Genomic DNA, 57,189 nt, shown 5'->3' on the forward strand with positions numbered 1-57,189 from the left:
GGGCGAAACGGCCTTTGTCATTGCTGCCCAGTTCCGCCTGGTTGGCGAACAGTTCGTCCTTGCCGTCCAGCGCATTGGCTTCGAACACCAGGGACAGGCCGAGGAGGTCGGGGTTGGCCTGCAGGGCGGCCTTGACCTGGCGCGTCAGGTCTTCACGGGTGTCGAAGGCATCGAGAAAGCGCTTCTCGGCCTGTTCGCGCAAAAACAGCACCTGGCGGGAAAAGCCATGGCCGTACTGGTAGGCATCCATGAACTGCTGGCGAATGCCCAGCGCTTGCACTTCGCCTTGGGCCTCGATGCGCGACTGGGCGGCTTCGTCGAGCATCTGCATGCTGGACGCCTTGACCTGCTGGGAGCTCTGCGCCATGCGATACAGCGACAGACCCACCAGCAGGGTCACGATCCCCAGCAGGCAGAGACCCGCCAGCAGGGTGATTTTCCATTGAATGGAGAGCTGCCTGAGCGACATCGGGACATCCTTACCTGAAAGCACATAGAGACAGCGTATCGGCCAGTGCCGGTATTTCTTTATCTGTGCAGAGGGCTTTGTCTCACCACAGTTTTTGACATGACAGCCCAGCTCCTGCAAAGTGCGCGCCCTCTAATAAGACCTCTTTCAAGCCTGCACGCCGGCAGCTGTTCCCATGGGCCGCGCGCGGGCATGCCTGTCTTTTTTGTTTCTGCTTGAGGTAACCATGATTAACGCAGTCATCGCCGCGGTCGGCACCATGCTGGTACTCAGCCTGTCCCGCGTGCATGTGGTCATCGCCATTATCGTCGGCGCCCTGGTGGGCGGCTTGACCGGTGGCCTGGGTATCGAGGCCACGCTCAAGGCCTTCAACGGCGGGCTGGGCGGCGGCGCAACCGTGGCCTTGTCCTACGCATTGCTCGGCGCTTTCGCCGTGGCGATTGCCAAGTCCGGGCTGGCCCATGCCTTGGCGGACAAAGCCTTGCTGCTGGTGGACCGCCAGGACGCCAGCGGTGGCAACCACGTCAAATGGCTGCTGATCGGCCTGTTGTGGGTGGTGGCGATTGCCTCGCAGAACATCTTGCCGATCCACATTGCGTTTATTCCGCTGCTGGTACCGCCGCTGCTGTATGTACTGACCAAGCTGCAACTGGACCGTCGCCTGATCGCCTGCGTGATGACCTTCGGCCTGATCACCCCGTACATGTTTCTGCCGGTGGGCTTTGGCAATATCTTCCTCAATCAGATCCTGCTGGCCAACGTCGCCAAGAGCGGGGTGGATATCAGCGGGGTCAATGTCACCCACGCCATGGGCTTGCCGGCTCTGGGCATGGTGGTCGGCCTGCTGGTGGCGGTGTTGATCAGCTACCGCAAAAAGCGTGTGTACGACCTGAAGAAAATCGAGCGTGTCGAGCAAGTGGCGGTGCAGTACAACCCGCTGACCCTGCTGGTGGCCGGCCTGGCGATCGCCTCGGCGTTCATCATCCAGTTGTGGCTGGACTCGATGATCATCGGCGCCCTGGCCGGGTTCCTGATCTTCTCGGTGTCGGGCATCGTGCGCTGGCGCGACACCGATGACCTGTTCACCGAAGGCATGAAAATGATGGCGATGATCGGCTTCATCATGATCGCGTCCTCAGGTTTTGCCGAAGTGCTCAAGGCCACCGGTGACGTGAACTCGCTGGTGCAAACTTCGGCGGCGTTCATCGGCCATAGCCGGGGCGTCGGCGCGTTGTTGATGCTGCTGGTGGGGTTGTTGGTGACCATGGGCATCGGCTCGTCGTTTTCCACGGTGCCGATCCTCGCGGCGATTTTCGTGCCGCTGTGTGTGCAGTTGGGCTTCAGCCCGGTGGCCATCGTGTGCATCGTTGGTACCGCCGGTGCCTTGGGCGACGCCGGTTCGCCCGCCTCGGACTCCACCCTCGGCCCCACCTCCGGCCTGAACATCGACGGCCAGCACCACCATATCTGGGACACCGTGGTACCGACCTTCCTGCACTACAACCTGCCGTTGCTGGCCTTCGGCTGGCTGGCTGCGATGACGCTCTGATCCAGGCGAGAACCTCTGTGGCGAGGGAGCTTGCTCCCGCTGGGCTGCGAAGCAGCCCCAAAAAGCTTGCGGGCGCTGCGCACCCGAGCGCGAGCAATCTCTGGCCACACAAGCTCGCGCCTACAGTAATCGCTCACATGGCCGTTAACCTCTCAAGTCGCCACTAACAAGAGAGAAAAGCCATGCGTCTGAGTTTGAAGGCCAAAGTCCTGGCCCTTGCTGTCGTGCCGGTGTTGTTGTTTGCCGTGGTCATCAGCCTGACCACCGTGTGGATTCTGCAGGGCCAGGCCCGCAACGAGGTGGATGAAACCCGTCAGCGCCTGCTCAACGACGCCAAGGCCACCCTGCAAAGTTATGTCGAGGTGGCCATGACCACCATCAAGCCGCTCTACGACGCAGCAGCCCCCGGCGACAGCGCGGCGCGGGCGCAGGTGGTCAAGTTGTTATCCAATACCAGCTACGGCAAAGACGGCTATTTCTTCGGCTACGACTCCGAGACCATCCGCCTGTTCAAGGGCAACAGCCCGGACGGCGTGGGCAAAAGCTTCAAGGACAACCGCGACCCCAACGGCGTCTACGTCAACCGCGACCTGGTGAAGGTCGGCAAGGACGGCACCCACTACCTGCAATACAGCTCGACCCAGCCCGGCCAGACCGAGCTGGTGCCCAAGCTCGGCTATACCGAGTACCTGCCCAAGTGGGACATGGTGATCGGCACCTCGGTGAACCTTGATGGCATCGACGCCCAAGTGGCGGTGGTGCAGGCAAAAGTCGAGAAGCGCATGCAAGGCGTACTGTTGAGCATCCTCGGCGTGGCCGTGGTGGTGTTGCTGGTGATCGCCGCCGTGGGCATGCTGCTGGCCAATACCATCCTGCGCCCGCTGCACCTGATGAAGGCCAACCTTGATGACATCGCCGCGGGTGAAGGCGACCTGACGCGCCGCCTGGCCATTACCAGCCAGGATGAACTCGGCGATCTGGCCGGTGCATTCAACCGCTTTGTCGATAAAATCCATGGCCTGGTGCGCCAGATCACCGACATGACCGCCCAACTCACCGGGCTGGTGAGCCAGGTGTCCGAGCAGGCCCAGCGCTCTGAACAGGCCATGGAACGCCAGCGCCACGAGACCGACCAGGTGGCCACCGCGATCAACCAGATGTCCTCGGCTGCCCACGAAGTGGCACGCAGTGCCCAGGGCGCCGCCGTCGCTGCGCAGCAGACCGACGCCGAAGGCCAGGCCGCCAAGCGGGTGGTGGACGGCAGCATCGCGCAGATCCATGCGCTGGTGAACGACATCCGCAGCAGCGGCGTGTCCCTGGACAGCCTGCAGCAGGATGTGTCGTCAATCGTCAGTGTGCTCGGCGTGATCCGCTCTATCGCCGAGCAAACCAACCTGCTGGCGCTCAACGCTGCCATCGAGGCCGCACGGGCCGGGGAGGCTGGGCGTGGCTTTGCCGTGGTCGCCGATGAAGTGCGTGCCCTGGCCAGTCGCACCCAAACCAGCACCCAGGAAATCCAGGGCATGATCGATCGCCTGCAAAAAGGCACCGAGGCGGCCGTGGACGCTATGCGCCGCTCCAGCGATGCTGGCGACGGCACCTCGGCCCAGGCCAACCAGGCCGGCGCGTCCCTGGACACCATGGCGCAACTGATTGGCACCATCAACTCAATGAACGCCCAGATCGCCAGCGCCGCCGAAGAGCAGACCGCCGTGGCGGAAGAGATCAACCGCAGCGTGCATCAGATTGCCGTAGCGGTAGACAGCGTGGCGGACGAAACCCAATTGGGCGCTCAGACGTCTCGCAGCCTGGCAGACCTGGGCCAGCGCCTCGGGCAGTTGGTAGGCCAGTTCAGGATCTGATCCATCCAACCCACGGCAGGGTTTAAACGTCGCGCATCAGCAGGCCAAAACGCAGGTCCATCTGCGCCGGAATCGGCACATACACCGTATGCCCGTCCCCCGGCGCCACCTCAATGCTTTCGCCCTTGGCGTTATGCAGGCTCGGCAAGTCAAAATGAAAATTGCCGGCGGGCGTCATCAACTCCAGGTGGTCGCCCAGCACAAAGCGATTCTTCACCTTCACTTCGGCCAACGCGCCACGACGTTCGCCAGTCAGCTCCCCGACGAACTGCTGGCGCTCGGAAACCGAGCTGCCGTTCTGGTAGTTCTGGTATTCATCGTGCACGTGGCGGCGCAGGAAACCTTCGGTGTAGCCACGCTGGGCCAGGGACTCGAGGTTGGTCATCAGGCCGCGGTCAAATGCCCGGCCGGCCACTGCGTCATCGATGGCCTGGCGGTACACCTGGGTGGTGCGCGCGCAGTAGAAGTGGGACTTGGTGCGGCCTTCGATCTTCAACGAATGCACGCCCATCTGTGCCAGGCGCTCCACATGCTGCACGGCCCGCAGGTCCTTGGCGTTCATGATGTAGGTGCCGTGTTCGTCTTCGAAAGCGGGCATGGGGGAATCGGGGCGATTGGCCTCTTGTAGCAGGAACACCTGATCGGTGGGCGTGCCGATGCCCAATGTGGGTTGGTATTCATGGACGATATCGCCAGTGGTATTCTCCACTGCCGGCGTGGCCTGGTATTTCCAGCGGCAGGCATTGGTGCAACTGCCCTGGTTGGCATCTCGTTTGTTCATATAGCCCGACAGCAGGCACCGCCCGGAATAGGCCATGCACAAGGCGCCATGTACAAACACCTCCAACTCCATCGTCGGCACCTGCTGGCGGATTTCGCCGATCTCTTCCAGGGACAGCTCCCGCGACAGAATCACCCTGCAAATGCCTTGTTGCTGCCAGAACGCGACGCTGGCCCAGTTCACCGTATTGGCCTGTACCGACAGGTGGATCGGCATCTGCGGGAAGTGCTGGCGCACCAGCATGATCAGCCCAGGATCGGACATGATCAGCGCATCCGGGCTCATGGCGATCACGGGCGCCAGGTCCTTGAGGAAGGTCTTGAGCTTGGCGTTGTGCGGCGCAATGTTCACCACCACGTAGAAGCGCTTGCTCTGGTCATGGGCTTCCTGGATGCCGAGGGCCAGGTTGGCGTGGTCGAACTCGTTATTGCGCACCCGCAGGCTGTAGCGCGGCTGGCCGGCATAGACCGCGTCGGCACCGTAGGCGAAGGCGTAGCGCATGTTTTTCAGGGTGCCGGCGGGAGCGAGCAGTTCGGGGGCAGTTATCGGGCGCATGAGTGTGGGTCGCAAAAAGGCGCGAGGGTAGTGCTGGAGCGATAACGGGATATTGACCCAGGTCTAAATAACGCGATCTATGCTTGTTCGATAAACAAGGGCACTCCCACGTTTGGCTGCGGACTAAGCAACAGGGCCGCCATCGGCCCTGTTTTTCTGACATGGACCGGACATGAATCAAACCAACCTGCAATTCAAAACCCTGTTGCTGCTACTGGCCTTGGTCACCGTGGCTTTTATCTGGATATTGCTGCCGTTCTACGGTGCGGTGTTCTGGGCCGTGATCCTGGGCATTATCTTTGCGCCGATGCAGCGCCGCCTGCAGCAACGTTTTAGCTGGAACCGCAACCTGACCTCCCTGACCACCTTGATGGTGTGCCTGGTGATCGCGATTCTGCCGGTGATCATCACCAGTGCGTTGCTGGTGCAAGAGGGGGCCACGCTCTACAAAAACATCGAGAGCGGCAAACTCGACATAGCGGGTTATATCGAGCAATTCAAGAACGTCCTACCGCCGTATTTCCAGCAGTTGCTCGACCGTTTTGGCATGGGCAACCTCGAAGGGCTGCGGGAAAAGGTCGTCAAGGGCGCGATGCAGGGCAGTCAGTTCTTTGCCTCCCAGGCGTTCAGCTTCGGCCAGGGTACGTTTGATTTCCTGGTGAGCTTTTTTATCATGCTGTACCTGCTGTTTTTCCTGCTGCGCGATGGCCCGGAACTGGTACGCAAGGTGCGCACGGCAGTACCGTTGGCCGAGCCGCAAAAGCGTCGCCTGCAGCTCAAGTTCAACCGCGTGGTGCGCGCCACGGTCAAGGGCAACGTGCTGGTGGCTGTGACCCAAGGTGCGCTGGGAGGCTTGATCTTCTGGTTTCTGGACATCCCGAGTGCCTTGCTCTGGGCCGTGCTGATGGCGTTCCTGTCACTACTGCCAGCGGTGGGTGCCGGGCTGGTCTGGGGGCCGGTGGCGGTTTACTTCCTGTTGAGCGGTTCGATCTGGCAGGGCGTGGTGCTGGGGCTGTTCGGGGTGTTCGTGATTGGCCTGGTGGACAACGTGCTACGCCCGATCCTGGTGGGCAAGGACACCAAGATGCCGGACTACCTGATCCTGATCTCGACCTTGGGCGGCCTGTCGGTGTTCGGCCTTAACGGCTTTGTCATCGGGCCGCTGGTGGCAGCGTTGTTCATGTCGTGCTGGGCGTTGTTCGTCGAAACCAAGCCGCGGGTCAAGTTGCCATTGCCGTAGCTTTCAGGCCTCGAGCCTGAAGTCGGTTGCCATTCGGCGCTGTGTTTCGGCATCGGATAACGAAGTGAGCGGGCCGCTGATCGGCTCGCCATCGCGCACAACGTACCAGCAGGCGAGCAAGCCCAGTTTGCGCAGAGGGGCGGGGACGGCGCTGCCGATGACGGACATGATTTGAATAGTGGGCATAAGTACCTCCAAACGTTATGGAGGTCACCTTACGGTTTGCCGGTGCCTGGGAAAAATCACCTGGCTCGATAGTCGACATCAACGGCAGGCGTTAATCCACCACCTGGTCGAGCATGTTCACCACTTCGTGCTCACTGAGCAGGCCCTTGCGCACCAGGTTTTCTGCCAGCAATGCCAGGAACTTGGCGCTGCGATGGCCTTCGAGGTGCTTGAGTTCAGTCAAGGCGCTGTAGACCTTGCTGGAGGTGCAAAGGCCGGCGGTGCGGTGCGGGTTTTGTGTGGGCATGGTCAATCGTCCTTAATTGTTATTGGTTGGACTGGGTCGATAGTGCGACTGTTTTGTGACGCAAACATGACAGCGCAGCCCGTCATCGATCAAGAGGATATTTGACGCTTATCATGTGGGATTGCCGCTCGTACGTTGTTCTCACAGCGACACTGGCAGGATTAATCCGGACTTCCCAGGCAAAAAAAAGGCCCCGCGTGTGGGCGAGGCCTGTGGCTGTCAATGGATTAAAACTTACCAACCATGGCGGTAGTAGCCGTGGGGCGGGCCGTAGTAGCCGCGAGGTGGCCCATAATAACCGCGCGGTGGGCCGTAATAGACGGGCGCCGGGCGATAGTAAACCTGCTGTTGCACATACACTGGTGGCGGTGGCGCGTAGTAGACCGGCGGCGGCGCGGCATACACTGGCTGCGGCTGCACATACACCGGTTGTTGCACATACACCTCACGCGGCTGGCTGGCAACCACAGAGCCGACTACCGCTGCGCCGACAAGCGCACCGAACACGGCCGGGCCACCCCAACCACCACCGTGGGCGGAGGCTTGGCCGGCCATCGCGAGTGCGCCGATAAGCAAGGCGATCCTGGGGAGTTTACGCATGATGGTCTTTCCTCGGTTAGCCCCTGCGCTTGTGGTCTGCAATCAATAGACTCAAGGATTGTCGCGGGGATACTTTTAAGACAACGTATTTCGAGAAAACAGCACGGCCAATGGGTAAAGGTTGTGTAAGGTCTGTACCGATTTGCTTACTTCAAGGAGTTATCCATGCAGATGCACCCCAACAAGGACACCCAACTGTGCATGTCGCTGTCGGCGCGCCCTGGGAACTTTGGCCTGCGTTTTCATAACCACCTGTATGAACAGCTGGGTCTGAATTTTTACTATAAAGCCTTCAGCAGCCAGGACTTGCCCGGCGCGATCGGCGGTATCCGCGCCCTGGGTGTGCGGGGTTGCGGAGTGTCCATGCCGTTCAAGGAGGCTGCCATTGCCTTGATGGACGAACTCGACGATTCGGTTCAAGCCATCGACTCCCTGAACACCATCGTCAACACCAACGGCCACCTCAAGGCTTACAACACCGACTACATCGCCATTGAGCAATTGCTGAAAAAACACGCGGTGCCCAAGGACTCCAGCTTCGCCCTGCGCGGCAGCGGCGGCATGGCCAAGGCGGTCGCCAGCGCCTTGCGTGACGGAGGGTACGCCAATGGCGTGATCGTGGCGCGTAATGAGGTGGCGGGCCAGGCATTGGCCAGGAACCTGGGGTATCAGTGGCAGGCGGATCTGGGCAGCCAGCGGCCACAGATGCTGATCAACGTGACGCCCATCGGCATGACCGGCGGGATCGAGGCGGATGCGTTGGCGTTTGACGCCGAGGCAATCGATCAGGCTGAGACGGTCTTCGATGTGGTGGCGATCCCGGCGGAAACGCCGTTGATCGTGCGTGGTCGTGCCCAGGGCAAGCGGGTGATTACCGGGCTGGAAGTGATCGCTATCCAGGCGTTGGAGCAGTTTGTGCTTTATACCGGCGTGCGGCCTACGCAGGAGCAGTTCGAGGCAGCGGTGGCCTTCGCCCGCAGCTAAAGCCTTACGCACAACCATTCGGTGATCTAACTGACGCACACGCGATCCAACTGTGGGAGCTGGCTCGCCTGCGATGGCGGCCTGCCAGGCGACGGCTATCTACCTGACACCCCACGATCCAACTGTGGGAGCTGGCTTGCCTGCGAAGACGGCCTGCCAGGCGACGGCTATCTACCTGACACCCCACGATCCAACTGTGGGAGCTGGCTTGCCTGCGATGGCGGCCTGCCAGGCGACGGCTATCTACCTGACACCACACGATCCAACTGTGGGAGCTGGCTTGCCTGCGATGGCGGCCTGCCAGGCGACGGCTATCTACCTGACACTACACGATCCAACTGTGGGAGCTGGCTTGCCTGCGAAGACGGCCTCACAGTCGACGCCGTAATACCGAGTACATATCCATTCCTGCGGTAACGGCTACTTAGGGTTCCGCTCTGACAGCGGCTCACTTTTGAAAAAATGCGCAAAAGTAAGCAAAACGCTCTTGCCCCACCACTCGGCACCTCGCTCAGGCTCGGTGTGCCCGAACACAGGCTTGAATCCGTGGGCCGCCGCCACGCGCCATCCATGGCGCGGGGCGGCTAACCCGGCGTCCTGCCGGGTTACCCACGAATTCAAGCCTGCGTTCGGCCAGCGTGGTTTAACGGGGCGCCTAAGATCAAAAGCAGAGCAAGATCAAGAGCGGCTCGCTTCGCATCGTGGTTACCGTCGGCTGCTGCAACCTACAAAGTTGTGTCGATACCAATGGCTATCGCAGGCAAGCCAGCTCCCACATGTTTATCTGCGTTATGCCTGTTCCAGCTGCGCCAGCCGTTCTTCCAGTGCGGCAATCCGCGCTTCCAGCTCTTCAATCCGCTCCACCGAAACAGCCCCCGCGCTACGCTCTACCGGATTCCCCCTCGCGGTCATAATCGCCTCAATATCCGCTGGGTCCCCCAGCGCATGGGTGTATCGGTCTTCACGCTGCCCCGCCTGACGCGGCACCAGCAGCGCCAACCCCCGAGCAATCAGGCGTTCGAGCTGATGCACGACCTGTTCGGCATCCTCGAAATCATGCATGCGCCCGCTGCGGGTGAGCAACTCGTTGACCGTCTGCGGCCCCCGCAGGAACAGCAGCCCGGTCAGGATCACCTGGGCCGGCACCAGTTCCAGGGCCTTGTCCACACGGTGCTCCCAGCGGTCGGCGCGGCTGCCCATCACCAGGCGCGTGAAGCCTTGGCCTTCGAGCGCGCGCAGGCTCTGGCCGACCTGGCCTTGGCTGAGGTTCATCACCGGCTCGCGGCTGGTCTTCTGGTTGCAGGCCAGCACCAAGGCGTTGAGGGTGAGGGGGTAGGTTTCCGGGTTGGTCGCCTGTTTTTCGATCAGGCAGCCCAGGATGCGGATTTCCGTGCTGTTCAGGCGCGGCTCAGGGGTGTCGGTGTCGTGCTCGGCGGTCATCGCGCTTTCCCTATGCAGTGAAGCCCCTTAGCCTAAGCTTGAAAAAATAAAAGACAAGCGCCAGGCATGGCTATAATCGCGGCTGGTTCCAACCCCGCCATTACCGTGAGACTGTCATGACTATTTCCCTGTACGCCGCTTCCATCCCGGTCTTCAAGCAAATGCTCAACGCCCTCAGCGATGTGCTGAACAAAGCTGAAGCCCACGCCAGCGCCAAGAACATCGAGCCCAACGCCTTGCTGCAAGCGCGCCTGTTCCCGGACATGTTCCCGTTGGTGCGCCAGGTGCAGATCGCCGTGGACTTCGCCAAAGGTGTGTCGGCACGCCTGGCCGAGATCGAAGTACCGAAGTACGAAGACAGCGAAGTCACCTTTGCCGACCTGCAAGCGCTGATCGCCAAGGTCCTGGCCTTTGTCGACACCATCAAGCCCGAGCAGATCGACGGCAAGGAAGGCATCGAGATCGTCACGCGCCCAGGCACCCCGAAAGAGAAGCGCTTCAGCGGTCAGTCCTACCTGCTGACCTACGGCCTGCCGCAGTTCTTCTTCCACGTCACCACCGCTTATGCGCTGCTGCGTCATAACGGTGTGGAAGTGGGCAAGCGCGATTACATGGGCGCGTTCTAAACCCGCAAGCACAAAAAAGCCCGGTGCCGTTCTCTGCGAACGGCACCGGGCTTTTTTATGGGGCTGTGTTAAGCGGCCTGTTCTTCCTTGCCCAAACACGCCGCTGCGGTAAACAGCACATCGGTAGACGAGTTGAGTGCGGTTTCCGCCGAGTCCTGCAGCACGCCGATGATGAAACCGACGGCCACTACCTGCATGGCGATTTCACTGGGGATGCCAAACAGGCTGCACGCCAGGGGAATCAACAGCAGCGAACCACCCGCCACCCCCGATGCACCGCAGGCACACACCGCAGCGACCACGCTGAGCAGCACGGCGGTCGGCATGTCCACGGCAATGCCCAGGGTGTGCACGGCCGCCAGGGTCAGCACGGTGATAGTGATGGCGGCGCCGGCCATGTTGATGGTGGCACCGAGGGGGATCGACACCGAGTAGGTGTCTTCATGCAGGCCCAGGCGTTTGCTCAGCGCCAGGTTGACCGGAATGTTCGCCGCCGAGCTGCGGGTGAAAAACGCGGTGATGCCGCTTTCGCGCAGGCACATCAGCACCAGCGGGTAAGGGTTGCGACGCAGTTTCCAGAACACGATGGCCGGGTTGATCACCAGTGCCACGAACAACATGCAGCCGATCAGCACGACCAGCAGGTGGGCATAGCCGAGCAGGGCGTCGAAACCCGAGGTGGCCAGGGTGGAGGCCACAAGACCGAAGATACCCAGCGGGGCGAAGCGGATCACCACGCGTACGATCAGGGTGACGCCGTTGGACAAGTCGTCCAATACCGTACGGGTGGTCTCACCGGCATGGCGAATAGCGATGCCCATGCCGATGGCCCAGGCGAGAATGCCGATGAAGTTGGCGTTCATCAGTGCACTGACCGGGTTATCCACCACACTGAGCAGCAGGCTTTGCAACACTTCGCCAATGCCTCCAGGAGCGCTCACCGTGGCGTCATGGGTAGCCAATACCAGGAACGACGGAAACATCATGCTGGCAACCACCGCAACCACGGCGGCGGCAAAGGTGCCGAGCAGGTACAGGAACAGGATCGGGCGGATATGGGTTTCCTGGCCATGCTTATGGTTGGCAATCGAGGCCATGACCAGCACAAACACCAGGATCGGCGCGACAGCCTTCAGCGCCGTGACAAACACCTTGCCGATAAAACCGGTGGCGCGCGCGGCCTCGGGGAACAGCAGGGCCAGCACGATCCCGGCAATCAGGCCGATGACAATTTGGGTGACCAGGCTGACGCGCATTAAACGTTGCAACAGGGAAGGGGCAGCAGTCATAAAGAGTTGTCTCTAGTTTTTTTAGTAGGGCACAGCATTGCAGGCAGAAAGTACTGTAGGAAGTAGGCGCGAAGTCTAGCATGCTGTAGGACACGTCTCGTTTGCTGCGGCATTCCGTCACCCGTTTCAGTCGGGCTTGGTCAAATCCGGACATGTTCTGTTAAGATTCCTCCCTCTCATCTTTCCTCTCCGTCAGCGGGCCCTTCGGGCTGTCGTTGATGTCGTCGTTTCTGGAGTTTTCATGTTGTTTCCTATCCTGCTGCTGTCAGCCGCTGGTTTTACCGTGCTGACCACAGAATTCGTCATCGTCGGCCTGTTGCCGTCGATTGCTCGGGACCTGAACGTCAGCGTGTCCCAGGCCGGGCTGCTGGTGACGCTGTTCGCGTTCACCGTGGCCGCGTTCGGCCCGTTCCTCACGGCCTACTGCGCGCGCTTTTCGCGCAAGCGCCTGTTTATCAGCATCCTGATCATGTTTGCAGCGGCCAACACCGTGGCGGCTTTGGCGCCGAATATCTGGGTGATGGCCGTGGCCCGTTTGATTCCCGCCCTGGGCTTGCCAGTATTCTGGGCCCTCGCCAGCGAAACGGCGGTAGACATTGTCGGCCCTGAGTTCGCCGGGCGTGCGATTGAAAAAATCGGCTTTGGCATTGTTTGCGCCACCGTATTTGGTATTCCGGTGGGCACGCTGATTTCCGATATGTTCGGCTGGCGCACCGCGTTCGCCGTGCTCGCTGTGATTGCCCTGGCCAAGGCATTGCTGCTGTATGTCTACCTGCCTATTACCCAGGCCAAGCATCAGCAGGCCAGCTTGCGCTCACAATTCAAGATCCTGCGCAGCCCGGTGATGCAGGGGCATATCCTGCTGTCGGTCCTGGTGTTCAGTGGCATGTTCACCGCCTATACCTACCTGGCAGATATCCTTGAGCGGCTGGCCGGGTTCGACGGTACGTTGGTGGGCTGGTGCCTGATGGGCTTTGGCGCGGTCGGGCTGATTGGCAACTCCCTCGGCGGACGCGCCGTGGATCGTCACCCATTGATCGCGTCCATGGTGTTCTGCGGGTTCATGATCGCGGGCATGGTGGCAGTGGTGCCGGCGATTCACTCGACCATCGGCCTGGCCGCGGCGATGGCAGTGTGGGGTGTGACCCAGGCGGCGATGTTCCTGGTCAGCCATGTGCGCTTGATGAAGGCCGCGCCCCATGCACCGGCGTTTGCCGCGTCGCTGAATATCGCCGGCGCCAACCTCGGCATTGGCCTGGGCGCGATGGTGGGCGGGCATGTCATCGACACCCTGGGCCTGGGCAGCCTGGGGTTTGCCGCTTCGGGGTTTATCCTGGTGTCGATCCTGCTCGCACTGTGGCTGATGACCGCCAAACCCACGGCGCTCAATGCCTGAGCGATCAGGGCAGGGCGGTAAACAACTCCCGCCGGGCACCCTCGGTAATCGCCACAATGCCGGGGTGCTTGACCTTGCGCTCCACTGAGATCGCATAAAACGACTCGGTCACTGCATCGGTCTGGCCGATCAGCGCCACGCCGTATTGGCGCACCACCTCGTCGGCGATCACGCTGGGCGCGATAAAAATCCCGCTGCCGGATTGCCCGAAGGCCTGCATCAAGGCGCTGTCGTCGAACTCGCCGATGATGCGGGGTTGAATTTGCTGTTCGGCAAACCAGCGCTGCAAACGGCTGCGCACCACGGTCTCAGCGCCCGGAATCAACAGCGGTGCGCCCTGCAAACACTGTGGGAAATCCCCACCATGCTGGTCAGCCAACGCCTGGGTGGCGAAAAAACTGATGCCGCATTCTCCCAGCTTCTGGCTGTAGCCCTTGATGTCCAAGTGCGTGGGCATGGGGCTGTCGGAAATCACCAGGTCCAGGCGCTGGATCGCCAGGTCGGCCAGTAAACGTTCGAGTTTGTCTTCACGGCAGGTGATGCGGATCGGTTCGCTCAACTCCATGGTCGGCGCGATCAGCCGGTACACGATGGATTTGGGCACCACATCCGCCACCCCAACGCGGAACGGGATCTGCTGCTCGTCAGGCTGGGCGCGCAGCATCGCCTCCAGTTCATTGCCGGTCTGGAACATCTGCTCGGCGTAGGGCAGCGCCTGGCGCCCGGCTTCGGTCAGTTCAAGCTGGCGCCCGACCCGCTGAAACAGGGCAATACCGAAGGTCTGCTCCAACAGGCTGATCTGCCCGCTGATGGTCTGCGGCGTGAGGTTCAATTGCTCACAGGCGCGCACGATGCTACCGGTCTTGGCCACCACCCAGAAGTAATGCAGTTGTCGATAATTGAGCATCACGGCCTACACTTCGTAAAAATCGAAGTATACGCGAGAAAAATACGAATTTTCCTGAACTGTTCGCCTGCATAGAATGCCTCGCTATCGAGGGGCCACTACTTGGACCCAATGGTTCTAACGAGGAATACATCATGAAACTCAATTCCCTGGGCGCGGCGTCGTTGCTTGCGCTTTCATTGATAGTGGTCAGCGGCTGTGATCAAGTCGAGAAAAGCGCGCAACAGGTGCTGGGCAAAGCCACCGAGTCGGCCAAGCAGGCCATCGACGAGACCCACAAGGCCGCCGAGCAGGCATTGAGTGAAGCAACCCAGGGCTTGATCAGCCCTGAGAAGCAGGAAAAAGACGCCGAAAACGCTGCTGAATCCGACACCAAAGAAACCTAATTCCCCAGCACTACCACGTCAGGACTGACCTATGGATTACCTTCTACAACTGGCCGCCAGCCCCACCGCCTGGGTCGCACTGGCGACCTTGATCGTCATGGAAATCGTGCTGGGCATCGATAACCTGATCTTTATCTCGATCCTCACCAACAAACTGCCGGAGAAGCACCGGGCCAAGGCGCGGCGCATTGGTATCAGCATGGCGTTGATCTTGCGCCTGGGCCTGCTGAGCACCATCGCGTTCATCGTGCAATTGACGACACCGGTGTTCGAAGTGTTCGGCCAGGCGTTCTCGTGGAAGGACATGATCCTGATCGCCGGCGGCCTGTTCCTGGTGTGGAAGGCAACCACCGAGATCCATCACAGCATGGACCCGGAGCCTGAAGAGAAGGCAACTGTCAGCAACACCGTGACCATCGGTTTTGCCGCCGCCATCGGCCAGATCCTGATGCTCGACCTGGTGTTCTCCATCGATAGCATCATCACCGCCGTGGGCATGACCGAGCACTTGCCGATCATGATCATTGCCGTGGTGGTCTCGGTGATCGTGATGCTGGTGGCCGCTGAACCGTTGGCCAAGTTCATCAACGACAACCCTACCGTGGTGATGCTGGCCCTGGGCTTCTTGATCATGATCGGCATGACGCTGATCGCCGAAGGCTTCGGCGCCCACGTGCCAAAAGGCTACGTGTATGCGGCCATGGCATTCTCGGCGGCGATCGAATGCTTGAACATCGCCCGGCGTAACCGGCACGCACGTTTGCTCGCTGCGCGCCAGTAACCGCTGAACAAACAGGCCGGCTGTGCTCACAAGAGCCCAGCCGGCCTTTTGCTGTCTGCTAGAATCGGCCCACTTGATAGCTTGAGGTCCCCCATGAACGAGCCGATTCGCCTTACCCAGTACAGCCACGGTGCGGGTTGCGGTTGCAAGATTTCGCCCCAGGTCCTGGAAGTGATCCTTGCGGGCAGCGGTGCACAGAACCTCGACCCCAACCTGTGGGTGGGCAATGCCTCCCGCGACGATGCGGCGGTATACGCCATCGACGACGAGCGCGGCGTGGTGTCCACCACGGACTTTTTCATGCCGATTGTCGACGACCCATTCGACTTCGGCCGCATCGCCGCCACCAATGCCATCAGCGATATCTACGCCATGGGCGGCGATCCCTTGATGGCCATCGCCATTCTCGGCTGGCCGGTCAATGTGCTCGCGCCGGAGATTGCCCGCGAAGTGATTCGCGGCGGTCGGGCGGTGTGCGACGCAGCTGGCATTCCGCTTGCGGGCGGGCATTCCATCGACGCGCCGGAGCCGATCTTCGGCCTGGCCGTGACCGGCATCGTGCAAAAGCGCCATATGAAGCGTAACGACACGGCCACTGCCGGTTGCCGCCTGTACCTGACCAAGCCCCTGGGCATCGGCATCCTCACCACCGCCGAGAAGAAGGGCAAGCTGCGCGAGGCGGATATCGGCCTGGCGCGTGACTGGATGTGCACACTCAACAAGCCGGGCAGCCGTTTCGGCAAGTTGGCCGGTGTGACGGCCATGACCGATGTCACCGGTTTCGGCCTGCTCGGCCACCTGGTGGAAATGGCCGATGGCAGTGGCCTGACTGCCCGCATCGACTATGCAAAGGTTCCGCGCCTGCCGGGGGTGGAGTATTACCTGGACCAGGGCTGCGTGCCGGGTGGCACCTTGCGCAACTTCGAAAGCTACGCCAGCAAGCTGGGGCGTGTGCAGGAGCTGCACAAGCGCGTGCTGTGCGACCCCCAGACCAGCGGTGGCCTGCTGATCGCCGTTACCCCGGAAGGTGATGCCGAGTTCCACGCCGTGGCTGTCGAGCTGGGCCTGGCCCTTGAGCCTATCGGTGAACTGCTGGAGCGACAGACCAACGCGGTTGAGGTGATTTGATGGCGACGGACATCACCGATTACCGCGACATTTTCCTCAATGACCGCCCGATGATGGATACCCGCGCGCCGGTCGAATTCACCAAGGGCGCGTTCCCCGGGGTGATCAACCTGCCGCTGATGACCGACGATGAGCGCCAGCGGGTCGGCACCTGTTACAAGCAGCAAGGCCAGCAAGCGGCGATCGTGCTGGGGCATGAACTGGTGTCGGGGGCAATCAAGGCCGAGCGCATCGAACAGTGGGCGCAGTTTGCCCAGGCTAACCCCAATGGCTACCTGTACTGCTTTCGGGGCGGTTTGCGTTCGCAGATCGTGCAGCAATGGTTGAAAACCGAAGCAGGCATCGAATACCCCCGCGTCGGCGGTGGCTATAAGGCCATGCGTACCTTCCTGCTGGAAACCCTGGAGCAGGCGACTGCCCAGTGTGATTTCGTACTGCTGGGCGGCATGACCGGCACCGGCAAGACCGAAGTGCTCGGCCAACTGCGCAATGCCCTGGATTTGGAAGGGCACGCCAACCATCGCGGTTCCAGCTTCGGCAAGCGTGCTACGGCGCAACCCTCCAATATCGACTTCGAAAATCGCCTGGCGGTGGATTTGCTGAAGAAGCGCGCAGGTGGTATCGAGCAGTTTGTGGTCGAGGACGAGAGCCGCATGATCGGCAGCTGTGCGCTGCCGCTGCCATTGCACAAGGGCATGCAGACGTTTCCTATGGTGTGGCTGGAAGACAGCGTCGAGGGCCGTGTCGAGCGCATCCTGAAGGATTACGTGGTGGATCTGTGCGCCGAGTTCATTGAGGTGTTTGGGGAAACCGGCCAGCGATTATTTGCCGAGCGCCTGACGCAGAGCCTGGCCAATATTCACAAGCGCCTGGGCGGCGAGCGTTTCCAACGGTTGCAGGCGGTGTTGCAGGAGGCCCTGGCCGAACAGGCACGCAGCGGCGCAGTGGAGTTGCATCGGGTATGGATTGAAGGCTTGCTGCGTGAGTATTACGACCCGATGTATGCGTTCCAGCGCGAGAGCAAGGGCGCGCGTATCGAGTTTGCCGGGGAGCAGGGTGCGGTGGTGGAGTATTTGCGCGAGCGAGCAGCTCGGGTGGGGTGACCTTTCGGACGCCATCGCAGGCAAGCCAGCTCCCACCTTTTGAAGTGTGAATACATACAAAGGTGGGAGCTGGCTTGCCTGCGATGAGGCCATCAGCCCCACTGAAACTCTAAAGAATCACCGCCCCAATCAACCCACACACCACCCCCACGAGCATGGTCAAGCCGGCCACCGTCACCAGCACCCGCGCATCGAAATCCTTGCGCAGCATCAACAGCGACGGCAGGCTCACGCTCGGCAGGGTCATCAGCAAGGCCACGGCCGGGCCGGTGCCCATGCCCAGGGCCATCATGGTTTGTACGATAGGAATCTCTGCCGCTGTCGGAATCACGAACAGCGTGCCCACAATCGCCAGCGGCACCAGCCACACCAGGCTGTCGGCCATCGCCCCGTCCACATGAGGGAACAGCCACACCCGCGCCGCGCCGAGGATCAGCACCGCCAGGATATACACCGGGATAGTGCTCCAGAACAGCTGCCACAGCGTGCGTAACCAGCGGCTCAGGAACGGTTGCGACTCCACTGTGCTGACGTCGGCAACGGCTTCAAGTGCTGCTTCCGGCACCTGGTCCGGGCGCGCAATGCGCTGTGCCACCAGGGACACGCCCACCACCAGCACAATCCCCGCCACCAGCCGCAGCGCGGTGAAACCCCAGCCCAGCACAAAGCCCATGAACACCAATGTCGCCGGGTTCAATACCGGGTTGGCAATCCAGAACGCCAGCGCCGCGCCGACCGACACCTGCTGGCGGCGCATGCCCGCCGCCACCGGGGCCGCGCAGCAACTGCACATCATCCCCGGCAGGGCGAACAGCCCACCGCGCAGGGTCGAACCCAGCCCGGCGCGGCCAAACAGGCGTAGCAGCCAGTCGCGGGGGATCAATACCTGCAGCAATGAACCGAGGATCACTGCCAGTACGGCGGCTTTCCAGATGGCCAGGAAATACACCTGGGCATAGGCCAGCGCCGCCGCCAGAGGCGAGCTTTGCTGGTCATTGAGAATCGAGGCGCCAATGCTGTGGTTGTCGGCCGCTACAAACGCCTTGAGGTAGTAGGGCGACCACTTCACATAGTAGAGGCCGATGCAGGCCACCAGGAGAAACAGCGCAGGTTTGCACCAGAATGCCCAGCCGCGGTTGGGCTGGGTGGAAGCGAGGTTGGACATGGAGAGGATCCGCAGGTGAGTCGATAGCCCGGCATCATACGCCCCTGCGGTCCAAGCTTCAGATATCTGCGCTGACCTGGGTCGGGTCCGGGCAGTTTTCCTCACCGTTATTCAGCCCTTGCTTGTAGTTGCGGCTGAGCAGCGAAGCCTTGCCGTTGTGCCAGGTCAATGTCAGCACGTACAGGGAGTCGTAGTCATTTCCAGACCAATCATCGGTAATGGTGTGTTTTTCGCCTGCGGCTTCGCTGGCGACTTTGTTGATCAGTTCCGGCAAGTAACCATGAGACCAGGCCGTGTAGATGGTCGCGTTGCGGTACTTGTCCTCGACCAGTTCTTCGGCCAGGGCACTGGTGTCATTCGCTGAGAACTCGATATTCACCGGCAGGCCGAGCTTGATCGCGCTGGGGCTGATGGTGATCAGTGGGCGAATGTAGCTGTAGGAGTTATCCAGTTCGCCTTCCTCGACGTTACGCGTCGGGTTGGCAGCGAACACATAGTTGGCTTTGCCGAACTTTTCCGGCAACAGAGTCGCCAGGTTCATGGCGCGGTTCAGGCCCTGGCAATTGAGTTGGCCCAGGCCTCCGGCCGGTTTTTCGCCGTGGCGCAGGAATACCAGGGTTTGTACGCCATCGACCGGTTGCGCACGGCTTTCACGGGCGTCCAGGGCGGTGACGATGGCAGCGCTGACCAGCAGCAGCGGCAATACCATGTAGGAATAACGTTTGAGTCGTGGCACAAGGCGCAGAGGCTTGATCTTCATGATAGGTTCGAGTCTTCGTGCGTCGGGTTAAGGCGGACAAGCCCGGCCCCAGTGACGCATCAGCGTCCTGCGGTGTTCCCTGTCGATATAGCAAGCAGCCTCCATTCATTGTTCGGGCGTTCTTAAGAGTGCATTCGGGCGCTTTGGTTCGCCCACGCGGGATACTAGCTGGCAAATGTTGCGCAACGATGACCCATGCACGATGGCAGGCAGATGACTATCATGGGGACTTTCCGACCAGGGGGTTCTCGATGAACGCACTCGCCGCTTTCCCGATCAACAGCAAATGGCCCGCCCAGCACCCGGAACGCCTGCAGTTGTATTCGTTGCCTACGCCCAACGGCGTCAAGGTGTCGATCATGCTCGAAGAACTGGGCCTGCCTTATGAGGCGCACAAGGTCAGCTTCGACACCCAGGACCAGTTGTCTCCCGAGTTCCTGTCCCTGAACCCCAACAACAAGATCCCTGCGATCATCGACCCCAACGGCCCGAGCGGGCAGCCGTTGGCGTTGTTCGAATCCGGCGCGATCCTCATTTACCTGGCGGAAAAGACCAGCCAGTTGCTCTCCGAAGACCCGGCCACGCGCTATGAAACCCTGCAATGGTTGATGTTCCAGATGGGCGGCATTGGCCCGATGTTTGGTCAACTGGGGTTCTTCAACAAATTCGCCGGCAAGGCGTATGAGGACAAGCGCCCGCGTGATCGCTACGCCGCCGAATCGCGACGCTTGCTGGGCGTGCTCGAAAAGCGTCTGTTGGGCCGCACCTGGATCATGGGCGACGAGTACAGCATCGCCGACATTGCGACCTTTCCGTGGGTTCGCAACCTGATCGGGTTCTACGAGTCCGGTGACCTGGTAGGCATCACCGATTTCCCTAACGTACTGCGCGCGCTGGACGGCTTTGTCGCACGTCCTGCGGTGATCCGTGGCCTGAACATTCCGAGCTAAAGCATGCCGACTTTCGATTTTCAACAACTGGATGTATTCAGCAGCGTGCCGCTCAAAGGCAACCCCTTGGCCGTGGTGCTGGGGGCCGATAGCTTCACCGACCAGCAGATGGCGGACTTTGCCAATTGGACCAACCTCAGCGAAACCACGTTTTTACTGACGCCGCGCGACCCACGTGCTGACTATCGGGTAAGAATCTTCACCACCCTCAAAGAGCTGCCGTTCGCCGGGCATCCGACCTTGGGCAGTTGCCACGCCTGGTTGCAGGCTGGCGGCGTGCCACGTGGGGAGGAGATTATCCAGGAGTGCGAAATCGGCTTGGTGCGTATTCGTCGCCAAGCTGACCAACTGGCGTTCATCGCGCCGCCATTGTTGCGTACAGGACCCGTGGAGGCGCCGTTGCTGGAGCGCGTACGCCTGGCATTAAAGCTGGCGCCCGAGGAGATTGTGCGCAGCCAGTGGGTCGACAATGGTGCGGGTTGGCTGGCGGTGATGCTGGCTGATCGTGACGCGGTGCTTGCGTTGCAACCGGACTATGCGCAACTGCTGGGTCTGGCCGTAGGGGTGATCGCTCCCTGTGATCCGACGCGTGATGCGGTGGACGCGCAATTTGAAGTGCGCGCTTTTGTCGCTGGCGATGGCGCCGCCGAAGACCCGGCCACCGGCAGCTTGAATGCCGGCGTGGCCCAATGGCTGCTCGCCGAGGGCCTGGCGCCCAGCCGTTACGTGGTCAGCCAAGGCACGGCGATCGGGCGAGCGGGGCGTATTAATATCGAGCGTCAGGGCGATGAAATCTGGGTGGGCGGCGCCGTAGCGTTGTGCATCGAAGGGCGTCTACAGCTGTAGATCAATGAATTGTTACGCACCCGGCAATACACTATTGGCCCCTCGGCATTTGTGTTGCCGGGACTTGGGGGCATAAGCTTTCGCCCCAAAGTGTTCAGCCATTTTTCAGGATTGCCATGACCAGCCAGTTCCCCCAAGCCCGCCCACGTCGCCTGCGCCGCTCCCCGGAGCTGCGTGGCTTGTTTCAGGAAAGTGAGTTCACCCTCAACGACCTGGTACTGCCGATTTTTGTCGAAGAAGAAATCGACGACTTCGTACCCATCACCAGCATGCCGGGTGTGTTGCGCATTCCTGAGAAAAAACTCGCCGGTGAGATCGAGCGTTACGCCCGCGCCGGCATCAAGTCGGTGATGACCTTCGGCGTATCCCACCACCTCGACGCCAGCGGCAGCGACACCTGGAAAGAACGCGGCCTGGTTTCGCGCATGTCCTCGATCATCAAGGACGCCGTGCCGGAAATGATCGTGATGTCCGACACCTGCTTCTGCGAATACACCGACCACGGCCACTGCGGCGTGATGCACGGTGCCCATGTCGACAACGACGCGACCCTGGTCAACCTCGGCAAACAAGCCGTGGCCGCCGCCCGCGCCGGCGCCGACGTGATCGCCCCTTCAGCCGCGATGGACGGCCAGGTCCAGGCCATCCGCCGCGCCCTGGATGACGCCGGCTTCACCCACATCCCGATCATGGCCTACTCCACCAAATTCGCGTCGGCCCTCTACGGCCCCTTCCGCGAAGCCGGCGGCAGCGCGCTCAAGGGCGACCGCAAAAGCTACCAGATGAACCCGATGAACCGCCGCGAAGCCGTGCGCGAATCGCTGCTGGACGAACAGGAAGGCGCCGATGCGCTGATGGTCAAGCCTGCCGGTGCCTACCTCGACATCATCCGCGACATCCGCGAAGCCTCTCGCCTGCCGGTGGCGGCGTACCAGGTGAGCGGTGAGTACGCGATGATCAAGTTCGGCGCACAGGCCGGGGCGATTGATGAGAATCGAGTGGTGCGCGAGACGTTGGGGTCGATCAAGCGGGCGGGGGCGGATTTGATATTTACGTATTTTGCGATGGATTTGGCGGTGGCGGGGATTTAAGGGCGTCGCTGAACCTGTGGCGAGCTTGCTCGTCACAGGTGCAAACTTGAGAGGTAGCGCTTTATTGGATGTTATCAAGCAATCAACGAAGCGGTGTTTTTTTGAAGTTCTGTGTTAATCGATATTTGAGCGAGCAGCAGTAGTTTGCTTAGCGCCCCAATTGACTGCGCGGTAAGCGTTAAGGTGGGATAGTCCCATTCATAGTCTTTGACGACCTTGATTTGGAAGTGTCCTTTTGCATCGAATGAAGGGTACCAACCTACGTCAATGAGGAAGCCGTCTGGATACTCCACCTGAAGCATATCCTCCTTCAGGTTGTGGGCTTGATGTTCAATCCCTGAGTCCTGCAACGTCGATAGCTCGTCGTAAGTGATTTTGCCTTGTAGGAAATCTAACGAGATCATTTAGTTAATCTCCGAAATTCTTGCTCTGAAATAGGGTGGCCGTGAATTGTTTTCGCACTCAATTCAATGCGTATCCAGCGGCTGGATACTCCTTCGCTAGCGCCAATGGTCTCAGGATACTCCATCACTTTCCACGGCTTTCCATTGGTAGTCGTTCTGCCATTTTTATAGGCTTCTCTTTCTATATTTTCAATATTTATACCTGGCTTGTACTTTGCAGGACCAGACTTAGTTGTTGCCAAAATATCTTTCCAAGGCATTTTCTTTGAAGGGCTGTGCTTATAGCCATGAGCTGTCCACTCAATTTCATCAGGTGCAGGCAGCGCCGGCTGGCTGTCTTTGGTTTTTGCGCTGGTTGTCGAATCTTCAACGCCTTCAATGGAGCCGCATTCGCCGGGGCATTTACTGAGTCCTAGCGGATCCACCCATCCAGTAGGGTTGGGCACGTACTGGTACCCATTGATCCCACCCGCCAACTTCACCGGGTCCGGTGTCAGGTAGCGACCAATATCCGGATTGTAGTAGCGATGGCGGTTGTAGTGCAGGCCGCTTTCCGCATCGAAATACTGCCCTTGAAACCGCAGTGGGTTGTCGACTTTGCCCACGTCGAGCCGGGCGATCTGGCCGTAGGCGCGGTAGTGGGCGGACCAGACGATTTCGCCTTCGGGGCTGATCATTTCCTGCGGGGTGCCGAGGTGGTCGAGTTGGTAGTGGTAGGGCTTGGTTTCTTTTGGGCCGAAACCTTCCAATAGTGCCAATGGGCGGAAGCTGTCGGGTTCGTAGAGATAGCTGCGATGGCGCTCTGCATGGTGTTCGGCTATCAGCTTGTCGCCTTGCCAGAAAAACTCGGTGGTTTTGTCGTCCACGGTTTTGCTGATGCGGCGTCCAAATGGGTCATAGCGATAGCTGGCGGTTTGGCCGTTGGGCGTTGTAACCCCGACCAACCGATGCTGGCAGTCGTAGCGGTACTCAGTGACGAGTTGCTGGCCCTTGCCGCGCCGTTCGCGGATGAGGTTGCCGAAGGCGTCGTAGTGGTAATGACGGTCGCCCTGGATCATCAGACGATTCGCCGCGACGATGTCCGGGCCGGGGCGGTCTTGCATCAGCAGGTTGCCGGCCGGGTTGTGGGCGAAGCGTTCTTGTACGTCCTGGGAGTGATCGGCGTGGGTCAGGCGGTTTAGCGGGTCGTAGCGGTAAAGGTGTTCGCCTTTGCGGGTGTCGAGCAGGCGGGTGAGGTTGCCGGATTTTTCGTAGTCGTATTGGCGTTGGTAGAGGTGGTTTTGTTGCTGCGTTACCGCGTGGGCGTGCAGGCGATTCTGGTCGTCGTAGTGATAGTGGTTGAGGAGTTGGCCTTGCTGGCGCTGATGCTCTCGGCCGCTCTTGAATAGATGTGAGGTGAGCACTTCACCGTTGAGTTCGACGGTAGCGAGGTGGCCGCCTTTTTCGTGGGTGAAGGTGAGGCGGTTGTTGTCCGGCAGGCACAGGTTTTTCAGTTGCCCGCAGGCGTCGTAGCCGTAGCGCAGGGTGCCCCAGCCCTGGTGTTCGGCGGTGAGGCGGTTTTGGCGGTCGTATTCGTAGGCCAACGCCCAGTGGCCATCCTCGACGCTGAGGAGGTTGCCTTGGCGGTCGTAGCCATAGTCGACAACGCTGGTATCGGGCAGGGTTTTTCGGACGAGGCGACCGGCGTGGTCGCGCTCGTAACGGGTGATTAGCTGACTGTTATCGTCGCCGTATTCGGTCTTCTCCAGCAGGTTGCCGTTGAGGTCGTAGGCGTAGGCGGTGCGCTGGCCGTCGAAGCCGGTTTCCTGGCGGATCAGGCCGTTGGGGTGGTAGTCGAGTTGGTAGGTTTCGCCGGCTTCGTTTTCGATCTCGGTGAGCAGCAGCCGAGAGTTGTCGTAGCGGTACTTGACCTGGGTGCCGTCTGCGTTGAGGCGGCGGCTGATCAGGTGCAGGCCATCGGCGTATTCGTAGCGGGTGACGTGGCCGAGTTCGTCGCGTTCGGTGATGATTTTGCCGTAGGGGTTGTAGCTGAATTCTCGTGTGGCGCCGCCAGGCAAGACGAGGCGAGTCAGCCTACCGACGCTGTCCCATTCATAGGCTGTCTGCGCGCCGTGCTCATCCTCACAGGCAACTTGCCGCCCCAGATCGTCATAGCGATAACGCTTGATCCCACCATGGGGCAATTGCTCTTCAAGCAGTTGCCCACGTTCGTTCCACACCAGTCGATGGCAACTGTGATCCGGGTACCAAACTCCAGTCAGTTGCCCGTGCTTGTTGTAGCTGTAGTCAGTAACCTCTCCATCGGGATCGGTCCTACGCGTAACATCGCCTTGCTCATTACGCTCGTATTTCCAGACCGCCTCCCCACGCCTGACAACCCGTACAAAACCGTTGTCATGCTCGTAGGACGTTGGCTCATCATCCCCCGGAAACAGTGCCACCAAGCGTCCGGCGTCGTCATATTGATAGGCCGTCACCGCGCCCATCGGGTCTTGCTCGACGGTCAGCCGGCCCTGGTCGTCGTAGGATTTAAAGTGCGTGGCGCCGTCCGGATCAATCCTCTGCACCAGCCGCGCCCGCTGGTCATGGACATACACCTCCTGGCTACCATCGGCGTTATGCACCGTGACGCGCCCGTCATCCCCCCAGGCATAGCGCGTGTCCATCTGCGAAAAACTCGCCCAATGCCGCACGCAGCACGCCGCCTTGCCCGCGTGTTCCCATTCCCAAAAGAAACTCGCGCCACCGGCCAGTTGGCGTTCAAGAATGACGTGCTGGTCGTCGTACCGATAACGCTCACTTTCACCGACGGCATTGGTCGCGCAAACCAGTCGTCCGTGTTCGTCATAGGCGTAGGAAACAAGGCTCTGCTCGGTCTCCCACACGTAGGGCTCACGCCCTTTGGCGCGATGAACCTGGTAATCCACCGCAACGATGCGATCCCGCTCATAACGCAACAGCAACGAGCGACCAGCACCGTTATCCAGCCGCTCAATCCGCCCAAAACGATCCCGGCAAAGGCGCAGGCGGTTGTCATACGCATCGCTGATGGTTGTCAGCACACCGTCGCGAAAGTGGTAGAAACGCGAGGCCTGGGCCAGCACCAGTTCATCAGGCGAGGCTCCCAAATAGATCGCCGCTTCGGCCAGGCTATTGGTGATCGCGGGCCGAGAGTCGGTGGGCAAGGGCAGGGTAGTCGAGCGGTTCTCATGGTCGGTCCACACCACCGAATCGCCCGACACCACCAGCCGATGGGCCAGCCCATGACTCCAGCCAAACCCCAGCCCACAATCCACATCCACAGCACTGGTGCGGTACAACCGCGTCCACTCAAACGGCAAGATCCCATCCAGCGCGCCGTCGGTAAGGGTCAGCAATTCCTCGCCGGTGACCATCGACACCGGGCAACCATTGGTAACGGTCTTATCCGCAGGCGCCGCCGCATCCCCCTTCGGGTTCGACGCCACAGCCGGCACATCATCGACAGGCTCCTGACGAACCAACGTCGTGCGCTGGGTCTTGCCGCGCACCATCGGCACCGGGTTCGAAACCAGCGTGTCGCCTGCCTTCAACGGCACCACTGGCACCGCCTTGATCGGCGTCGCCGCACTGCTCAGCAACACCGGCTTGGCGGCCTCCACATGGGACTCCAGCCGAGGCCCCGTCACCTGCTTGGCCAGCAATTCCAACAACGCCCGCGCCCGCCCGGATTTAACGTGACTGAGCACACGAGCCCCCAATCGCACCACCACGCCCATCGCACCCAAGACGCGAATCAGCAGTAGATTGATCAGCACCTCACCGGTAATTTCACCCCACAGTTCCGCCATCTCCGGCGGCGGGAGCATGCGCATCCAGCTGACCAGAGCCGACAGGTAGATAAACAGCAGCGGCTCGTCACTGAGCACCAACAAGCCCTGGGCTATCGCATCACTGCCCAGGGTCAGCAGTTCGTCTAGCTCAGTTTGCGAAAGGTAGTGCAGTAGCTTTTCGCTGTTGGGCTTGAGGTCCGCCAGCAGCGCAGACAGCTGGCCAATGTTGTCCCACAGGCTGTAAAGCGCCTTGCCTAACCCACTGGCAAAAGCCGCTTCCAGCAAGCGGCGCCGCTCAAGCGGGTGGGCGGCTATGTAATTTTTCCACTGGGATTTGAAGGTGTCGGTCCACTCTTTGCGCAGCCGGGCTTCCAACGCTGTGATCACTGAGTGGTAGGACGTATACAGCGCCTTGAGGTGATCCTGGGAAACGTTGGGGTAGAAACTCACCCGGTATTGATGGTTGCGATCGCACTCGGTAACTTCGAGGATGCCACTCGGGCCGATGGTCTTATGGAGGGGCTCGCCCAGCGGGCCGCCGTTTGGATCAACGCGTTGCACGATCACCGGGGTGTTGCCGATGGGTACGAACCTCGTGCTCTGGAACATATGCACCAGGGTCAAGGTACCGGTGGCCTGGCAGGTGGCGATGGTGCTGCTGGGAAACAGGGAGCGATTGACCGGGGCAACCAGCGCGACGTCATCCCCGACCTTGAACACCTGTTCGACGTCCAGCGCGGAGAAGCTCCAAAAGCTTTTGGCCCACTCGTCAAAGGTGTTCAAGCAATCGCGAAAGTCACGGAAGACGCCCTCGACGTCGACCGTTTCCACGTTCATTGGCGTCAGCGCCAGCCTGCCAATGGCCGGGTTCAAGTGGCGGCCCCGTCAACCGCACGCGTCACGAAAAAAACCATCTGCACTCCCTCGCACTGTTTGATCAGGCGAGGGACTTTGCAGCGGTTTGCCGGGGTGAGGAGTAGAGCTTATCCGGCAGTTGTGTGGGATGTTTCAGTTACTGCCAGGCACTGGGTTCGGCATGCCAACGAACCCCGGTTAGACTTACCTGTCGATATCAGCACTGCCCGGCCCGTCGTTAACCAAGGAAGCCTCATGTATTCAACCCGTCTGCTGCTCTGCCTTATTCCTTTACTGGTGCTGGCCGGGTGCTCAACTTCCCGTGGCCCCCAGCAGCCCGAGCGCAGTGAAGCCGAGGTGAAGGCGCAGATCGCGCGCCTGCTGCCGGCCAAGGTCGCGGACCGCAACGGTTGGGCCCAAGACATCTACACCGCGTTCGATGCCCAGAAAATCTACCCCAGCACCGAAAACATCTGTGCGGTACTGGCGGTGACCGAGCAGGAGTCCACCTATCAGGTCGACCCGCCGGTGCCGGGCATGGGCAAGATCGCCCAGGATGAAATCCTGCGCCGCGCCGGCAAGGTGCATGTGCCGGCCTTCGTGGTGCGCAGCGCCTTGCAACTGCGCTCGCCCACCGGCAAAACCTACGCCGACCGTTTGAATGCCGCCCGTACGGAGAGGGATTTGAGCGGCATCTTCGACGACTTCATCAGCATGGTGCCCCTGGGCAACACCCTGTTTGGCGGGTTCAACCCGGTACACACCGCAGGCCCCATGCAGGTCAGTATCGACTTTGCGCAGAAACAGGCGCGGGGTTATCCCTACACGGTGGACGGCACGATTCGCCGGGAAGTGTTCACCCGTCGCGGCGGCATGTACTTCGGCATCGCCCACTTGCTCGGTTACCCGGTGAGCTACGATCAGCCGCTGTACCGCTTTGCCGATTTCAACGCCGGTTGGTACGCCAGCCGCAATGCCGCGTTCCAGGCCGCGGTCAGCCGTGTTTCAGGCAAAGAGCTGGCGCTGGATGGGGATTTGATCCGCTATGGCTCATTGTTGCCCGGCACCACCGAGCTGGCGGTGCGTTCACTGGGGGCGAAGTTGGATATGCGCAACCCGAGCATCCGCAGCCAACTGGAGCAGGGCGAGCAGTTGGATTTTGAGGACAGCACCTTGTACAAGCGCGTCTTCGCCTTGGCTGACCAGGCGGCCGGCAAGCCGCTGCCACGGGCGATCCTGCCGGGTATTGTGCTCAAGAGCCCGAAGATCACCCGCAACCTGACCACGGCCTGGTTTGCCAAGCGCGTGGATGAGCGCTACCAGCGCTGCATGAAGCGCTGATCAACTGCGGCGCTTGACGAACCGGCGCCACAAGCCCACCCACAACCACACCACCGGGAACGCCAGGATCACGAAGGGCAGCACATAGCTGGCACGTTCCAGGGCGTCTGCGGTGCCGTTCACTAGGTTGTCTCCCAGGTTGCTGAACATCCGGGTGAACCTTGACACCTGGTTGGCGCCGTCGGAGGAGCGGAAGTTCAAGGTCACGCGGTTGGTGTCGAGGCGGCGTTGCTGGCCGGCGGCAACCTGGGCCAGTTCCTGCAGCTCGTTTTCAATGCCGGCTTGCTCTTTGCTGAGGACGATCAGGTCGCTGACGGTGATGTCCTTGCGCTTGGCCAGTTCATCGAGGCGTTGCTGCTGGGCTTGCAGGCGGTCCTGGCGACGGCGCACATCCGCCACGGCATCGGCCAGGTCTTCGGCAGTGGTGATGCGCTGGCCGAGCTTACCGCCTTCGGCCGCCAGGGCGACCATCGGCTCCACCCCCGTGGGCGCGATTCGCAGGATGATCTGGCCACCCTGGCCGTCTTCGGTAATGCCAAGGATATTGCAGGCACCAAAGCGCGCCGTTTCACACGCCTCACGAGTGGCCTGCATACGCGGCGCAAGCAGGGCGCCGGGCAGGGCCAGGGCCAATTCATGCTCATAGGCCAGTTGCGCCCCGGCCTTGCCCTGTTCGCCATTGATGACGGTGGCGCGAGAGTGGTCCTTGGGGGAACAACCGGCCAAGGCCAGGCCGGCGAGCAAGATCAACAGCGGCGCGCGAAGCGGGTGGGAGTTGCCGTCCAGGTGGCGCATGGCGTTTCCTTGAAATGTGCAGGAGAAATTGGCCGAGATTAAAGCGGGTCTGGCCCATTAACGCAAAGCATTGCCCGGGATTTGCCCGGCTGATGGCGTTTGCCACGCTGAGTTTGCAGGTGCGGGTGCAGGTGCAGGAGCGTGTGGTGCTGCGGGCGAGCGCGGTGTTCGCGGTGCCGCAAGCTGACAGGCAGTGAGATCAAATGTGGGAGCAGGCAAGCCAGCTCCCACATTTTGATCGAGTTCATTCAGGGGGATCGATAAAAGAAAAGGCCTGGCTTTTCGTGGAGCCGGGCCTTTTCTGTGTTGCTCTTATTGGCATGGGGCTGCTACGCAGCCCAACGGGAGCAAGCTCCCTCGCCACAATAGCGATCCGATTCAGTTGCGTTCGAGCGCCAGGGCGACACCTTGGCCACCGCCGATGCACAGCGTTGCCAAACCTTTCTTGGCATCGCGCTTGATCATTTCGTGCAGAAGGGTCACCAGTACGCGGCAGCCTGAAGCACCGATCGGGTGGCCGATGGCGATGGCGCCGCCGTTGACGTTGACCTTCTGCGCGTCCCACTCCAGCTCTTTGCCCACCGCCAGTGATTGCGCGGCGAAGGCTTCGTTGGCTTCGATCAGGTCCAGGTCAGCCAACTGCCAACCGGCCTTGTCCAGGCAGCGGCGGGTGGCCGAGACCGGGCCGATGCCCATGATGGCCGGGTCGACGCCCGCGTTGGCGTAGCTGGCGATACGCGCCAGTACGGGCAGGCCGAGTGCCTTGGCTTTGTCGGCGCTCATCAGCAGCACGGCCGCAGCGCCGTCGTTCAGGCTGGAGGCGTTGCCGGCGGTGACGCTGCCGTCTTTCTTGAACGCAGGCTTGAGCTTGGCCAGGGATTCGGCGGTGGTGCCGGCGCGGGGTTGTTCGTCCACCGCGAAGGCCACCGGGTCGCCTTTGCGCTGGGGAATCAGGATTGGTGTGATCTCATCGGCAAAGCGTCCGGCTTCGATAGCGGCGGCAGCTTTTTGCTGGGAGGCGGCGGCAAAGGCGTCCTGGGCTTCGCGGCTGATGCCGTACTTGTCCACCAGGTTCTCGGCGGTGATGCCCATGTGGTAATCGTTGAACGCATCCCACAGGCCGTCGGTGATCATGCTGTCGATCATCTTCGCGTGGCCCATGCGCAACCCGGTGCGTGCGGCAGGCAATACGTACGGGGCCAGGCTCATGTTCTCCATGCCACCGGCAATGATCACCTCGGCGTCGCCGCAACGAATGGCTTGGGCGCCCAGGTGCAAAGCCTTGAGGCCCGAACCGCAGACCTTGTTCAGGGTCAGGCTCGGCACGGCGTGGGGCAGGCCGGCAAGGATCGAAGCCTGGCGCGCCGGGTTCTGGCCGCTGCCTGCGGTGAGCACCTGGCCGAGGATCACTTCATCCACTTGCGCCGGGTCCAGGCCGGTCTGCTCCAGCAGGCGACGGATCACGGCGGCGCCCAGTTCCGGGGCCGGAATGTTCGCCAGCGAACCTTGGAAGCTGCCCACGGCGGTGCGGGTGGCAGCAACAATCACGACGTCTTGCATGGAATCTGTCCTCACTGGAAGTGCATTTCTGGAACGTGGTCCGGGACGATCAGTTTACCGGCGGTCTTGCTCACAATCTCTTCAACGCTGACGCCAGGTGCGCGTTCCTTGAGGACAAAAGCGCCATTTTCGATTTCCAGGTACGCCAGATCCGTGAGCACACGCTTGATGCAGTTGGCACCGGTCAGCGGCAGGCTGCATTGGCTGAGCAACTTGGACTCACCGTCTTTGGATGCGTGAGTCATGATCACAATGATGTTTTCTGCGCCGGCCACCAGGTCCATGGCACCGCCCATGCCCTTGACCAGCTTGCCGGGGATCATCCACGAAGCGATGTTGCCCTGTACGTCCACTTCGAATGCGCCCAGTACGGTGAGGTCGACATGCCCACCGCGAATCATCGCGAACGACTCGGCGGAAGAGAAGATCGAGGCGCCGATGCGTGCGGTGACGGTCTGCTTGCCGGCGTTGATCATGTCGGCGTCGATGGTTTCTTCGGTCGGGAACGGGCCCATGCCAAGCAGGCCGTTTTCCGATTGCAGCATCACTTCCATACCGTCGGGGATGTAGTTGGCCACCAGGGTCGGAATGCCAATACCGAGGTTCACGTAGTAACCGTCCTGCATCTCGCGGGCAACGCGTTGAGCCATTTGTTCGCGGGTAAGCGCCATGATTGTTTCCTCTTGTTGTTCTGGACGGGGATTATTTGCGGACGGTGCGCTGTTCAATGCGCTTTTCGAAGGTGCCGCAGATGATCCGGTCGACGTAGATGCCGGGGGTGTGGATCTGCGCCGGGTCCAGCTCGCCCGGTTCGACGATTTCCTCGACTTCGACCACGGTGATCTTGCCGGCGGTGGCGGCCAGCGGGTTGAAGTTCTGGGCGGTGTGACGGTAGATAACGTTACCGAAGTGGTCGGCTTTCCAGCCTTTGACGATGGCAAAGTCTCCGGTGATGGACTCTTCCATCAGATACGGGCGACCCTTGAATTCGCGGGTCTCCTTGCCTTCGGCAACGGGGGTGCCGACACCGGTGGCGGTAAAGAAGGCCGGGATGCCGGCACCGCCTGCGCGCATTTTTTCTGCCAGGGTGCCTTGAGGGGTAAGCACCACCTCAATCTCGCCGCTGAGCAGTTGTTTCTCGAAGAGGGCGTTTTCACCCACGTAGGAAGCGATCACTTTGCTGATCTGCTTCTGTTCCAGCAGCACGCCCAGGCCGAAGCCATCGACGCCGCAGTTGTTGGAAACCACCGTCAGGTCGCGGGTGCCTTTGCGCTTGATTTCGGCAATGAGGTTTTCCGGAATGCCACACAGGCCAAAACCACCGGAGAGCACGGTCATGCCGTCTTCCAGGCCTGCCAGCGCTTCTTCATAGGACGCCACGCGTTTATCGAAACCTGCCATATGCACCTCTTTTATTGTTTGTGGTCCAGCCAGTGAGTTGAGTGTTGCGCCAGCGGATTGATTTGTTAAGTTGTTTTTTAAGGTTGATTGATTTAGAAAACAGCATAGTCCAATCGTCGTCCGGAGCTGCGTCATGACCGTCAAACAGATGCGTGCCTTTCTCGCCGTCGCGCAAAGCCTGAGTTTTGCCGCGGCCTGCGAGCGTTTGCACCTCTCTCAATCGGCGTTGAGCTTGACCATCAAGGGCTTGGAAGAAGGCTTGGGCGGGCGCCTGTTCAGCCGTAATACCCGTAACGTCGCGCTGACCCCTGAAGGTGAGTCCCTGCTGCCCCTGGCCCGCCGGTTGATTGCCGATTGGGACAACGCCGAAGACGAACTGCGCCAGCGTTTTACCTTGCAGCGCGGCCGCGTCACGGTGGCCGCTATGCCGTCGTTCGCCGGCAACCTGTTGCCGCCGATCCTGAAGATATTCCGCGCCCGTTACCCCCAGGTGAACGTGACGGTGCATGACCTGATCAATGAACAGGTGCTGGAGATGGTGCGCGACCGTCAGGTGGAGCTGGGGGTGGCGTTCGAGCCGTCCGAAGGTTCGTCATTGGCGTTCACGCCGTTGTACCTGGATCGCTTTGTCGCCGTGGTCCCGGGAGATTCAGCTTTGGCACAGCGTGCTGAAATCGACTGGAAAGCCTTGTTGGAGCAGCCGTTCATCACCCTGCAGCGGCCTTCCACTGTGCGGGTGATGCTGGAAGAACACCTCGGCGCCTTGCAGATGAAATTGCCCGTTGCCTTGGAAAGCCATCAACTGGCGACGGTGGGCAAGATGGTTGCCAGCGGTTTGGGGGTTAGTGCAGTGCCAGCGTTATGCGCCAGGCAGATGGAGGAGGCGGGAGCCCGTTGCATTACCTTGACCGGCCCGGTGATCGAGCGGCCGATTGGGGTGCTGACCAAGCCGGGGCATGAACTGTCGGCGGCGGCGCAGGTGTTGTTTGATATCTTTCGGGATGAGGCGGGGAAGGGCAGGTTTCCAACTTTCTAAACCGGTAAATACAAATGTGGGAGCTGGCAAGCCAACTCCCACATTGATTGAGCACTACTTAGTAGTAACGGTCGATCACTTTAACTTGCGAGCTGTCTTTGAAAGACGCCCAGGCATTGTTAAGTGTGTCGAATACTTGCTCGATAAAGTTGCGATCAGCGGCGGCCTTCTTGCCGACATAACCCTGGCCGCGGCGGTACATCTTCAGGCGCGCCGCCAGCTCACGGTTGTTACGGTCAAACTCGGCTTCTTCGGTATGGGGCGCCAGGCAGTCAATTTGCACTTCGCCCGATTTGCCAATCCACAGGATATGGTCGTCGAGTGTGTCTTTCTGCGCTGCGAACATCTCAGCCAATTCATCGATAGTTGGTTGGTTGTTCAGATTCATGTGTAAGCCCCTTGACCAGTTGGCGATCTATCAGTTGATTCGTTAATACCAGTAAGTTGTCTCCGGTCACTAAAACCGGGCGTCAGCGACGGGCTGCCGAATACGGGCAGGGTCTTGAAGCTGATGCATGTAGTCTTGCTGATGAACTGCTACGCAATGCTCTGATTGCGAAGACAAGCCGCGTTTGAGCGCCTTGTACCTGTCCCTTTCGGGGCCGGTCAGCTTCATCGATCTGCCTTGTGGGCAGTGCACATCCGGAAAAACAGCTCGGCGGTCAGACGAGCCTGTTCGAAACGCTTGTTACCAACGCTCTCGATCCGAGAGACGTCTAGATCATGCAAGGACAAAAAGGTTACGTCAACGGTTATGTAGTGATTATTTTTGCTCACTACATAAATTGCCGTGGGGACGGGGGAATGCGCGAAAACGTGACTTGGGCGTCATTTTCTGTGCGGTGGGTCGCGGGATTTTGGTGGCGAATTTACGCAGAACCCTGTGGGAGCTGGCTTGCCTGCGATGGCGGTGCGTCAGTGGGTACATGTATGCCTGACACACTGCTATCGCAGGCAAGCCAGCTCCCACATGTTGATGTGTCGCTATCTCAATCTCTCGGTCAATAAGGGTAACAGTTGCTCGCAAGACGCCTGGATCTTCACCTGCAACAGCTCATCCCCTCGAGTTTTGCCCAGGTTGATGGCAATCACCGGCTTACCCTGTTCAACCATCGCCTTGCACAGGCGAAACGCCGAATAGGCCATCAGCGACGACCCCACCACCAACAGCCCTTCGGCATGCTCTACCGCCGTCATTGCCTTGAGCGCCGTCGCCGGCGCGACGTTCTCGCCAAAGAACACCACATCCGGTTTCAGCCGTTCGCCATTGCAGTGCGGGCAGCGGGGTACCTGGAAGCGCTGTTCAAACGCCGGATCGAGCAAGGTGTCGCCATCCGGCGCTTGCACCGCATGAACCTTTGCCATGTGCGGGTTATCGACCTCCATCTGCCGCTGGATCACGTCGCGCTCGCTACGCAATTGGCAATCCAGGCACAGCACCCGATGCAAGCTGCCATGCAGCTCGATCACATCCTGGCTGCCGGCCTGGTCATGCAGGGTGTCGACGTTCTGCGTGATCAACCCGCTGATATGGCCAAGGTGCTGCAGCGTCGCGAGCGCCAGGTGGGCCTTGTTCGGCTGGGCAATGCGCACCCGTGGCCACCCCAGCATCGCCCGCGCCCAGTAGCGGCGCCGCGCCTCGGGAGTGGCGAGGAATTCCTGGTACATCATCGGTGGCTTGCCCCGGCGTACACCTTCCCCGTCCCGGTAGTCCGGGATACCCGAAGATGTACTGATCCCTGCGCCGGTCAGCACCAGGAAACGCCGGCCGGTCATGGCCCGGTGCAGGGTGTCGAGGTGGTCTTCCTGATGGTCCAGCGTGTCGAGCATGGGTTCCCCCTATTCGCCGCGGATGTACTGTTCCAGCTGCTGGATCAAGGCCGCTTGTTCGGCAATTGCTTCCTTGACCAGGTCACCGATAGACAGCAGGCCCAGCAGTTTGCCGTCTTCGACCACCGGCAGGTGGCGCAGGTGACTGTCGGTCATGATGTTCATGCATTCCTCGACACTCTTGTGAGTATCCACAGTGATCACCGGCGAGCTCATCACCTCATGGACCTTGGTGGTAACTGACGAGAGGCCCTTGAGCATGATTTTACGTGCGTAATCCCGTTCACTGATGATGCCGACCACCACGTCATCCCTGACCACTGGCAAGGCACCGACGTTTTTCTCGGACATCCGCACCAGCGCTTCAAACACGGTGTGGTCCCATTTGATCGTGTGGACGTCCTGGTTTTTCTGGTCCTTGGCTTTCAGCAGTTGTGCAACGGTCTTCATGGCGGCCACTCCGGTGTTGTTGTTGGTAGTCCAGATCCCCTACAGAATCCTAGACCGAACCCGCCGGAGCAAGGGCCAATGCGGCGTTAAACCTGTCGAAAAACGTCATGTGCCAGTTTTTTTCGGTATTTATCCCGCATTTGCCGGTTTTTTTCCGCGCTTGGGGCTGGTGCCAGCTTTACGTGGGGCGGCCTTGCGCTTCTTTTTCCACGGCGTTGCACCTCGGCCAGCCGGGCTGGCGGGGCCAGTGATAGTCATGCGCATGCCGTTACAGCGTGCCACCTGCTTGCTCATCCACGCCGCTTGCTTGGCGACGAATTCCTCCAGGCTCATTTCGCCGCTTTGCACCATGTCCAGCGCCTGTTCCCAGATGGCGGTGGTGCCGGGGTCGGCGATGGCCCGGGGTACCGCGTCGATCAGGCTGAACGCGGCCGGGGTTGCCGACAGGGCCTTGCCGTTTTTCACCAGATAACCGCGATCCAGCAAGCCCTGGATGATCCCGGCGCGTGTGGCCTCGGTGCCGATGCCCGTGGTGTCCTTGAGTTTTTGCTTGAGCAATGGGTCCTCCACCAGCTTGGCGACGTTTTTCATGGCCTTGATCAGGTCGCCTTCGGTAAAGGGCTTGGGCGGCTGGGTCCACAGGTCCTTGAGGTTGACCTTGGCCACGGCGTAGTCGAGGCCCTGCACCAGCGTCGGCAAAGCTTGGGGCGCAGGCGCTTCGCGACCTTTGGCGGGTGCCAGCGCTTCGGGCAAGGCGCGTTTCCAGCCCGCTTCAATAATGACTTTGCCCACCGCGCGCAACGCCTGGCCGGCACAGTCGAAATCGGCCTGGGTGCGGTCGTATTCATGGTTGGGCAGGAACTGCGCCAGGTAGCGCGCACGAATCAGCGTATAGACCGCACGGTGCTTGCCGGTCAGTTGGCTGACCTCCTTGCCGGCTCCGGTGGGGATGATGCCGTGGTGGGCGCTGACTTTCGCGTCGTTCCAGGCCCGCGAACGGCGCCGAGGGTCGATGTGCGACATCAGCTCGTTGACCGCCGTGTCCGCACGGCCCAGCGCCGCAAGGATCTTCGGCGCTTCACTGTGCTGGCTCAATGGCAGGTAGCCGCAATCGCTGCGCGGGTAGGTGATGGCCTTGTGGGTTTCGTACAGGGATTGGGCGATATCCAGGGTTTCCTGGGCACCCAGGCCGAGCTTTTTCGAACAGATCTCCTGCAAGGTGCCGAGGTCGAAGGGCAGGGGCGCCACTTCGCGCATGCGCTCGGTACGCAGCTTCACCAGCCGCGCCGTGGCGGCGTTGAGCATGGCGTCGGCGGTGTCCCGCGCCAGTTGCGGGTTGAGGCAACGGCCCTGGTCGTCACAGGCATCTTCAGGGGCGCGCCATTGGGCGGTGAAGGTGATGTGATCGTGGCGCAGGTCGACATCAATGGCCCAGTAGGCCACCGGCACGAAGTCGGCAATGCTGCGATCACGGTCCACCACCAGGCGCAGGGTCGGGGTTTGCACCCGGCCTACCGGGAGTACGCCCTGGTAACCGGATTGGCGCCCCAGCAGGGTAAACAGGCGGCTCATGTTCATGCCGATCAGCCAGTCGGCGCGCGAGCGCCCCAGGGCCGAGTGATACAGGCTGAAGGTTTCTGCACCGGGTTTGAGCGCCGCCAGGGCCTTGCGAATGGAGGCGTCGTCGAGGGCCGACAGCCACAGCCGCTGGATCGGCCCGCGGTAGCGGCAGTGTTCCACCAGTTCACGGGCGATCATCTCGCCTTCACGGTCGGCGTCGGTGGCGATCACCAGTTCCTGGGCTTCCCCCAGCAAGCGCTTGACGGCCTTGTATTGGCTGGCGGTCTTGGGCTTGACCAGCATTTTCCATTTATCCGGGACGATCGGCAGGTCGGCCAGCACCCAGCGTTTGTATTTGGCGTCGTAGGCGTCGGGCGGGGCGGTTTCCAGCAGGTGGCCGATACACCAGGTGACCGTGACTCCATTCCCCAGCCAGCACCCATCGCCGCGGCGGCTGGCGCCGAGCACGGCCGCGATATCCTTGGCCTGGGAGGGTTTTTCACAGAGGTACAGCCGCATGGTCATCACATCAGATCGGGTTGATGCCTTGCAGGATGCTTATTTGAAGGGGTTTGAGCAATCATTATCTGTATGGATGTACAGCAATTTGTGTGGGTGCCATACGCCGCTGTAGGAGCGAGCTTGCTCGCGAAGGTCGTTAACGATGACGCGGGGCGCCTGGTGCCCCGCGTTGCTCTCAGATTCTTCGCGAGCAAGCTCGCTCCTACAGGGCAGAGGTATCAGTTGTTTTCGATATCCACATGCCGGGTTTCCTTGAGGCAGAACAACCCGACGATCAGGCTCACGCCCGTCACCACCACCGGGTACCACAACCCATAGAAGATATCGCCGGTGTACACCACCAAGGCAAACGACACCGTCGGCAGGAACCCGCCAAACCAACCGTTACCGATGTGGTAGGGCAGGGACATCGAGGTATAGCGGATGCGCGTCGGAAACAGCTCCACCATCAGCGCCGCCAAGGGCCCGTAGCACATGGCGGCGATGAAGATCAGCACCACGATCAGCACCACCACCATCAGCTTGTTGACCTGGGCCACATCCGCCGATGACGGGTAACCGGCCAGGGCCACGGCGCCACGCAGGGCCGCTTCATCAAAGCCGTCGATACGCACATCGCCGACGCTCACTTGCACCGGGCTGCCCGCAGGGGCGGCGGCGCTGCTGTAGGGCAGGCCTTGTTTGACCAGGAAGGTCTTGACCTTGTCGCAGGGGCTGTCAAAACGAGCCTTGCCTACTGGGTCGAACTGGAAGGTGCAGGTGGCCGGGTCGGCCAGTACGGTGATCGGCGCCTGTTGGCTGGCCTGGTCCATTGCGGGGTTGGTGTAGTGCGCCAGGCCCTTGAAGATCGGGAAGTACAGCGCGGTCGCCAACAGCAGGCCGAGCATCAGCACCGGCTTGCGCCCGACCTTGTCCGACAGCCAGCCAAACAGGATAAAGAATGGCGCGCCGATCACCACGCTGATGATCAACAGCATATTGGCCAGGGCCGGGTCCATGCGCAGAAACTGGGTGAGGAAGAACAGCACATAAAACTGCGCCGCGTAGAAGGTCACCGCCTGCCCGCCGTTGATGCTGAATAGGGCGATCAGCACCACCTTGAGGTTTTCCCATTTGCCGAAGGACTCGCGAATCGGCGCCTTGCAGGCCTTGCCTTCCTCTTTCATCTTCAAGAAGGCGGGCGACTCGTGCAGGCTCATGCGGATCCAGGTCGAGATGCCCAGCAGCACGATGGAAAACAGGAACGGAATGCGCCAGCCCCACACTTCGAACTGATCGCCGGTGAAGTAACGGCAGGCCAGCACTACCAGCAGCGACAGCAGCAGGCCGAGGGTGGCGGTGGATTGAATCCAGCTGGTGTGCAGGCCGCGCTTGCCCGGTGGCGCATGCTCGGCCACGTAGGTGGCGGCGCCACCGTACTCACCGCCCAGCGCCAGGCCCTGCAGCATGCGCAGCACAATGAGGATGATCGGCGCAGCAATGCCGATGCTGGCGTAGGTCGGCAGCAACCCGACGCAGAAGGTTGCCACGCCCATCAGGATGATGGTCACGAGGAAGGTATATTTGCGCCCGATCATATCGCCCAGGCGGCCGAACACCAGCGCACCGAATGGCCGCACTACAAAGCCTGCGGCAAAGGCCATCAAGGCAAAGATAAACGCCGTGGTGTCGTTGACCCCGGCAAAGAACTGCTTGCTGATCACCGCCGCCAGGGCGCCGTAGAGGAAAAAGTCATACCACTCGAACACCGTCCCCAAAGAGGAGGCGAAGATGACCTTTCTTGATTCGTTGGCGGTACTTGCACTGGCCGCCGAGCCCAGGGGTTGAGCATGCTCTGACATCGGGTGTCCCTCACAGTGATTATTTATTGTTGTTCCACTGTCGGCGCTGACCTCGGCGCCGGTGTTTTTCAACTTCATATAGCGTTAATGGTTACGCGGGGTGCCCTGTGGTGCGCGGTGCTGGTGGGTTTTTCGCGAGCAAGCTCGCTCCTACAGTGTTGGGTGACAGGATCAGCTGCGCGGCCTTCTCCGCGATCATCAGCGTGGGTGAGCAGGTATTGCCGGAGGTGATGCGCGGCATGATCGACGCATCGGCAATGCGCAGGCCGGGAATGCCGTGTACGCGCAGCTGGCTGTCGACCACGGCGTCTTTGTCATCGCCCATGCGGCAGGTGCCCACCGGATGGAAAATCGTGGTGCCGATCCGTGCGGCGGCCTCGTGCAGTTGTTCTTCAGTTTGCAGGGCTTCGCCGGGCAGGTATTCCACCGGTTTGAACTGGCTCAGGGCCGGAGCGGCGACGATGCGCCGGGTCAGGCGAATAGCGTCGGCGGCCACGCGCAAGTCCTCGGGGTGGCTGAGGTAATTAGGCTGTATCAGCGGCGCATCCGCCGGGTTGGTCGAACGGATATCCACCCGGCCGCGACTTTGCGGGCGCAGGTCGCAGACCGACGCGGTAAATGCCGGGAAGCCGTGCAACGGTTCGCCAAAGCGTTCCAGGGACAGTGGCTGCACATGGTATTGCAGGTTGGCGGAGGTCTGCTCCGGGCCGGAGCGGGCAAACGCGCCAAGCTGGCTGGGCGCCATCGACAGCGGGCCGCTGCGGTCGTACAGGTAGCGCAGGCCCATGCCCATCTTGCCCCACAAGGTACCGGCGATCTGGTTCAGGGTGCGGGCATTTTCCAGTTTGTAGATCAGGCGCAGTTGCAGGTGATCTTGCAGGTTGCCGCCAACGCCTGGCAGCTCGTGCACCACGTTGATACCCAGCGGCTTGAGCACATGGGAAGGGCCGATCCCTGAGCGTTGAAGAATCCCCGGCGACCCCACGGAGCCGGCGCACAGCACAATCTCCTTGCGCGCCTTCCAGTTCATCGACTGGCCGTGTTGACGCCCCAGTACTTGGGCAGCGCGACCGTTATCCAGTAGCACACGCTCAACCTCTACCTCAGTCAGCACGGTGAGGTTGGGGCGCTGGCGGATGGGCTTGAGGAACGCCTTGGCCGCATTCCAGCGCACACCGGCTTTCTGGTTGACCTGGAAGTAACCGCAGCCCTCGTTATCGCCCTGGTTGAAGTCATTGATATTGGCGATGCCGCTTTGAGCCGCCGCCTCACGAAACGCATCGAGGATCGGCCACGACAGGCGCTGTTGCTCGACGCGCCACTCACCGCCCTCGCTGTGGAATTCAGAGCCGCCGGCAAAATGGTTTTCGCTCTGTTTGAACAGCGGCAGCACGTCTTTCCAGGCCCAGCCCGCGTTGCCCGCCGCCGCCCAGCCATCGTAGTCCTGGGCCTGGCCGCGCATGTAGATCATGCCGTTGATGGACGAGCAGCCGCCCAGCACTTTGCCCCTTGGGTAACTCAAGGCGCGCCCCTGCAGGCCGGCTTGGGGTTGGGTCTTGAAGCACCAATCGGTGCGTGGGTTGCCGATGCAGAACAGGTAGCCGACGGGGATATGGATCCAGGGGTAGTTGTCGCGGCCACCGGCTTCCAGCAGCAGGACACGGTGAGCCGGGTTGGCGGACAGACGATTGGCCAGCAGGCATCCGGCAGGGCCGGCGCCGACGACGATGTAATCGTATTCAGCAGTTGCATTGGGCATCTGGGGTCTCGCTTGTTTTTCTTATTGGGCCCATCCTAGTTGTTAGTTTTCGTCTTAAAAATGTTAGTTTTTACCCACCCGCTGTGCGTTTTTAAACAACGCCGGCTGGCCCAGGCTCTGGAGGCGATATGTTCGACTGGAATGACCTGCGGTTTTTTCTCGAGTTGCAGCGCAGTGGCCGCCTGCTCACCGCCGCCCAACGCCTGAAAACCACGCATGCCACCGTGGCGCGGCACATCGACGCCATCGAGAAAAGCCTCGGCACGGCGCTGTTCGTACAGCACGCCCAGGGCTATGAACTGACGCCTGCCGGCGAAGCATTGCTCAAACATGCCGAGGCTATGGAAAATGTGGCACTGCTGGCCGAAGACGAGCTCACCCACTCTGCGGCCCCCCTGGGCAAGATTCGCCTTGGCGTAGCCGAAGGGCTGGGGGTTATGTTTCTGGCCGCACGCATGGGCGGGTTGTTTGAACGCTATCCAGGATTGGAGGTGGAGCTGGTCGCGGTGCCGCGTTTCGTCAGCATCCTCAATCGCGAAGCGGAGATCAGCATTCACTTGGAACGCCCCAGCGCCGATCAACTGGTGACGCGCAAACTCACCGATTATCGTCTGGCGCTGTACGCCAGCCGTGCCTACCTGGCGCGTAACCCGCCCATCGAAAAACGTGAAGACCTCTCTGCCCATGCCTGGATCGATTATGTCGATGACCTGCTGTTCAGCCAGGAATTGAAGTTCCTCAACAGCTTCTGCCGTAGCCCCCGGGTGGTGTTCCACAGCACCAGCGTGATCGCCCAGCACCAGGCGGCGCGTTCGGGGTTGGGCATTGCGGTGTTGCCATGTTTCATGGCGGCTGGGGATGGAGAGTTGGTGCCGTTGCTGCCGGCGGAGGGTATCCAGCGCAGCTATTGGATCAGTTCGCGCCGGGAGCTGCACAAGTCGGTGCGGTTGCGGGTGTTGTGGGATTATGTGGTGGAGCTGTGCGCAAGGGAGCAGGGCTTGTTGCTCGGCGAATCCCGCTGACACACACACGGATTAAAATGTGGGGGCTGGCTTGCCTGTGATGGCGGTGTGTCAGTCACCGATGGGCAAGCTGACCGGCCGTCATCGCAGGCAAGCCAGCTCCCACATTTGGATCGGGGTGGGTCAGGGGCAGCTTAGAGTTTCACCACCTGATGCACCTGCTCGGCACAGGCCCGGGCCTCTTCAATCATCTTTCCGAACGCATCGCTGGTGACTTCGGCATGGGTCAGCCAGCGCTTTTTCTGGCTCAGACGATAGTGATAGCGCAGCGAGCCGTCCTCCAGTTTTCCGTCCAGGTCGAGGTCGTACCAGGGCGAGCGCACCTTGCAGCCGGGGATGGCTTTTTCCATCTTCCCGCCTGCCAGGGTGTAGGTGTAGTCATAGGTTTCAGGATTGCCCAGGTAAAGGTCAGCCTTTTGCCCCTGGCGGCGATAGTTGATGTAGCCCTCCCAGCGGTCTTTCAAGGACGGGTCGGTGTAGACATAGTCATTGGCCAGTTTTTCCAGGGCGCGCTGATCGTTCATGCGAGCGGTGACGCTGTAGCCGTCATGCACCACAAAGCGGGTGGGTTCGCGGGTGATCTGGCAGTCGCTGATATCGTTGCCGAAGTTGGCGCAGATGTTCTGGTCGGTGGCGGTGGTGCCTTGCTGGCGGTCTGCGACGCTCAGTTGCATCAGCGGCAGGCGGCTGAAGGTAATAGTCGCCTTGACCGCGCCATCTCCCTCTTTGCCGTACTGCACCTGTTTGTCCAGGCGTATCGAGACTTCGGGGCGCTCCAGTGGGATGTGTTCTTCACGCACCTGGCCCTGGGCGTCGTTGACCAATACCCAGCGGTCTTGAATATCGGGCATGGTCTGGCCTGGGGCAAAGACCGGGTTGGTCGGGTCAAGCCACCACACCTGGCCATTCACTTCGGCACGCACGATGGCGTGGTTCGGCGCCTGGGTGCCAGGAATCAGCAGGGCATCGACCACGTCGCCACGGCTGACCCACGCGGTCTCAGCCTTGATGCCACTGGCCTTGAGCATGGCCGTCAACAGCGTCGCCAGGTCCTTGCAGTCGCCATAGCCGTGCTGCTCGATTTCCGCCAGGCTGAACGGCACATAGCCGCGCTCGGTCGCCCGCCAGTCACCCAGGTAGCGGTAATGATCATTGATGTGCTGCATCATTGCCGCGACTTGCTCAGCTGGCGCCAGGCTGCGTGCGGCGGCCACGGCGGCGGCGGCTTGCGCCGGCAGGGTGGCGCCGAGGATCTGGTTGTAACGCTGGGCGAAATCACCGAAGTACGCCTGGCGGTCCACGGCGCTCCCCACTTCCAGGCGTGGGACGCGCAGCAGGGTGGCAGCGGAGGATTCATTGATGTAGTTGAGGTAGGTCGGGGCTTTTTGCACCACGTCCAGGGTCTTGCCGTTGCTCGAAGGCGTTACCTTGAAACCGTCGAACAATTCGCTGCGCCACTGCATCGGCCGTTCGGCGGTAAAGCGCGCCTTGAAGCGATCGCGGCGGGCTGAGCTGGGCCCGAATTTGAGCACATAGTGGAACTGGGTCATCAGCGGTTTGGCCGGGTAATGCTGGCGTACCGTGTAGCGGATCTGCGTGCCCACGCGCAGGTTGGGGAAGGCCAGGGAGGTTTGTTTGTCGCGGCTGAAGCCTTGGTCCGGGTTGGGTGCGCTGCGGGTATCGATTTGCGTGGCGGCCAGGGCGACCGGCTTGGCGCCAGGCTGAGTGGACTGTGCACTGACCACTTCAAAGGTGTCGGCTTCGGAGTAGTCGAAGTCGATGCGCGAAAGCATTTCGCGGCCGTTGGCCTTGAGGATCGTGTAGCGGTAAGTGGTGGTGCAGTCGGTGCTGGCGTCGCGGTTGAAGTGGCAGTGCAGCTCGGTGTCACTGGCCAGCGGGGCTTCGGCTATGGGTTGCAGGGCTGCGCTGACGGAATGGGAAACCAGCCCCAGGCTGATGGCAATCAAAGGGCGGTGAAACGAAAAACGGTACATGGGCGCCTCGGGTGACACATTGAAACAGCTACCCGGCGGGTAGCGAGAAGGCGCCGGATGATAATGGATCTCAACGGCAAAGGCCAGGATTGTTCGACAATTTATCGGGCTGAAAGGCCCGTGCTAGAGCCTTTTGCTTGATTTGTGTCAAGGTTTCAGCAGTTCGAACTCTGCACTGGCCAGGCGTTCACCGTTGATCAAAACATGTATCCGATGCGTGCCGGGGTAGTGCTTGCGCGTGGTCAATTCGCGGATGTGCTGCTCGCGGTTGATGGTCTGCCGTTCGCCGGCGCCCAAGGTAAAAGCCTTGAGCTTGAACACTTTGGATGCGCTGTGGCCAGCGCTTTTTACGTAGTCGATGGCGTAGTCCACCACCAGTTTTTGCGCGTGGATGGCGGTGGATTCCAGCTGGAATGACAGATTGATCCGCTCGCCCAATCGGATCACGGCGGGGGTGACGCTCAGTCCACGGATCGTCACCTCAGCCTTGGCTCCGGCCCCCATGATCGTCAGCGCGCGGGTGTTCCCTTGCTTGATCAAGCTGCGCAACGCATGGCGAGCGATCCAGGCGGTGTGGGCGTTGGCCAGGTTCCAGCCTTCGAGCACGTTGAGCACCCAGTCGGGGTGGTCCTTGGTGATGTCATTGAGGTGGTTGGCCACCGACTTGCGCACATAGAGGCTGCTGTCGGCCCTGAGGTTATCCAGGATCGACGCACATAACTCGGGGTTGGCCTGCACGTTGGCGAGGCGAAACGACCAAGGCAGGCGAGGGCGTGAGCCTTCACTGGCCAGGCGGCGTACGTGTTCGTTGCCATCCAGCGACCATTGCTGCATCACTGCCAAGGTGCGCTCGAAATCGTGCAGTAAGAAGTGGCGAATGGCGAACTCGGCCGAACCAAAGGTGGTGAAAAACTTCAGCGCGGCCATTGAACGTTTGAAATCACCCAGGCCATAACTCGCCACGTAATGCGCCAGGAACAGGCTGACAAAGCCGCTGTTGATGCGCGGTGCCAGAGCGTAAAGCAGCTTGAGGGTTTGCGCATAATCCAGCGGGATCACCGCGTGCAGGCTCTCGCTGACCCGGGCCATGCGTTGCATCACCGATAAATCGGCCAGCCCGACGCAAGCGTGCTGGAGAAAACCCTTGGCGTCGAACGCCGGGTACACCACAGTCATTTCGGTGGCGATGTGTTGCAGGCGTTCGATGTTGAAGATTTCCTTGAGGGCCGGGGCGGCTTGGTCGCTCATCTGCATTTCCATGGTTGGGTCAGAGAAACCAGCGATATTCTCGCGCATGGATCTCTTGTTGAAAGGCCAGGTGATCCTGGCGTTTGTTCTCGCAATACACCTCGACAAATTCCGCGCCCAGCTTGTCGCGCAGTATTGGTTGCTGCTGCATGGCACGCACGGCGTCGAGCATTTCCACCGGGAAATCGGTGCCGCTGTTGCGGTCTTCGTTCAATGGCGCGATGGGTTCGCGCTTGGCCTCAAGCCCGTGCTCCAGGCCCACCAGGATTGCCGCCAGCACCAGGTAAGGGTTGGCATCGGCGCTGGCCAGGCGGTGCTCGATCCGCAGGTTGCGCGGGTCGGACTCGGGGATGCGCACACAGGCATCGCGGTCTTCAAAGCCCCAGCTCGCCCGCGTCGCAGCGTTGACCGTGCCGCCCAGGCGGCGGAAGGCGTTGTGGTTGGGCGAGAAGATCGGCATGCAGTGGGGCAGCAATTCCAGGCAACCGGCTACGGCGTGGCGCAGTGGCTGCTGCTGATGGGCCGCTAGCAAGTTATTGCCCGCTGCATCGTAAAGGCTGACATGCACGTGCATGCCGCTGCCGGGAAATTGCAGGTAGGGTTTGGCCATGAAGCTGGCGCGGTAACCATGGTTGAGCGCGACGCCACGGGTGCTGCGGCAGAACAGGGCGGCCCAGTCGGCGGCGCGCAGGCCGTCATCGCAATGGCCGAAGTTGATCTCGAACTGGCCGGGGCCGATCTCGGCGGTGATCACCGTGATGTCGATGCCTTGGTCCTTGGCGGTTTGCGCCATGTCGTCGAGCACGTCGCTGAAACGCGACAGCCGTTCGATATGCAGGTTGGGCTGGTCGTCGGCATCCCCACAGAGCGGGTCGCGGGCAAATTGTGGCAGGCCGTTTTCCAGCTGTTTATCGAACAGGTAGAACTCCAGCTCAAACGCCACCACGGGATGAATGCCCTGATGCTGCAAGCGTTCCAGGACCTTGGCCAGGACTTCGCGGGGTTCGAATTCGATGGGCGCTTCGGTGCCGTCCGAGGTGATGAGCATTTGTCCCAATGGCTGCGACTCCCAGTTCACCGGTTTGAGCGTGCCGGGCACCAATCGGCGATTGGCGTCCGGGTCGCCGTCGTTGAAGCAGTAGTCGCCAATCTTGAACAACCCCCCCTGGACCCCCAGCAATACCGCATTCTGCGGCAGCTTCAGCGGGCTGCCAGCGGCGACTTTTTCAAGCATCTCCATGGGGTAGCGCTTGCCGTAGAAATGCCCGGGAATATCCAGGGCGATCAGGTCGACATAGTGCACGTCGGGGTGGTTCTGGCGAAAGCTCCGTACTTCGGCCAGCAACGTGGAGGAATGGCTTTTCACGGGTGCAGCTCCTAGTTGTAAACCCACAAGACGCGGGCGGGCAGGTCGGTCAGGTTGGCGTAGCGGCAGTGGGCGAAACTGGCGAGGTGGAAACTGTCGCCTTCGTAGAGGGTGACCGCATCGGGCTCACCCTCAACCCACAGCGTCAGCTCGCCCTCCAGCACAAAACCGGCCTGCTCGGCGCGGTCGCTCATGCTTTGCTCACCGCTGTTGGCACCGGGGGCCAACAGACTATCGAGCATCGAGAACGCGCCGTGCATGCTCGGCGACATCAGGATGTCGGTGATGCCATTGGCGTAATACACCGTGCGCCGCTCGTTGGGGCGTGTGACCCAATCCACCGCCTTGGGTTTGGGCAGGCTGTAGAAATAGGTGGTGGGCACATCGAGGGCGTGACTGATGGCGGTTAAATCGGCCACGGTCGGGCGCGACAGGCCACGTTCGACCTGGGACAGAAACCCCACCGACCGTTCGATTTTTTGCGCAAGTTGGGCCAGGGTGAGCTTCTTGTGCTTGCGCAGGTCGTGGATCAGCGCCGCGAGGGTGGCGAGTTCTTCTTGAGGGGTCATGAAATTTAATTCGAATAATTTCATGAAAAATTACACGATTATTTTCACGCTCGCAAACCCTTGTGGCGAGGGAGCTTGCTCCCGCTGGGCAGCGAAGCGGCCCCAACCCATTCACCGCAAGCGTTCAGTGGATGCGCGGTGTGGCTTTTTGGGGCTGCTGCGCAGCCCAGCGGGAGCAAGCTCCCTCGCCACAAAGGATTGGGAAATATGGGGAAACTGTATTGGGCAGGGACATCTCAGGTGCCTGCTAGGTTGAATGGACCATTCAACCATTCAGGGGAGCAAAGGATTGCTTCACAAGCCCAACTCTCATTTGTTGCGACGTGGCCGTTATTCAGAACCTGGTCGAGCTTATTTGGTGACTGCCGTGGTTTATCAACGTCGCCCGGTATTTGCCGATATTTACCTGGGGCGGCTATTGGTTGCCGAGCTCAAACGAGCCCATGACCTTGAGCTGGTCAACTCTTTGGCTTGGGTCATTATGCCGGATCATCTTCACTGGTTATTTGAATTGCGAGGCGCGACGCTGCCTGAAGTGATGAAACGAGTGAAGTCGCGAAGCACACTGACCATCAACCGAGCCCGTCGCACACAGGGTGCTTTCTGGCAGAACGGTTATCACGATCGTGCGGTGCGAGTGGAGGACGACCTTATCAAGACTGCTCGCTATATCATCGCCAACCCACTTCGAGCCGGACTGGTCGAGCATGTTGGCGCCTACTCGCTCTGGGACGCCGCCTGGCTATAACGGTGTACCCCCCCTGTGGCGAGGGAGCTTGCTCCCGCTGGGCCGCGAAGCGGCCCCAAAAAGCCCGACCGCGTACCCACTGAAAACATGCGGTGAATGGGTTGGGGCCACTGCGCAGCCCAGCGGGAGCAATCTCTGGCCGCAGGGAAATACGGCTGAATGATTACGCGCCGCCGCGGTCGGAACCTGGGTACGCACCATTAATTGAAGGAGCACCCATGAAGTCGAAAACCTTAGCCGCTTGCCTGCTGGTCGCTGCCAGCTTTTCCACCGTCAGTGCTGTAGTGCAGGCTGGCGATACCCCTCAGGAAACCGTGCAACCTTCAAACATCAACGCTCGTGATTTGAAAGAAGGCGACCGCGCTCCGGATATCCTGATGCGCAAGGAGTCGGCCATCAGCGATTGGAAAAAGCGCGGCCTCAAGCAGCCCGAAGAAGAAAGCCAGTGGGCGCGCGTAGGCGACAAGTACGTCCTGCTCAAGACCACCAACGGCACCATCCTCGAGATTACGCCAGTCAAGAAATAATCCCGCCGGGGCACCTGCTCGTTTCATGTTTCTTGCGTTAAGGTAACCGACCGCAATGGTCGCGTTACCTTTACAAAAAGAGAGCAGGATGCTTGCCACCATCAGAAACTACCCCCGAACCGTGAACCTGTTGCTGTGCGCCACGTTGTTGCTGACGTTGGCCAAGGCCATCACCTTTCCTTATCTCGTGATCTACCTCACCAGCCATTTCGCCTTGGACATTACCCAGGTCGGCCTGGTAATCGGCAGTTCGCTGATCGTCGGTTCGCTACTCAGTGTCTACGGCGGTTTCCTGGTCGACCGCATCAATAGTTATCGCCTGTTGCTCGGCTTGAGCCTGGTGTTTGTGCTGGGGTTTATCGGCACGGTGCTGGCGCAAAATATCTGGTCGTTCTATGGCTGCCTGATCCTGATCAACCTGGCCTACGCCGTCATTGACGTTGCGGTGAAAGCCGGCTTCGCCAGCCTGCTGCCCGAAGACGTGCGCAGCGAAGTGTTTTCCATCAAGTACACGCTTACCAATATTGGCTATGCCGTAGGGCCGTTCTTTGGCGCGATGGTGGCCAAGCTGGATATCAGCCTGCCGTTTATTCTGTCGGCGCTGTTGGGGCTGGGTTTTTTTCTGCTGTATGGGCGCTGGGGTGACCGTAACTTGGCCGCGGTGGACACCACGCAAAAGCCGGTGCCGTTCCTTGCCGTCGCCCGCGTTTTGCTGCAGGACCGTCGCCTGGTGTGTTTCACCCTCGGCGGTTTACTCAGCGCGGTGGTGTTCGGCCAGTTCACGGCCTACCTGTCGCAGTACCTGGTGACCACCACGACCGCCGAATACACCTACACGGTGATCAGCGCGGTGTTGACCACCAACGCCGTGCTAGTGATTGCCTTGCAGTACTTGATTGGCCGGCGCATCTCGCACCGTTACCTGAGCCAGTGGCTGATCGCTGGCTTGAGCATGTTCATGCTGGGGTTGATTGGCTTCGGGCTGTCCACCAGCGTGGTGGGCTGGGTGCTGGCGATGGCGGTGTTCACCGTCGGGGAGATCATCGTGTTTCCGGCCGAATACATGTTTATCGACCGAATTGCCCCGGACCACCTGCGGGGCATGTATTACGGGGCGCAAAACCTGTCCAACCTCGGTGCGGCGCTGGGGCCGGTGCTGTGTGGGCTGGTGTTGGCCAGCCTGCCGGCCCATTACATGTTCTACATGCTGGGGGCGTTTATCGTTGCCGGCGGGGTGTTTTATTTCATGGGAGCGGCGATAAAGGCAAATCATCCAGCGTGAGCTTGCCGACGTTGTTGCTTTGCAGCTCGTAGCGCAACTCATCCACCATTTTTGCCACTTCCTGCGGGGTCTGCAGGCGGTTGGTGCTGATGCCGGTAACCACCAGGTCGACACGGCCGGTCTCGGCGTCGTAGACCTTGAGGGTCAAGGACGCATCCCGGCACAGGGTGAATTCGCACGTCAGCGGTGACAGGCCTTCTTCGATGCAGTTGCGCAGTTGAGAGAGGGTAAACATGCGGGTTCCTTCAAGGCATAAATACGATCCCTTGAAGGTTATTGTTTGCACCCTCGCGCAATAAGGCGAATTCGCACTAGTCGAACTAGTGCATTTGCAAGGTCAGGGTTTGTTTTTCAGGCGCAAATCGCCGGCAAACAGCCCGCGTTCACGGGCCCAGACGATCGCTGCACTACGGCTGTGCACCCCCAGCTTGGAATACACCGTGGCCACATGGTTACGCACAGTGTTGGGCGCCAGTTTCAGGCGCGAGGCGATTTCTTTGTCCGCCAGGCCTTCGCAGATCAGGCCCAATACATCGCGCTCGCGGGCGGTGAGGTCGGTGAAGGAAACATTCGGCAGGTTGGGGCTGTTGACGCTCTTGGCGTTGGCCAGCTTCTCGATCAGGGTCTGGCTGAACCAGGACGCGTCCTGCATGACTTCCTCGATGGCCGCCACCAGTTCCAGCTCCGAGCGTTTGCGCTCGGTGATGTTCATCAGCACCATCAGGTAGCAGGGTACGTCCTGGATAATCACGGTGTCGGCGGACACCACGCAGTCGATCACCTCGTTGCCTTTCTTGCGCACCTTGAGGTCCTGGCCTTCAAGGTTGCCGGCTTTTTCCAGGGTGGCGAACAACTGCGCGCCGGCCTGGGGGCTGTCGATGAAGTTGATGTCTTCGATGGATTTGCCAATCAATTCCTCGCTGATGTAGCCGGTGATGCTCATGAAGGCTTCGTTGATGTCTACCACCTGGCGGTTGTCGGCACTGCATACCAGGGTCGGTACGGGCGTCAGGCGGAAGGATTTGGCGAAGCGTTCTTCGCTCTGGCGCAGGGCGATCTCGGCTTTGCGCCGTGGCTCCAGGTCGGTGAAGGAAAACAGCATGCAGTCTTCCTCGTTCATGTCCAACGGTTGGCCGGCGACAATCACCAGTTTGCTGCCACCTTCGGGCAGTCTCAGTTCGGCCTGCATCTGCGGGATGGTCGCGCCTTCGCCCAGGCGCTGGATCGCCAGGTCCTTGCGCTCGGCCTGTTCCAGCACATCCAGTTCATACACGGATTTGCCGATGACCTGGTCGCGGTTGTAGCCGGTCATCTCCAAAAAACCCTGGTTGACCTTGATGTAGCGCAGGTCGCTTAGACGACAGATCACCGCGGGCGCCGGGTTGGCGTTGAAGGTTTTCTCAAAGCGTTGCTCGGCGCTGGCCCATTCGGTGGCGTCGCTGAGGATCAGTACCAGCAACTCAGGTTCACCCTGGGCATCGGTCAGCACCAGGCTGCGCAGGCGATGTACCCAACTGCGGTGTTCGTCGTCGGCGGGTGTGACTTCCACCACCACATCGCTGAACTCTTCGCCGGCAGCCACGCGGCTGAGGGGGTAGCTGTCCAGTGGCAAGGGATGGTTGTTGCGATAGCGCAGGGCAAAGCGTTTGGCGTACGCCTCGGTATTGGCGCCCAGTTCCTTGACCTCGCTGACCCCGTGCATGGTCAACGCCGCTTCATTGGCCCAGAGAATGGTCTGGTCGACCTCGGCCAGAATCACACCGTCGGACAGTCCCGAGATGATGGTCTGCAGTTGGCGGCGGTTGGTTTCTTTGGCGAGAACATCCTGGGTCATAACGTCTCCGATTAGGGCAGGGCAAGGCACATTGGGTTACGACATCCTGGCTTCAGGATAGTGCAGAGTAATTGCCCACGGGGCAGTGCGAATGCACCAGGCCACCTGGTGCATATGGGCCAGGACTGAACGTATGTCGTTTCGCCACACTCACACCCATCAAGGCACATTGCCTTGCTCCTCAATTTGAAAAGGACCTTTGTATGACCACTGTCTATGAAACCAATCGATCGCTGTTTCGAGTGTCGTGGAGCTCGGTACTGGCCGGTAGCGCAATCGCACTGGTCACCTACCTGGTCTTGAGTGTGTTGGGCACCGCTATCGGCGCCAGTGCCGTTGACCCGATGGAAGCGGGCAACCCGTTGAGCGGTTTTGGCACGGGTGCGGGTATCTGGCTGTTTGTATCGACACTGGTCGCCATCGCGTTGGGTGCGTTCGTGGCCGGCCGCACCGCGCCGGATCGTGGCGGCCTGCATGGGGTGCTGACCTGGACCTTGACCACCTTGTTCACCACTTGGCTGTTGGCGGGCCTGGCTTCCAGCGTGGTCGGTACGGCCGGCAACGTGGTGGGTAAAGGTCTGTCTGCTGCGGGCAGTGGCATTGCTGCCGCCGCGCCAGGGATTAGCAATAGCATCAAGCAACAGTTGAACGAGCAGGGCATCGAGCTGGACTGGAACAGCCTGCAAGGCCAACTGGATACCTTGCTCAAGCAGAGCGGCAAGGCTGAACTGGACCCTGCCAATGTCGAGCAGAAAGCCGATCAGGCAGCTGCCGATGGCAAGCAGTCGGCTACCGATGCAGCGACCAATCCTGCCCAGGCCGGTGATGAGCTCAAGCAATGGTTCGAACGTGTGAAAGCGTCCGGTGAGCCAGCATTGAATGCAGCGGATAAAGAGGCGCTGGTCAACATCGTCGCGGCCCGCACTGGCAAGAGCAAAGAAGAAGCCACGCAGATCGTCGACAACTATGCCCAGGCTTATCAGCAAGCCATGCAAAAGGTTGATGAGCTGAAAAAACAGGCTGAACAGAAAGCCCGTGAAGCCGGTGAAGTCGCTGCCAAGCAACTGTCCCGCGCGGCCTGGAGCACCTTGGCCATGCTGCTGTTGGGTGCGGCGTTGAGCTTCTTTATTGGTCGTATCGCGCTGACTACCCGTCGCGTGCCGTTGGCTTAAAGATGTCTGCGGCAAGGACGCCGCCGGTGTGAAGGGGTAAAATGCTGGCATTTTACCCTTATCCCACAAAGGTGACCCTTGAGCGCAGGCAAAGCCGTCGGACTGTTATTACTCACTTCCCTGTTGGCGGCGTGCGGCACCTCGCCGCCACGCACGCCCAACGACCTCTGCGGTATCTTCCGCGAAAAAGACGACTGGTACGACGCCGCCAAGGTCACGCAAAAGCGCTGGGGCGTGCCGATCCAGGTGCCGTTCGCCATCATGTATCAGGAATCGGGCTTTCGCCACGACGCCAAGACTCCGCGTAAATACCTGCTGTGGATCATCCCTTGGGGCCGCGTCTCCACCGCTTCCGGCTATGCCCAGGCCAAGGATGAAGTATGGAACGACTACCGCAAAGCCACCGGCCGCAGCGGCGCTGATCGCGAAGACTTCGACGACGCCATCGACTTTATCGGCTGGTACATGGACAAGACCTACACCATCAACGGCGTCTACAAGTACGATGCCTACGGCCAGTACCTGAATTACCACGAAGGCTGGGGCGGCTACCGCCAGCGCACCTACGCCAGCAAAGCCTGGCTGCCGCCGGTAGCGAGCAAGGTACAGGCGCGTTCGCAGATGTATGCGCGCCAATATGCCGGGTGCAAGGATGAGTTGGGGCGCGGGTTCTGGAGCCGGTTCTGGCATTGGTTGTAAAGGGTCGACACGGCGACCTCTGAATGCATGCAGATTCAATGTGGGAGCTGGCTTGCCTGCGAAAGCGGTCGTGCAGTCACAGGTGCATTGACTGACACACCGCCTTCGCAGGCAAGCCAGCTCCCACATTGGATTGCGCTAACGCGGCTGTATGCATTCCAGCGAACGGTCCACCATCACGTTGGCCATTTCCCTGCACTTGCCAAACCCCTCCGATTCTGGGAAAACCCCAGCCTTTGGCCCCTTCAATGAGAACTCCATGAGCAACGACGAACTGCAGGTCACCGACATCCGCCTGGGCGACGGCAAAGCCGTGGTCAAGGGCGCGCTGATCACCACCCAATACACCGGCACCCTGGAAGATGGCACCGTGTTCGATTCCTCCTGGGAACGGGGCAAACCGTTTCAGTGCGTGATCGGCACTGGCCGCGTGATCAAGGGGTGGGACCAGGGCTTGATGGGCATGCAGGTTGGCGGTGTACGCTCGTTGTATGTACCGGCGCACCTGGCCTATGGCGAGCGCTCGATGGGCGCGCATATCAAACCCAACAGTAATCTGCGCTTCGAAATTGAACTGCTGGAAGTGCTGACACGGGATGATTGAAGAGGTTGAACATGGACGTTGATCCACAGGAGTTGCCTGGCAGTTTCCTCGAAGGCATTCGGGTGGTTGAGCTGCTTGGCTGCGATGAAGCTGAGCTGCAGCAGTTTTTTGAACAGGCGCCGGCTTACTTCATCGCGGTGAATGGCGAACCGGCTACCCCGACCGAAGCACGGGAAGAATTACGCGGCCAATTACCCGCCGGCTGGCATTGCAGCCGCCTGTACTGGCTGGGTTACCGAGATGCGCAGGGCCACCTGGTCGCCGTGGTGAATATCGCCGCGGATTTGCTCGCCATCGGGGTGTGGCACATCGGGTTGCTGCTGGTGCAGGCGCGCTGGCACGGCAGCGGGCTGGCGCAGCGCTTGCACGCGGACCTTGAGGCCTGGGCGGTGGCGAAGGGCGCCCAGTGGCTGCGGCTGACGGTAGTGATGGGCAATACCAGGGCCGAGCGTTTTTGGCCCAGACTTGGCTATGTACAGATGCGTACCCGCGAGGGCATCACGATGGGTCGGCAGGTGAATAAGGTGTCTATCCAGGTAAAGGGTGTTGCCAGCGCTAGCATTGAAGACTACGTGGCATTGGTTGAAAGGGATCGACCTGATACGCCATAGCCAGGGATGTACATCAATCCCATGTAGACGCTAATCGAGCTGACGCACCGCGATCCAAATGTGGGAGCTGGCTTGCCTGCGAAGACGGCCTGACAGTCAACACAGTTGGACCGTGTACATATCCATTCCTGCGGTAACGGCTACTCAGGGTTCCGCTTTTACAGCGGCTCACTTTTGAAAAGCCGGACTGCCGGCCCAGACAAAAGTAAGCAAAACGCTCTTTCCTGAACCCATCCTGAAGAATCTTCTTATTCACCAGGCTGCCACTTTCCTACGGTTTACTCCGCCAACATCGGGGCGTAAGCTTCGCGCGTTTTCATCAATAGCGGAGACCCTCAGTGGGTACTTGTTCGAGCGACAGTCGTCGGCCGGTTTCGGTAACCGGCCTCTACTTGGCAAGGTAACGCGCATTTTCTTGATGCCGTTGTCTCGCCTCATAAAGCGAGAAGCGGCATCTCGGCGGTGGCCAGTCCTGGCACCTGCCTGATTCCCTCTCATCGACGCTGACCAGCACCTGGGTAACGCCTGGATGCTACGGACGCGCCTGCCTGTTACGGCGGGCGGGCCAGGTTCGGCTGTGCCTGTGTGACGGGCGCGGTGTGGACGGGCAGTACCTGCACGACGGTTTTTCCTCGCGCAGGAGTTACACCATGAACCTCACTTTGCTCAAAGAGTTCTTCGCCGGTTTCCTGCGGACCCGGCATATCGCCCGGCATTTTCGCCGCCTGGCGATGCTGGAGACCGTGACCGATGCCAGCGTCAGCCGCGAAGTACCGCCCAGCCTGGCGCAGACACTGGTGGCTTCTGCCAACCGCAGCACTGTGCAATTGCTGGGCGTGCTGGGTAGCCACGCCGAGGGCCTGAGCACTCAGGAAGCCGACGCCCTGCGCGTGCAATACGGCCTCAATGAAGTCGAGCACGAACAGCCGCTGCCGTGGTGGGTGCACCTGTGGCATTGCTACAAGAATCCGTTCAACCTGCTGCTGACCCTGTTGGCGGTGATCTCTTGGCTGACCGAAGACATGAAGGCCGCCACGGTGATTTTCTCCATGGTGGTGCTCTCGACCCTGTTGCGCTTCTGGCAGGAGGCCAAGTCGAACAAGGCCGCCGACGCCTTGAAGGCCATGGTGAGCAATACCGCGACGGTGCTGCGCCGCGGTACTGCCAAGCGCATTGAACTGCCGATCAAGCAACTGGTGCCAGGCGATCTGATTGTATTGTCGGCCGGCGACATGATCCCCGCGGACTGCCGCGTGCTCAGCGCCAAGGACTTGTTCGTCAGCCAGGCGGCGATGACCGGTGAATCCATGCCGGTGGAAAAGTTCGCCCACCAGCAGGACGCCCACACGCGCAACCCGCTGGAGTTGGAGAATATTCTGTTCATGGGCACCAACGTCGTGTCCGGCGCCGCCACGGCGGTCATCCTGGCCACCGGCAACAGCACGTATTTTGGTGCCTTGGCGCAACGTGTCACGGCAACGGACCGTGCGACCACCTCGTTCCAGCAGGGGGTGAACAAGGTCAGTTGGTTGCTGATTCGCTTTATGTTTGTGATGGCGCCGCTGGTGCTGTTCATCAACGGCTTCACCAAGGGCGACTGGACCGAGGCGTTGCTGTTCGCGCTGTCGATTGCGGTAGGCTTGACCCCGGAAATGCTGCCCATGATCGTCACCTCGACCTTGGCCAAGGGCGCGGTGTTTCTGTCGCGCAAGAAGGTCATCGTCAAGCGCCTGGACGCGATCCAGAACTTCGGCGCCATGGACGTGCTGTGCACCGACAAGACCGGCACGCTCACCCAGGACAAGATTTTCCTGGCGCGCCATGTGGACGTGTGGGGCCAGGAGTCGGACGACGTGCTGGAAATGGCCTACCTCAACAGCTACTACCAGACCGGCCTGAAAAACCTGTTGGATGTGGCCGTGCTCGAGCATGTGGACATCCATCGTGAGCTGAAAGTCGGTACCGCG

The 57,189-nt window shown here is 60.6% G+C and carries 50 protein-coding genes and 3 pseudogenes (2 of these 53 running past the window's edge); 25 read left to right on the top strand and 28 right to left on the bottom strand.

Features of this window, described 5'->3' with window-relative positions; translation table 11 throughout:
• A pseudogene (locus tag JJD66_RS28455) lies at positions 1–469 on the bottom strand (HAMP domain-containing protein); its annotated part reaches 821 nt to the left of the window's first position; the annotation flags it as partial.
• 229 nt (positions 470–698) lie between these two features.
• Here JJD66_RS28455 and JJD66_RS09715 point away from each other — a divergent pair.
• From JJD66_RS09715 to JJD66_RS28465, 3 genes and pseudogenes are all read left to right on the top strand, one after another.
• Positions 699–2,018 carry a Na+/H+ antiporter family protein gene (locus JJD66_RS09715; protein ID WP_164919368.1) on the top strand — a complete coding sequence of 440 codons (1,320 nt, stop codon included), beginning with the start codon at positions 699–701 and terminating at the stop codon, positions 2,016–2,018.
• A 182-nt stretch (positions 2,019–2,200) separates the two neighbouring features.
• Positions 2,201–3,022, top strand: a pseudogene (locus JJD66_RS28460) (cache domain-containing protein); the annotation flags it as partial.
• A gap of 102 nt (positions 3,023–3,124) precedes the next feature.
• Positions 3,125–3,880: a methyl-accepting chemotaxis protein gene (locus JJD66_RS28465; RefSeq protein ID WP_370004746.1), complete on the top strand. Its 756-nt coding sequence runs from the start codon at positions 3,125–3,127 to the stop codon at positions 3,878–3,880.
• Positions 3,881–3,902: 22 nt separating this feature from the next.
• Here JJD66_RS28465 and trhP read toward each other — a convergent pair whose 3' ends face one another.
• Positions 3,903–5,216: a prephenate-dependent tRNA uridine(34) hydroxylase TrhP gene (trhP, locus tag JJD66_RS09725; RefSeq protein ID WP_200648043.1), complete on the bottom strand. Its 1,314-nt coding sequence runs from the start codon at positions 5,214–5,216 to the stop codon at positions 3,903–3,905.
• Between the two features lie 172 nt (positions 5,217–5,388).
• Between trhP and JJD66_RS09730 the strand changes: the two genes are divergently transcribed.
• Positions 5,389–6,456, top strand: a complete 1,068-nt coding sequence (locus JJD66_RS09730) for an AI-2E family transporter (protein WP_200648044.1) — start codon at positions 5,389–5,391, stop codon at positions 6,454–6,456.
• 3 nt (positions 6,457–6,459) lie between these two features.
• Here the strand turns inward: JJD66_RS09730 and JJD66_RS09735 are convergent, their stop codons facing one another.
• The 3 genes from JJD66_RS09735 to JJD66_RS09745 form a co-directional block, all read right to left on the bottom strand.
• A complete protein-coding gene (locus tag JJD66_RS09735; RefSeq protein ID WP_034125803.1) occupies positions 6,460–6,642 on the bottom strand; it encodes a hypothetical protein in 183 nt (60 codons plus the stop codon).
• 91 nt (positions 6,643–6,733) lie between these two features.
• Positions 6,734–6,928: a hypothetical protein gene (locus JJD66_RS09740; RefSeq protein WP_003190284.1), complete on the bottom strand. Its 195-nt coding sequence runs from the start codon at positions 6,926–6,928 to the stop codon at positions 6,734–6,736.
• A 234-nt stretch (positions 6,929–7,162) separates the two neighbouring features.
• The gene (locus tag JJD66_RS09745) at positions 7,163–7,528 is read right to left on the bottom strand and encodes a hypothetical protein (protein WP_003190286.1); all 366 of its coding nucleotides are present in this window, start codon (positions 7,526–7,528) and stop codon (positions 7,163–7,165) included.
• A gap of 165 nt (positions 7,529–7,693) precedes the next feature.
• On the opposite strand from JJD66_RS09745, the gene JJD66_RS09750 reads away from it, so the two are divergent.
• The gene (locus JJD66_RS09750) at positions 7,694–8,512 is read left to right on the top strand and encodes a shikimate 5-dehydrogenase (protein ID WP_200648045.1); all 819 of its coding nucleotides are present in this window, start codon (positions 7,694–7,696) and stop codon (positions 8,510–8,512) included.
• A 789-nt stretch (positions 8,513–9,301) separates the two neighbouring features.
• Here the strand turns inward: JJD66_RS09750 and JJD66_RS09755 are convergent.
• Positions 9,302–9,952 carry a YceH family protein gene (locus tag JJD66_RS09755; protein ID WP_054898808.1) on the bottom strand — a complete coding sequence of 217 codons (651 nt, stop codon included), beginning with the start codon at positions 9,950–9,952 and terminating at the stop codon, positions 9,302–9,304.
• 116 nt (positions 9,953–10,068) lie between these two features.
• Between JJD66_RS09755 and JJD66_RS09760 the strand changes: the two genes are divergently transcribed.
• Positions 10,069–10,578: a DUF1993 domain-containing protein gene (locus JJD66_RS09760; protein WP_003190292.1), complete on the top strand. Its 510-nt coding sequence runs from the start codon at positions 10,069–10,071 to the stop codon at positions 10,576–10,578.
• Positions 10,579–10,646: 68 nt separating this feature from the next.
• Here the strand turns inward: JJD66_RS09760 and sstT are convergent, their stop codons facing one another.
• Positions 10,647–11,867: a serine/threonine transporter SstT gene (gene sstT, locus JJD66_RS09765; protein WP_057976629.1), complete on the bottom strand. Its 1,221-nt coding sequence runs from the start codon at positions 11,865–11,867 to the stop codon at positions 10,647–10,649.
• A 241-nt stretch (positions 11,868–12,108) separates the two neighbouring features.
• On the opposite strand from sstT, the gene JJD66_RS09770 reads away from it, so the two are divergent.
• Entirely contained in the window at positions 12,109–13,263 is a 1,155-nt protein-coding gene (locus JJD66_RS09770; protein WP_200648046.1) for an MFS transporter, read from the top strand.
• Between the two features lie 4 nt (positions 13,264–13,267).
• Here the strand turns inward: JJD66_RS09770 and nhaR are convergent, their stop codons facing one another.
• Positions 13,268–14,170, bottom strand: coding sequence for a transcriptional activator NhaR (gene nhaR / locus JJD66_RS09775; protein ID WP_034125797.1), 903 nt, complete (start codon positions 14,168–14,170; stop codon positions 13,268–13,270).
• Positions 14,171–14,304: 134 nt separating this feature from the next.
• On the opposite strand from nhaR, the gene JJD66_RS09780 reads away from it, so the two are divergent.
• From JJD66_RS09780 to mnmH, 4 genes are all read left to right on the top strand, one after another.
• A complete protein-coding gene (locus JJD66_RS09780) occupies positions 14,305–14,556 on the top strand; it encodes a hypothetical protein (protein ID WP_054898810.1) in 252 nt (83 codons plus the stop codon).
• A 31-nt stretch (positions 14,557–14,587) separates the two neighbouring features.
• On the top strand, positions 14,588–15,337 hold the full coding sequence (locus JJD66_RS09785; RefSeq protein ID WP_014717958.1) for a TerC family protein: 750 nt from the start codon (positions 14,588–14,590) through the stop codon (positions 15,335–15,337).
• Between the two features lie 93 nt (positions 15,338–15,430).
• Positions 15,431–16,465 (top strand): selenide, water dikinase SelD, encoded by a 1,035-nt coding sequence (gene selD, locus JJD66_RS09790; RefSeq protein ID WP_200648047.1) that lies wholly within the window; start codon positions 15,431–15,433, stop codon positions 16,463–16,465.
• On the top strand, positions 16,465–17,568 hold the full coding sequence (gene mnmH, locus JJD66_RS09795; RefSeq protein WP_127882069.1) for a tRNA 2-selenouridine(34) synthase MnmH: 1,104 nt from the start codon (positions 16,465–16,467) through the stop codon (positions 17,566–17,568). The genes selD and mnmH overlap by 1 nt, the downstream gene beginning before the upstream one ends.
• A 109-nt stretch (positions 17,569–17,677) precedes the next feature.
• On the opposite strand, the gene JJD66_RS09800 is transcribed toward mnmH, so the two are convergent.
• Positions 17,678–18,733 (bottom strand): permease, encoded by a 1,056-nt coding sequence (locus JJD66_RS09800; protein ID WP_032903692.1) that lies wholly within the window; start codon positions 18,731–18,733, stop codon positions 17,678–17,680.
• A 58-nt stretch (positions 18,734–18,791) separates the two neighbouring features.
• A complete protein-coding gene (locus JJD66_RS09805) occupies positions 18,792–19,493 on the bottom strand; it encodes a histidine phosphatase family protein (protein ID WP_200648048.1) in 702 nt (233 codons plus the stop codon).
• A gap of 251 nt (positions 19,494–19,744) precedes the next feature.
• Here JJD66_RS09805 and JJD66_RS09810 point away from each other — a divergent pair, with 251 nt between their 5' ends.
• From JJD66_RS09810 to hemB, 3 genes are all read left to right on the top strand, one after another.
• Positions 19,745–20,443, top strand: coding sequence for a glutathione S-transferase N-terminal domain-containing protein (locus JJD66_RS09810; RefSeq protein ID WP_032892475.1), 699 nt, complete (start codon positions 19,745–19,747; stop codon positions 20,441–20,443).
• A 3-nt stretch (positions 20,444–20,446) separates the two neighbouring features.
• The gene (locus tag JJD66_RS09815) at positions 20,447–21,289 is read left to right on the top strand and encodes a PhzF family phenazine biosynthesis protein (RefSeq protein ID WP_105226390.1); all 843 of its coding nucleotides are present in this window, start codon (positions 20,447–20,449) and stop codon (positions 21,287–21,289) included.
• A 116-nt stretch (positions 21,290–21,405) separates the two neighbouring features.
• The gene (gene hemB, locus JJD66_RS09820) at positions 21,406–22,380 is read left to right on the top strand and encodes a porphobilinogen synthase (protein ID WP_105226391.1); all 975 of its coding nucleotides are present in this window, start codon (positions 21,406–21,408) and stop codon (positions 22,378–22,380) included.
• A gap of 74 nt (positions 22,381–22,454) precedes the next feature.
• Here hemB and JJD66_RS09825 read toward each other — a convergent pair whose 3' ends face one another.
• Both JJD66_RS09825 and JJD66_RS09830 read right to left on the bottom strand, forming a co-directional pair.
• Positions 22,455–22,784, bottom strand: coding sequence for a hypothetical protein (locus tag JJD66_RS09825; RefSeq protein ID WP_020302050.1), 330 nt, complete (start codon positions 22,782–22,784; stop codon positions 22,455–22,457).
• A complete protein-coding gene (locus JJD66_RS09830; RefSeq protein ID WP_234452200.1) occupies positions 22,781–27,433 on the bottom strand; it encodes an RHS repeat-associated core domain-containing protein in 4,653 nt (1,550 codons plus the stop codon). The genes JJD66_RS09825 and JJD66_RS09830 overlap by 4 nt, the downstream gene beginning before the upstream one ends.
• A gap of 273 nt (positions 27,434–27,706) precedes the next feature.
• Between JJD66_RS09830 and JJD66_RS09835 the strand changes: the two genes are divergently transcribed.
• Entirely contained in the window at positions 27,707–28,792 is a 1,086-nt protein-coding gene (locus tag JJD66_RS09835) for a DUF1615 domain-containing protein (protein ID WP_198715183.1), read from the top strand.
• Here JJD66_RS09835 and JJD66_RS09840 read toward each other — a convergent pair whose 3' ends face one another.
• The 4 genes from JJD66_RS09840 to JJD66_RS09855 form a co-directional block, all read right to left on the bottom strand.
• Positions 28,793–29,587: a DUF4349 domain-containing protein gene (locus JJD66_RS09840; RefSeq protein WP_198715184.1), complete on the bottom strand. Its 795-nt coding sequence runs from the start codon at positions 29,585–29,587 to the stop codon at positions 28,793–28,795.
• 378 nt (positions 29,588–29,965) lie between these two features.
• Positions 29,966–31,147 carry an acetyl-CoA C-acetyltransferase gene (locus JJD66_RS09845; protein WP_003190325.1) on the bottom strand — a complete coding sequence of 394 codons (1,182 nt, stop codon included), beginning with the start codon at positions 31,145–31,147 and terminating at the stop codon, positions 29,966–29,968.
• 11 nt (positions 31,148–31,158) lie between these two features.
• The gene (locus JJD66_RS09850) at positions 31,159–31,818 is read right to left on the bottom strand and encodes a CoA transferase subunit B (protein WP_005786928.1); all 660 of its coding nucleotides are present in this window, start codon (positions 31,816–31,818) and stop codon (positions 31,159–31,161) included.
• A gap of 31 nt (positions 31,819–31,849) precedes the next feature.
• A complete protein-coding gene (locus JJD66_RS09855; protein ID WP_003190329.1) occupies positions 31,850–32,548 on the bottom strand; it encodes a CoA transferase subunit A in 699 nt (232 codons plus the stop codon).
• 133 nt (positions 32,549–32,681) lie between these two features.
• Here JJD66_RS09855 and JJD66_RS09860 point away from each other — a divergent pair, with 133 nt between their 5' ends.
• Positions 32,682–33,584, top strand: coding sequence for a LysR family transcriptional regulator (locus JJD66_RS09860; RefSeq protein ID WP_105226396.1), 903 nt, complete (start codon positions 32,682–32,684; stop codon positions 33,582–33,584).
• A 58-nt stretch (positions 33,585–33,642) separates the two neighbouring features.
• On the opposite strand, the gene JJD66_RS09865 is transcribed toward JJD66_RS09860, so the two are convergent.
• From JJD66_RS09865 to JJD66_RS09890, 6 genes are all read right to left on the bottom strand, one after another.
• A complete protein-coding gene (locus JJD66_RS09865; RefSeq protein ID WP_003190335.1) occupies positions 33,643–33,972 on the bottom strand; it encodes a hypothetical protein in 330 nt (109 codons plus the stop codon).
• 596 nt (positions 33,973–34,568) lie between these two features.
• Positions 34,569–35,414, bottom strand: coding sequence for an NAD-dependent protein deacetylase (locus JJD66_RS09870; RefSeq protein WP_105226398.1), 846 nt, complete (start codon positions 35,412–35,414; stop codon positions 34,569–34,571).
• Between the two features lie 9 nt (positions 35,415–35,423).
• Complete coding sequence (locus JJD66_RS09875; protein ID WP_034127063.1) at positions 35,424–35,864, bottom strand: CBS domain-containing protein; 441 nt, start codon at positions 35,862–35,864, stop codon at positions 35,424–35,426.
• Between the two features lie 129 nt (positions 35,865–35,993).
• A complete protein-coding gene (locus JJD66_RS09880) occupies positions 35,994–37,943 on the bottom strand; it encodes a DNA topoisomerase III (protein ID WP_200648050.1) in 1,950 nt (649 codons plus the stop codon).
• A 221-nt stretch (positions 37,944–38,164) separates the two neighbouring features.
• Positions 38,165–39,787, bottom strand: coding sequence for an MFS transporter (locus JJD66_RS09885; RefSeq protein WP_032892452.1), 1,623 nt, complete (start codon positions 39,785–39,787; stop codon positions 38,165–38,167).
• Between the two features lie 91 nt (positions 39,788–39,878).
• Positions 39,879–41,546, bottom strand: a complete 1,668-nt coding sequence (locus JJD66_RS09890; protein ID WP_200648051.1) for a GMC family oxidoreductase — start codon at positions 41,544–41,546, stop codon at positions 39,879–39,881.
• Between the two features lie 128 nt (positions 41,547–41,674).
• On the opposite strand from JJD66_RS09890, the gene JJD66_RS09895 reads away from it, so the two are divergent.
• Positions 41,675–42,568, top strand: coding sequence for a LysR family transcriptional regulator (locus JJD66_RS09895; RefSeq protein ID WP_034127066.1), 894 nt, complete (start codon positions 41,675–41,677; stop codon positions 42,566–42,568).
• A gap of 134 nt (positions 42,569–42,702) precedes the next feature.
• On the opposite strand, the gene JJD66_RS09900 is transcribed toward JJD66_RS09895, so the two are convergent.
• The 4 genes from JJD66_RS09900 to JJD66_RS09915 form a co-directional block, all read right to left on the bottom strand.
• Positions 42,703–44,562 (bottom strand): DUF3857 domain-containing transglutaminase family protein, encoded by a 1,860-nt coding sequence (locus JJD66_RS09900; protein ID WP_200648052.1) that lies wholly within the window; start codon positions 44,560–44,562, stop codon positions 42,703–42,705.
• A 147-nt stretch (positions 44,563–44,709) separates the two neighbouring features.
• Positions 44,710–45,810, bottom strand: a complete 1,101-nt coding sequence (locus tag JJD66_RS09905; RefSeq protein WP_105226402.1) for a DNA alkylation repair protein — start codon at positions 45,808–45,810, stop codon at positions 44,710–44,712.
• 19 nt (positions 45,811–45,829) lie between these two features.
• On the bottom strand, positions 45,830–47,176 hold the full coding sequence (locus JJD66_RS09910) for a glutamine synthetase family protein (protein WP_200648053.1): 1,347 nt from the start codon (positions 47,174–47,176) through the stop codon (positions 45,830–45,832).
• 11 nt (positions 47,177–47,187) lie between these two features.
• The gene (locus tag JJD66_RS09915) at positions 47,188–47,745 is read right to left on the bottom strand and encodes a helix-turn-helix domain-containing protein (protein ID WP_034127262.1); all 558 of its coding nucleotides are present in this window, start codon (positions 47,743–47,745) and stop codon (positions 47,188–47,190) included.
• Between the two features lie 256 nt (positions 47,746–48,001).
• Between JJD66_RS09915 and JJD66_RS09920 the strand changes: the two genes are divergently transcribed.
• The 3 genes from JJD66_RS09920 (at position 48,002) to JJD66_RS09930 (ending at position 50,302) form a co-directional block, all read left to right on the top strand.
• Positions 48,002–48,493, top strand: a complete 492-nt coding sequence (locus JJD66_RS09920; RefSeq protein ID WP_234452194.1) for an REP-associated tyrosine transposase — start codon at positions 48,002–48,004, stop codon at positions 48,491–48,493.
• Between the two features lie 218 nt (positions 48,494–48,711).
• Positions 48,712–49,020, top strand: a complete 309-nt coding sequence (locus tag JJD66_RS09925) for an RcnB family protein (protein ID WP_056787665.1) — start codon at positions 48,712–48,714, stop codon at positions 49,018–49,020.
• Between the two features lie 88 nt (positions 49,021–49,108).
• Positions 49,109–50,302: an MFS transporter gene (locus JJD66_RS09930; protein ID WP_200648054.1), complete on the top strand. Its 1,194-nt coding sequence runs from the start codon at positions 49,109–49,111 to the stop codon at positions 50,300–50,302.
• Here JJD66_RS09930 and JJD66_RS09935 read toward each other — a convergent pair.
• The gene (locus JJD66_RS09935; protein ID WP_003190355.1) at positions 50,265–50,537 is read right to left on the bottom strand and encodes a DUF1652 domain-containing protein; all 273 of its coding nucleotides are present in this window, start codon (positions 50,535–50,537) and stop codon (positions 50,265–50,267) included. The two genes, JJD66_RS09930 and JJD66_RS09935, sit on opposite strands and share 38 nt — an antisense overlap.
• A gap of 102 nt (positions 50,538–50,639) precedes the next feature.
• On the bottom strand, positions 50,640–52,136 hold the full coding sequence (locus JJD66_RS09940) for a PAS domain S-box protein (protein WP_014717983.1): 1,497 nt from the start codon (positions 52,134–52,136) through the stop codon (positions 50,640–50,642).
• A gap of 203 nt (positions 52,137–52,339) precedes the next feature.
• Between JJD66_RS09940 and JJD66_RS09945 the strand changes: the two genes are divergently transcribed.
• The 5 genes and pseudogenes from JJD66_RS09945 to mgtA all read left to right on the top strand — a co-directional run.
• Positions 52,340–53,308, top strand: coding sequence for a hypothetical protein (locus JJD66_RS09945; protein WP_200648055.1), 969 nt, complete (start codon positions 52,340–52,342; stop codon positions 53,306–53,308).
• A gap of 78 nt (positions 53,309–53,386) precedes the next feature.
• Positions 53,387–54,007, top strand: a complete 621-nt coding sequence (locus JJD66_RS09950; RefSeq protein WP_034127075.1) for a transglycosylase SLT domain-containing protein — start codon at positions 53,387–53,389, stop codon at positions 54,005–54,007.
• A 259-nt stretch (positions 54,008–54,266) separates the two neighbouring features.
• Positions 54,267–54,611 (top strand): FKBP-type peptidyl-prolyl cis-trans isomerase, encoded by a 345-nt coding sequence (locus JJD66_RS09955; RefSeq protein WP_034127076.1) that lies wholly within the window; start codon positions 54,267–54,269, stop codon positions 54,609–54,611.
• 11 nt (positions 54,612–54,622) lie between these two features.
• A complete protein-coding gene (locus JJD66_RS09960) occupies positions 54,623–55,222 on the top strand; it encodes a GNAT family N-acetyltransferase (RefSeq protein WP_198715196.1) in 600 nt (199 codons plus the stop codon).
• A gap of 650 nt (positions 55,223–55,872) precedes the next feature.
• A pseudogene (gene mgtA / locus JJD66_RS09965) lies at positions 55,873–57,189 on the top strand (magnesium-translocating P-type ATPase) (it continues 1,388 nt past the right edge of the window).

This window comes from Pseudomonas sp. MF6751 (assembly GCF_016613265.1).
GTDB lineage: Bacteria > Pseudomonadota > Gammaproteobacteria > Pseudomonadales > Pseudomonadaceae > Aquipseudomonas > Aquipseudomonas fluorescens_BV.

Coding starts and splice junctions, on each gene's coding strand:
- JJD66_RS28465 (WP_370004746.1), top strand. CDS start 3,125: ATGGAACGCCAGCGCCACGAGACCGACCAGGTGGCCACCGCGATCAAC.
- trhP (WP_200648043.1), bottom strand. CDS start 5,216: ATGCGCCCGATAACTGCCCCCGAACTGCTCGCTCCCGCCGGCACCCTG.
- JJD66_RS09730 (WP_200648044.1), top strand. CDS start 5,389: ATGAATCAAACCAACCTGCAATTCAAAACCCTGTTGCTGCTACTGGCC.
- JJD66_RS09735 (WP_034125803.1), bottom strand. CDS start 6,642: ATGCCCACTATTCAAATCATGTCCGTCATCGGCAGCGCCGTCCCCGCC.
- JJD66_RS09740 (WP_003190284.1), bottom strand. CDS start 6,928: ATGCCCACACAAAACCCGCACCGCACCGCCGGCCTTTGCACCTCCAGC.
- JJD66_RS09745 (WP_003190286.1), bottom strand. CDS start 7,528: ATGCGTAAACTCCCCAGGATCGCCTTGCTTATCGGCGCACTCGCGATG.
- JJD66_RS09750 (WP_200648045.1), top strand. CDS start 7,694: ATGCAGATGCACCCCAACAAGGACACCCAACTGTGCATGTCGCTGTCG.
- JJD66_RS09755 (WP_054898808.1), bottom strand. CDS start 9,952: ATGACCGCCGAGCACGACACCGACACCCCTGAGCCGCGCCTGAACAGC.
- JJD66_RS09760 (WP_003190292.1), top strand. CDS start 10,069: ATGACTATTTCCCTGTACGCCGCTTCCATCCCGGTCTTCAAGCAAATG.
- sstT (WP_057976629.1), bottom strand. CDS start 11,867: ATGACTGCTGCCCCTTCCCTGTTGCAACGTTTAATGCGCGTCAGCCTG.
- JJD66_RS09770 (WP_200648046.1), top strand. CDS start 12,109: ATGTTGTTTCCTATCCTGCTGCTGTCAGCCGCTGGTTTTACCGTGCTG.
- nhaR (WP_034125797.1), bottom strand. CDS start 14,170: ATGCTCAATTATCGACAACTGCATTACTTCTGGGTGGTGGCCAAGACC.
- JJD66_RS09780 (WP_054898810.1), top strand. CDS start 14,305: ATGAAACTCAATTCCCTGGGCGCGGCGTCGTTGCTTGCGCTTTCATTG.
- JJD66_RS09785 (WP_014717958.1), top strand. CDS start 14,588: ATGGATTACCTTCTACAACTGGCCGCCAGCCCCACCGCCTGGGTCGCA.
- selD (WP_200648047.1), top strand. CDS start 15,431: ATGAACGAGCCGATTCGCCTTACCCAGTACAGCCACGGTGCGGGTTGC.
- mnmH (WP_127882069.1), top strand. CDS start 16,465: ATGGCGACGGACATCACCGATTACCGCGACATTTTCCTCAATGACCGC.
- JJD66_RS09800 (WP_032903692.1), bottom strand. CDS start 18,733: ATGTCCAACCTCGCTTCCACCCAGCCCAACCGCGGCTGGGCATTCTGG.
- JJD66_RS09805 (WP_200648048.1), bottom strand. CDS start 19,493: ATGAAGATCAAGCCTCTGCGCCTTGTGCCACGACTCAAACGTTATTCC.
- JJD66_RS09810 (WP_032892475.1), top strand. CDS start 19,745: ATGAACGCACTCGCCGCTTTCCCGATCAACAGCAAATGGCCCGCCCAG.
- JJD66_RS09815 (WP_105226390.1), top strand. CDS start 20,447: ATGCCGACTTTCGATTTTCAACAACTGGATGTATTCAGCAGCGTGCCG.
- hemB (WP_105226391.1), top strand. CDS start 21,406: ATGACCAGCCAGTTCCCCCAAGCCCGCCCACGTCGCCTGCGCCGCTCC.
- JJD66_RS09825 (WP_020302050.1), bottom strand. CDS start 22,784: ATGATCTCGTTAGATTTCCTACAAGGCAAAATCACTTACGACGAGCTA.
- JJD66_RS09830 (WP_234452200.1), bottom strand. CDS start 27,433: ATGAACGTGGAAACGGTCGACGTCGAGGGCGTCTTCCGTGACTTTCGC.
- JJD66_RS09835 (WP_198715183.1), top strand. CDS start 27,707: ATGTATTCAACCCGTCTGCTGCTCTGCCTTATTCCTTTACTGGTGCTG.
- JJD66_RS09840 (WP_198715184.1), bottom strand. CDS start 29,587: ATGCGCCACCTGGACGGCAACTCCCACCCGCTTCGCGCGCCGCTGTTG.
- JJD66_RS09845 (WP_003190325.1), bottom strand. CDS start 31,147: ATGCAAGACGTCGTGATTGTTGCTGCCACCCGCACCGCCGTGGGCAGC.
- JJD66_RS09850 (WP_005786928.1), bottom strand. CDS start 31,818: ATGGCGCTTACCCGCGAACAAATGGCTCAACGCGTTGCCCGCGAGATG.
- JJD66_RS09855 (WP_003190329.1), bottom strand. CDS start 32,548: ATGGCAGGTTTCGATAAACGCGTGGCGTCCTATGAAGAAGCGCTGGCA.
- JJD66_RS09860 (WP_105226396.1), top strand. CDS start 32,682: ATGACCGTCAAACAGATGCGTGCCTTTCTCGCCGTCGCGCAAAGCCTG.
- JJD66_RS09865 (WP_003190335.1), bottom strand. CDS start 33,972: ATGAATCTGAACAACCAACCAACTATCGATGAATTGGCTGAGATGTTC.
- JJD66_RS09870 (WP_105226398.1), bottom strand. CDS start 35,414: ATGCTCGACACGCTGGACCATCAGGAAGACCACCTCGACACCCTGCAC.
- JJD66_RS09875 (WP_034127063.1), bottom strand. CDS start 35,864: ATGAAGACCGTTGCACAACTGCTGAAAGCCAAGGACCAGAAAAACCAG.
- JJD66_RS09880 (WP_200648050.1), bottom strand. CDS start 37,943: ATGCGGCTGTACCTCTGTGAAAAACCCTCCCAGGCCAAGGATATCGCG.
- JJD66_RS09885 (WP_032892452.1), bottom strand. CDS start 39,787: ATGTCAGAGCATGCTCAACCCCTGGGCTCGGCGGCCAGTGCAAGTACC.
- JJD66_RS09890 (WP_200648051.1), bottom strand. CDS start 41,546: ATGCCCAATGCAACTGCTGAATACGATTACATCGTCGTCGGCGCCGGC.
- JJD66_RS09895 (WP_034127066.1), top strand. CDS start 41,675: ATGTTCGACTGGAATGACCTGCGGTTTTTTCTCGAGTTGCAGCGCAGT.
- JJD66_RS09900 (WP_200648052.1), bottom strand. CDS start 44,562: ATGTACCGTTTTTCGTTTCACCGCCCTTTGATTGCCATCAGCCTGGGG.
- JJD66_RS09905 (WP_105226402.1), bottom strand. CDS start 45,810: ATGAGCGACCAAGCCGCCCCGGCCCTCAAGGAAATCTTCAACATCGAA.
- JJD66_RS09915 (WP_034127262.1), bottom strand. CDS start 47,745: ATGACCCCTCAAGAAGAACTCGCCACCCTCGCGGCGCTGATCCACGAC.
- JJD66_RS09920 (WP_234452194.1), top strand. CDS start 48,002: ATGGACCATTCAACCATTCAGGGGAGCAAAGGATTGCTTCACAAGCCC.
- JJD66_RS09925 (WP_056787665.1), top strand. CDS start 48,712: ATGAAGTCGAAAACCTTAGCCGCTTGCCTGCTGGTCGCTGCCAGCTTT.
- JJD66_RS09930 (WP_200648054.1), top strand. CDS start 49,109: ATGCTTGCCACCATCAGAAACTACCCCCGAACCGTGAACCTGTTGCTG.
- JJD66_RS09935 (WP_003190355.1), bottom strand. CDS start 50,537: ATGTTTACCCTCTCTCAACTGCGCAACTGCATCGAAGAAGGCCTGTCA.
- JJD66_RS09940 (WP_014717983.1), bottom strand. CDS start 52,136: ATGACCCAGGATGTTCTCGCCAAAGAAACCAACCGCCGCCAACTGCAG.
- JJD66_RS09945 (WP_200648055.1), top strand. CDS start 52,340: ATGACCACTGTCTATGAAACCAATCGATCGCTGTTTCGAGTGTCGTGG.
- JJD66_RS09955 (WP_034127076.1), top strand. CDS start 54,267: ATGAGCAACGACGAACTGCAGGTCACCGACATCCGCCTGGGCGACGGC.
- JJD66_RS09960 (WP_198715196.1), top strand. CDS start 54,623: ATGGACGTTGATCCACAGGAGTTGCCTGGCAGTTTCCTCGAAGGCATT.